Origin of the sequence: Halopseudomonas formosensis, from assembly GCF_900115905.1 — a bacterium.
In the GTDB taxonomy this organism is placed as follows: domain Bacteria; phylum Pseudomonadota; class Gammaproteobacteria; order Pseudomonadales; family Pseudomonadaceae; genus Halopseudomonas; species Halopseudomonas formosensis.
Map to the genome: position 1 here is coordinate 1 of NZ_FOYD01000009.1, position 56,227 is coordinate 56,227.

The 56,227-nt window shown below is 60.8% G+C and carries 54 protein-coding genes, 4 tRNA genes and 1 rRNA gene (1 of these 59 cut by a window edge); 17 read left to right on the forward strand and 42 right to left on the reverse strand.

Going from position 1 to position 56,227, the window contains the following annotated elements; translation table 11 throughout:
• The first annotated feature begins 100 nt into the window (after positions 1-100).
• Positions 101-216, forward strand: a 5S ribosomal RNA gene (gene rrf, locus BM046_RS12110).
• A 349-nt stretch (positions 217-565) separates the two neighbouring features.
• Here the strand turns inward: rrf and cls are convergent.
• The 6 genes from cls to BM046_RS12140 form a co-directional block, all read right to left on the reverse strand.
• Positions 566-2,005 (reverse strand): cardiolipin synthase, encoded by a 1,440-nt coding sequence (cls, locus tag BM046_RS12115; RefSeq protein ID WP_090539837.1) that lies wholly within the window; start codon positions 2,003-2,005, stop codon positions 566-568.
• 21 nt (positions 2,006-2,026) lie between these two features.
• Complete coding sequence (locus tag BM046_RS12120) at positions 2,027-2,362, reverse strand: TusE/DsrC/DsvC family sulfur relay protein (protein ID WP_090539838.1); 336 nt, start codon at positions 2,360-2,362, stop codon at positions 2,027-2,029.
• On the reverse strand, positions 2,359-2,658 hold the full coding sequence (gene tusB / locus BM046_RS12125; RefSeq protein ID WP_090539840.1) for a sulfurtransferase complex subunit TusB: 300 nt from the start codon (positions 2,656-2,658) through the stop codon (positions 2,359-2,361). Before tusB ends, BM046_RS12120 begins: the two co-directional genes overlap by 4 nt.
• A 21-nt stretch (positions 2,659-2,679) precedes the next feature.
• On the reverse strand, positions 2,680-3,036 hold the full coding sequence (tusC, locus tag BM046_RS12130) for a sulfurtransferase complex subunit TusC (RefSeq protein ID WP_090539842.1): 357 nt from the start codon (positions 3,034-3,036) through the stop codon (positions 2,680-2,682).
• A complete protein-coding gene (gene tusD, locus BM046_RS12135; protein ID WP_090539844.1) occupies positions 3,036-3,425 on the reverse strand; it encodes a sulfurtransferase complex subunit TusD in 390 nt (129 codons plus the stop codon). Before tusD ends, tusC begins: the two co-directional genes overlap by 1 nt.
• 72 nt (positions 3,426-3,497) lie before the next feature.
• On the reverse strand, positions 3,498-4,163 hold the full coding sequence (locus BM046_RS12140) for a Bax inhibitor-1/YccA family protein (RefSeq protein ID WP_090540083.1): 666 nt from the start codon (positions 4,161-4,163) through the stop codon (positions 3,498-3,500).
• Positions 4,164-4,328: 165 nt separating this feature from the next.
• Here BM046_RS12140 and BM046_RS12145 point away from each other — a divergent pair.
• Positions 4,329-4,418 (forward strand) — tRNA-Ser (locus tag BM046_RS12145).
• Positions 4,419-4,874: 456 nt separating this feature from the next.
• On the opposite strand, the gene BM046_RS12150 is transcribed toward BM046_RS12145, so the two are convergent.
• Entirely contained in the window at positions 4,875-7,760 is a 2,886-nt protein-coding gene (locus BM046_RS12150; protein WP_001138082.1) for a Tn3 family transposase, read from the reverse strand.
• 125 nt (positions 7,761-7,885) lie between these two features.
• Here BM046_RS12150 and BM046_RS12155 point away from each other — a divergent pair, with 125 nt between their 5' ends.
• The 3 genes from BM046_RS12155 (at position 7,886) to BM046_RS12165 (ending at position 10,205) form a co-directional block, all read left to right on the forward strand.
• Positions 7,886-8,500 (forward strand): recombinase family protein, encoded by a 615-nt coding sequence (locus tag BM046_RS12155; RefSeq protein ID WP_000904906.1) that lies wholly within the window; start codon positions 7,886-7,888, stop codon positions 8,498-8,500.
• Positions 8,501-8,565: 65 nt separating this feature from the next.
• A complete protein-coding gene (gene aph(3'')-Ib / locus BM046_RS12160; protein WP_001082319.1) occupies positions 8,566-9,369 on the forward strand; it encodes an aminoglycoside O-phosphotransferase APH(3'')-Ib in 804 nt (267 codons plus the stop codon).
• A complete protein-coding gene (locus tag BM046_RS12165; RefSeq protein ID WP_000480968.1) occupies positions 9,369-10,205 on the forward strand; it encodes an aminoglycoside O-phosphotransferase APH(6)-Id in 837 nt (278 codons plus the stop codon). The genes aph(3'')-Ib and BM046_RS12165 overlap by 1 nt, the downstream gene beginning before the upstream one ends.
• Before the next feature lie 657 nt (positions 10,206-10,862).
• Here BM046_RS12165 and BM046_RS12175 read toward each other — a convergent pair.
• The 10 genes from BM046_RS12175 to BM046_RS12215 form a co-directional block, all read right to left on the reverse strand.
• On the reverse strand, positions 10,863-11,180 hold the full coding sequence (locus tag BM046_RS12175) for a hypothetical protein (RefSeq protein ID WP_090539846.1): 318 nt from the start codon (positions 11,178-11,180) through the stop codon (positions 10,863-10,865).
• Positions 11,181-11,301: 121 nt separating this feature from the next.
• Positions 11,302-11,520 carry a hypothetical protein gene (locus BM046_RS12180; RefSeq protein WP_090539848.1) on the reverse strand — a complete coding sequence of 73 codons (219 nt, stop codon included), beginning with the start codon at positions 11,518-11,520 and terminating at the stop codon, positions 11,302-11,304.
• Positions 11,504-11,932, reverse strand: coding sequence for a hypothetical protein (locus BM046_RS12185; RefSeq protein WP_090539849.1), 429 nt, complete (start codon positions 11,930-11,932; stop codon positions 11,504-11,506). The genes BM046_RS12180 and BM046_RS12185 overlap by 17 nt, the downstream gene beginning before the upstream one ends.
• Before the next feature lie 203 nt (positions 11,933-12,135).
• The gene (locus tag BM046_RS12190; protein ID WP_090539851.1) at positions 12,136-13,611 is read right to left on the reverse strand and encodes a DUF3987 domain-containing protein; all 1,476 of its coding nucleotides are present in this window, start codon (positions 13,609-13,611) and stop codon (positions 12,136-12,138) included.
• Complete coding sequence (locus tag BM046_RS12195; protein ID WP_090539854.1) at positions 13,608-14,492, reverse strand: toprim domain-containing protein; 885 nt, start codon at positions 14,490-14,492, stop codon at positions 13,608-13,610. Before BM046_RS12195 ends, BM046_RS12190 begins: the two co-directional genes overlap by 4 nt.
• The gene (locus BM046_RS16500) at positions 14,489-14,623 is read right to left on the reverse strand and encodes a hypothetical protein (RefSeq protein ID WP_268875199.1); all 135 of its coding nucleotides are present in this window, start codon (positions 14,621-14,623) and stop codon (positions 14,489-14,491) included. Before BM046_RS16500 ends, BM046_RS12195 begins: the two co-directional genes overlap by 4 nt.
• 4 nt (positions 14,624-14,627) lie before the next feature.
• Positions 14,628-14,969: a hypothetical protein gene (locus BM046_RS12200; RefSeq protein ID WP_090539855.1), complete on the reverse strand. Its 342-nt coding sequence runs from the start codon at positions 14,967-14,969 to the stop codon at positions 14,628-14,630.
• Positions 14,966-15,175 carry a helix-turn-helix transcriptional regulator gene (locus BM046_RS12205; RefSeq protein WP_090539857.1) on the reverse strand — a complete coding sequence of 70 codons (210 nt, stop codon included), beginning with the start codon at positions 15,173-15,175 and terminating at the stop codon, positions 14,966-14,968. The genes BM046_RS12200 and BM046_RS12205 overlap by 4 nt, the downstream gene beginning before the upstream one ends.
• A gap of 102 nt (positions 15,176-15,277) precedes the next feature.
• A complete protein-coding gene (locus tag BM046_RS12210) occupies positions 15,278-16,078 on the reverse strand; it encodes a hypothetical protein (RefSeq protein ID WP_090539859.1) in 801 nt (266 codons plus the stop codon).
• Entirely contained in the window at positions 16,075-17,313 is a 1,239-nt protein-coding gene (locus tag BM046_RS12215) for a tyrosine-type recombinase/integrase (protein ID WP_090539861.1), read from the reverse strand. Before BM046_RS12215 ends, BM046_RS12210 begins: the two co-directional genes overlap by 4 nt.
• A 319-nt stretch (positions 17,314-17,632) precedes the next feature.
• On the opposite strand from BM046_RS12215, the gene BM046_RS12220 reads away from it, so the two are divergent.
• A complete protein-coding gene (locus BM046_RS12220; RefSeq protein ID WP_090539863.1) occupies positions 17,633-17,818 on the forward strand; it encodes a hypothetical protein in 186 nt (61 codons plus the stop codon).
• A 65-nt stretch (positions 17,819-17,883) separates the two neighbouring features.
• On the opposite strand, the gene BM046_RS12225 is transcribed toward BM046_RS12220, so the two are convergent.
• The 3 genes from BM046_RS12225 to BM046_RS12235 all read right to left on the reverse strand — a co-directional run bounded on the left by BM046_RS12225 (position 17,884) and on the right by BM046_RS12235 (position 21,921).
• Positions 17,884-19,131 carry an OmpP1/FadL family transporter gene (locus BM046_RS12225; RefSeq protein ID WP_407920446.1) on the reverse strand — a complete coding sequence of 416 codons (1,248 nt, stop codon included), beginning with the start codon at positions 19,129-19,131 and terminating at the stop codon, positions 17,884-17,886.
• Between the two features lie 172 nt (positions 19,132-19,303).
• The gene (locus BM046_RS12230) at positions 19,304-19,990 is read right to left on the reverse strand and encodes a 3'-5' exonuclease (protein WP_090539867.1); all 687 of its coding nucleotides are present in this window, start codon (positions 19,988-19,990) and stop codon (positions 19,304-19,306) included.
• Entirely contained in the window at positions 19,987-21,921 is a 1,935-nt protein-coding gene (locus BM046_RS12235; RefSeq protein ID WP_090539869.1) for a putative nucleotidyltransferase substrate binding domain-containing protein, read from the reverse strand. The genes BM046_RS12230 and BM046_RS12235 overlap by 4 nt, the downstream gene beginning before the upstream one ends.
• Before the next feature lie 234 nt (positions 21,922-22,155).
• On the opposite strand from BM046_RS12235, the gene uvrY reads away from it, so the two are divergent.
• From uvrY to BM046_RS12260, 5 genes are all read left to right on the forward strand, one after another.
• Positions 22,156-22,806: a UvrY/SirA/GacA family response regulator transcription factor gene (gene uvrY, locus BM046_RS12240; protein WP_177197856.1), complete on the forward strand. Its 651-nt coding sequence runs from the start codon at positions 22,156-22,158 to the stop codon at positions 22,804-22,806.
• The gene (gene uvrC / locus BM046_RS12245) at positions 22,803-24,632 is read left to right on the forward strand and encodes an excinuclease ABC subunit UvrC (protein WP_090539874.1); all 1,830 of its coding nucleotides are present in this window, start codon (positions 22,803-22,805) and stop codon (positions 24,630-24,632) included. Before uvrY ends, uvrC begins: the two co-directional genes overlap by 4 nt.
• Positions 24,633-24,665: 33 nt before the next feature.
• Positions 24,666-25,226 (forward strand): CDP-diacylglycerol--glycerol-3-phosphate 3-phosphatidyltransferase, encoded by a 561-nt coding sequence (pgsA, locus tag BM046_RS12250; protein WP_090539876.1) that lies wholly within the window; start codon positions 24,666-24,668, stop codon positions 25,224-25,226.
• A 73-nt stretch (positions 25,227-25,299) separates the two neighbouring features.
• Positions 25,300-25,375 (forward strand) — tRNA-Gly (locus tag BM046_RS12255).
• An 88-nt stretch (positions 25,376-25,463) separates the two neighbouring features.
• Positions 25,464-26,375, forward strand: a complete 912-nt coding sequence (locus tag BM046_RS12260; protein WP_090539879.1) for a DMT family transporter — start codon at positions 25,464-25,466, stop codon at positions 26,373-26,375.
• 72 nt (positions 26,376-26,447) lie between these two features.
• On the opposite strand, the gene putP is transcribed toward BM046_RS12260, so the two are convergent.
• Both putP and putA read right to left on the reverse strand, forming a co-directional pair.
• Complete coding sequence (gene putP, locus BM046_RS12265; protein WP_090539881.1) at positions 26,448-27,950, reverse strand: sodium/proline symporter PutP; 1,503 nt, start codon at positions 27,948-27,950, stop codon at positions 26,448-26,450.
• Between the two features lie 80 nt (positions 27,951-28,030).
• Positions 28,031-31,249 (reverse strand): bifunctional proline dehydrogenase/L-glutamate gamma-semialdehyde dehydrogenase PutA, encoded by a 3,219-nt coding sequence (gene putA, locus BM046_RS12270; RefSeq protein ID WP_090539883.1) that lies wholly within the window; start codon positions 31,247-31,249, stop codon positions 28,031-28,033.
• A 264-nt stretch (positions 31,250-31,513) separates the two neighbouring features.
• Here putA and BM046_RS12275 point away from each other — a divergent pair.
• A tRNA-Cys gene (locus BM046_RS12275) sits at positions 31,514-31,587 on the forward strand.
• 258 nt (positions 31,588-31,845) lie between these two features.
• Positions 31,846-31,934, forward strand: a tRNA-Leu gene (locus BM046_RS12280).
• Positions 31,935-32,005: 71 nt separating this feature from the next.
• Here BM046_RS12280 and phrB read toward each other — a convergent pair.
• The 3 genes from phrB to BM046_RS12295 form a co-directional block, all read right to left on the reverse strand.
• Positions 32,006-33,433, reverse strand: coding sequence for a deoxyribodipyrimidine photo-lyase (phrB, locus tag BM046_RS12285; RefSeq protein ID WP_090539885.1), 1,428 nt, complete (start codon positions 33,431-33,433; stop codon positions 32,006-32,008).
• A gap of 8 nt (positions 33,434-33,441) precedes the next feature.
• On the reverse strand, positions 33,442-34,005 hold the full coding sequence (locus BM046_RS12290; protein WP_143084193.1) for a YbgA family protein: 564 nt from the start codon (positions 34,003-34,005) through the stop codon (positions 33,442-33,444).
• Positions 34,006-34,142: 137 nt separating this feature from the next.
• Entirely contained in the window at positions 34,143-34,454 is a 312-nt protein-coding gene (locus BM046_RS12295; RefSeq protein ID WP_143084194.1) for a hypothetical protein, read from the reverse strand.
• Between the two features lie 359 nt (positions 34,455-34,813).
• On the opposite strand from BM046_RS12295, the gene BM046_RS12300 reads away from it, so the two are divergent.
• On the forward strand, positions 34,814-35,368 hold the full coding sequence (locus BM046_RS12300; protein WP_090539890.1) for a lipocalin family protein: 555 nt from the start codon (positions 34,814-34,816) through the stop codon (positions 35,366-35,368).
• 5 nt (positions 35,369-35,373) lie between these two features.
• On the opposite strand, the gene BM046_RS12305 is transcribed toward BM046_RS12300, so the two are convergent.
• The gene (locus tag BM046_RS12305) at positions 35,374-35,826 is read right to left on the reverse strand and encodes a PAS domain-containing protein (protein ID WP_090539892.1); all 453 of its coding nucleotides are present in this window, start codon (positions 35,824-35,826) and stop codon (positions 35,374-35,376) included.
• 105 nt (positions 35,827-35,931) lie between these two features.
• Here BM046_RS12305 and BM046_RS12310 point away from each other — a divergent pair, with 105 nt between their 5' ends.
• Positions 35,932-36,876, forward strand: coding sequence for a MerR family transcriptional regulator (locus BM046_RS12310; protein WP_090539894.1), 945 nt, complete (start codon positions 35,932-35,934; stop codon positions 36,874-36,876).
• Between the two features lies 1 nt (position 36,877).
• On the opposite strand, the gene BM046_RS12315 is transcribed toward BM046_RS12310, so the two are convergent.
• From BM046_RS12315 to BM046_RS12385, 15 genes are all read right to left on the reverse strand, one after another.
• The gene (locus BM046_RS12315) at positions 36,878-38,842 is read right to left on the reverse strand and encodes a DUF7844 domain-containing protein (protein WP_456236159.1); all 1,965 of its coding nucleotides are present in this window, start codon (positions 38,840-38,842) and stop codon (positions 36,878-36,880) included.
• A 5-nt stretch (positions 38,843-38,847) separates the two neighbouring features.
• Positions 38,848-39,165, reverse strand: a complete 318-nt coding sequence (locus BM046_RS12320; protein ID WP_090540087.1) for a DUF2388 domain-containing protein — start codon at positions 39,163-39,165, stop codon at positions 38,848-38,850.
• Between the two features lie 62 nt (positions 39,166-39,227).
• Positions 39,228-40,685 carry an NADH-quinone oxidoreductase subunit NuoN gene (nuoN, locus tag BM046_RS12325; protein ID WP_090539896.1) on the reverse strand — a complete coding sequence of 486 codons (1,458 nt, stop codon included), beginning with the start codon at positions 40,683-40,685 and terminating at the stop codon, positions 39,228-39,230.
• 22 nt (positions 40,686-40,707) lie between these two features.
• A complete protein-coding gene (nuoM, locus tag BM046_RS12330) occupies positions 40,708-42,237 on the reverse strand; it encodes an NADH-quinone oxidoreductase subunit M (RefSeq protein ID WP_090539898.1) in 1,530 nt (509 codons plus the stop codon).
• A 31-nt stretch (positions 42,238-42,268) separates the two neighbouring features.
• Positions 42,269-44,122, reverse strand: coding sequence for an NADH-quinone oxidoreductase subunit L (gene nuoL / locus BM046_RS12335; RefSeq protein WP_090539900.1), 1,854 nt, complete (start codon positions 44,120-44,122; stop codon positions 42,269-42,271).
• Positions 44,119-44,427 (reverse strand): NADH-quinone oxidoreductase subunit NuoK, encoded by a 309-nt coding sequence (gene nuoK, locus BM046_RS12340; protein WP_090539902.1) that lies wholly within the window; start codon positions 44,425-44,427, stop codon positions 44,119-44,121. The genes nuoL and nuoK overlap by 4 nt, the downstream gene beginning before the upstream one ends.
• Positions 44,424-44,930 (reverse strand): NADH-quinone oxidoreductase subunit J, encoded by a 507-nt coding sequence (nuoJ, locus tag BM046_RS12345; protein ID WP_090539904.1) that lies wholly within the window; start codon positions 44,928-44,930, stop codon positions 44,424-44,426. Before nuoJ ends, nuoK begins: the two co-directional genes overlap by 4 nt.
• A gap of 19 nt (positions 44,931-44,949) precedes the next feature.
• Positions 44,950-45,498: an NADH-quinone oxidoreductase subunit NuoI gene (gene nuoI, locus BM046_RS12350; protein WP_090539906.1), complete on the reverse strand. Its 549-nt coding sequence runs from the start codon at positions 45,496-45,498 to the stop codon at positions 44,950-44,952.
• Between the two features lie 10 nt (positions 45,499-45,508).
• Positions 45,509-46,498, reverse strand: a complete 990-nt coding sequence (gene nuoH / locus BM046_RS12355) for an NADH-quinone oxidoreductase subunit NuoH (protein ID WP_090539908.1) — start codon at positions 46,496-46,498, stop codon at positions 45,509-45,511.
• Positions 46,495-49,224: an NADH-quinone oxidoreductase subunit NuoG gene (gene nuoG, locus BM046_RS12360; protein WP_090539910.1), complete on the reverse strand. Its 2,730-nt coding sequence runs from the start codon at positions 49,222-49,224 to the stop codon at positions 46,495-46,497. The genes nuoH and nuoG overlap by 4 nt, the downstream gene beginning before the upstream one ends.
• A gap of 126 nt (positions 49,225-49,350) precedes the next feature.
• A complete protein-coding gene (gene nuoF, locus BM046_RS12365) occupies positions 49,351-50,703 on the reverse strand; it encodes an NADH-quinone oxidoreductase subunit NuoF (protein WP_090539912.1) in 1,353 nt (450 codons plus the stop codon).
• Positions 50,700-51,194, reverse strand: coding sequence for an NADH-quinone oxidoreductase subunit NuoE (gene nuoE, locus BM046_RS12370; RefSeq protein ID WP_090539914.1), 495 nt, complete (start codon positions 51,192-51,194; stop codon positions 50,700-50,702). The genes nuoF and nuoE overlap by 4 nt, the downstream gene beginning before the upstream one ends.
• A 2-nt stretch (positions 51,195-51,196) precedes the next feature.
• Complete coding sequence (nuoC, locus tag BM046_RS12375) at positions 51,197-52,981, reverse strand: NADH-quinone oxidoreductase subunit C/D (RefSeq protein WP_090540089.1); 1,785 nt, start codon at positions 52,979-52,981, stop codon at positions 51,197-51,199.
• Positions 52,982-53,041: 60 nt separating this feature from the next.
• Positions 53,042-53,719: an NADH-quinone oxidoreductase subunit B gene (locus tag BM046_RS12380; protein ID WP_090539915.1), complete on the reverse strand. Its 678-nt coding sequence runs from the start codon at positions 53,717-53,719 to the stop codon at positions 53,042-53,044.
• Positions 53,720-53,729: 10 nt separating this feature from the next.
• Positions 53,730-54,143, reverse strand: coding sequence for an NADH-quinone oxidoreductase subunit A (locus BM046_RS12385; RefSeq protein ID WP_090539917.1), 414 nt, complete (start codon positions 54,141-54,143; stop codon positions 53,730-53,732).
• A gap of 215 nt (positions 54,144-54,358) precedes the next feature.
• Between BM046_RS12385 and BM046_RS12390 the strand changes: the two genes are divergently transcribed.
• Positions 54,359-54,802 (forward strand): hemerythrin domain-containing protein, encoded by a 444-nt coding sequence (locus tag BM046_RS12390; RefSeq protein WP_090539919.1) that lies wholly within the window; start codon positions 54,359-54,361, stop codon positions 54,800-54,802.
• Positions 54,803-54,810: 8 nt separating this feature from the next.
• Here the strand turns inward: BM046_RS12390 and BM046_RS12395 are convergent, their stop codons facing one another.
• Entirely contained in the window at positions 54,811-55,950 is a 1,140-nt protein-coding gene (locus tag BM046_RS12395) for a sensor domain-containing diguanylate cyclase (protein ID WP_090539921.1), read from the reverse strand.
• Positions 55,951-56,098: 148 nt separating this feature from the next.
• Between BM046_RS12395 and gorA the strand changes: the two genes are divergently transcribed.
• Positions 56,099-56,227, forward strand: partial view of a glutathione-disulfide reductase gene (gene gorA, locus BM046_RS12400; RefSeq protein ID WP_090539923.1) — the 5' end (the start) only. Its footprint extends 1,236 nt past the window's final position; the window shows 129 of its 1,365 coding nt (coding positions 1-129); it begins with the start codon at positions 56,099-56,101; its stop codon lies off the right edge, out of view.

Below are 56,227 nucleotides of genomic sequence, written 5' to 3' on the forward strand. Positions count from 1 at the left end.
ACAGACGACAGTCTGGAACTGCACGAGATTACGGTTACCGCATTATCACTTTTCCCCCTTTTCGCTGTGAGGATTCAACACCCGCGCAGCAACCGAATTGCTTGACGACCATAGAGCATTGGAACCACCTGATCCCATTCCGAACTCAGAAGTGAAACGATGCATCGCCGATGGTAGTGTGGGGCTTCCCCATGTGAGAGTAGGTCATCGTCAAGCTTTAAATAGAAAACCCCGATCTGGAAACAGGTCGGGGTTTTTTCTTTCTGGTAAATACCTGTCATCTGTCAACCGGACCAGCCCGGGTGCGCAGGGGCTTCATTGCCCGTCTTTTTGCCTGCCGTTCCGGGTCTCATATCCCATGCATTTGTTCTCTCCCTCCGCTCAGGTTGTGCATCACGGCGGAGTCCGAGATGCGCTGTCGGCTCTTCTCCGAAGGAAAGAGTGCGATAGGTTTTCCTCGGCTGATCATCCGTGCAGCGTTTGAAGAGAGCCAGCCGCGGTGGATTCCCAACTCGAGTCGGCAGGGGGCTGGGTAGTGTGAGGTGGCGGGAGAGAATCCGGGGGATCAGAGCAGGGGACTCATGAAGAACATCAGTCGCTCCAGTACTCGCGCCGGCTTGCTGCGTTGCGCCCAGCGCTCGGGGTCGAGGCGCTCGCTGGAGGTCTCGTAGCTGTCCAGCAGGGCGCGCACTTCCTGGCAGCTGTCGGGGGCGAAGATGGCTACGGTCAGCTCGAAGTTGAGTTGAAAGCTGCGGATATCCAGATTCACACTACCGACCAGTGCCAGTTGCTCGTCCATCAGCATTGCCTTGGTATGCAGCAATCCCCCATCGAACAACAGAATCTCCACTCCCGCTTCCAGCAGGGTGTCGAAATAGGATCGGCTCGCCCATCCGACCATCAGCGAATCGTTTTTCCTTGGTACCAGTATCTTGACCTGAACGCCTCTGGCTGCAGCCTGGCACAGGGCATCCAGTACCGACTGAGAGGGGACGAAATAGGGGGTACTGACGGTGATGTTGTGATTCGCACGATAGATGCTGGTCAAAACGGCTTCGTTGATCAGGTCGCCCATTCCGGGACCGGAAGGAATGATGGACAGCCAGTGACGTCTTTGCCCATCGGCGGTCGGCAATGTGGGGAATACGCGTACTCCCGTCTCCACCTCCCAATCCCAGGCAAACACCTTGGCAAGCCCAGCAGCCGCTTCTCCTTCCAGTCGCAACATCATGTCGACCCATTGGCCTACACGTGCTTCGACCTTGAAGTGGGCCGGGTCAGCAATATTCATCGAGCCGGTGTAGGCAATGCTGTCATCTATCACTACCAGCTTGCGGTGCATGCGCAGATCGATTCTCTGCACCAGGGTCCGGTACAGGCGTACAGGGAGGGCTGCAACGACTTCTATTCCCGCTTCACGCATCGCTCGACATGACCTGGAACGGAAGAAACGGCGACTGCCGGCGTGATCGATCAGCAGGCGAACAGTGACGCCTCGGTTGCGGGCGTTGATCAGGGCGCTGGTGAGTCGCTCCACATACCCATAGGGATGCCAGATATAGGTTTCCAGAACAATGCTGCGCCGGGCCTGATGAACGTCCCTTATCAGGCGTTCGAAGATATCCTCCGGCGTTCTGAGAATATGCATCGCTCCGTAGTTCAAAGCCCCGATGCCTACCTGAGTCGTCATCAGGCTGTTGATTGCCTCGGTCAGTTCGCCGCCGGGCAGGGCATCCTTGTTATCGTGGAATTGTGTGGTGAGATTGGTCAGATAGGGCTCGACCATGGTGTTGGCTCTGGCGGCACGTTTGCGCCCCAGGTTCAGCTCGCCAAACAGCAGGTACAGTATCGCTCCCACAATGGGGACTATGTAGATGATCAACAGCCAGGCCAGTGTGACACTGACTGGCCGGCGCAGGGCGATGATTCTCAGCGTGACCGCAGCCGTTACCAGCCAGTAGAGCCCGGCCCAGAGCCAGCCAACAATGCTGTGCAGGTAATCCATGGTGGTCCCGTTTCAGAAGGGTTACAGGCAGTTGTCCGGTTTCGGCAATCCGGCGATCTTGCTGGCAAGTTTTGCCGGACTACCCGGAAAGAGTTTGAGCAGGTACATGCTGTTACCCTTGTCCGCGCCAAGCTCCTGGCCAATGTATTTCACCAGCGGACGCATCGCCGGTGACAGCTGATACTGGGCGTGGAAGCGTCGCAATGCGTGGATCACATCGTAATGCTCGGGCGTCAGTGTCAGCCCCTCAGACGCCGCCAGTGCTTCGGCCACGGCTTCAGACCAGTCGTCCAGATCCCGCAGGAACCCGTCCTTGTCCAGCTCGATCGAACGGCCGTCTACCAGCAGCGCAGTCACCAGCTCACCACCTTGGTACGCTCCACGCAGAGCTCCACCATCATCGCGTGAGTTATTACCCGAGTTCGCCCAGGCAGATCATCCAGAGCCAGACCGCGTGCCTGCAGGTCCACATCCAGAGCGTACAGTGCAATGCTTGCGGGCAGATATTCCAGCGAGTCCCGTGTCGCTGTGCCAGGCAACAGGCCATAGACTGCTTCCTCTATCAGCAGCAGTGCCTGACCTGCGTTGATCGAGCGCAGACAGCTCGCAAATCTGGTCTCAGCGTGGGGCGAGTGTCGGAGAATATGCAGCATGATCGGATTCGCCTCCTCGGCTCAGAGCGTCAGAACCTGGTCGTAATGTTCAATGAGGGCAGCAATTTCCGCGTTGTTCAGAACCCGCGCGTCCAGCATGCACCGATTTGCCTGTATTCCACGGTCGCCCAGCGAATGCTGGCAGACCAGCACATCCTCAACACCATACAGCGGAAGTGCCTGCAAGTTAGCCGCCAGGGATTTCTGGGCAATCTGCGCGGCATCCTGCCCCTTGATCAGCTGAAATACGCCATCATCCATGAACAGAATGCCGCAGGGGACCCCAAAAGCCGCGGCTGACAGCGCTACGTCCAGGGCTTCGCGGGCCTGGGGACGGGCAGGCGAGTGGCGGCTGATTACCAAGAGGCTCTTCATGATCAGGTCCCGAATGTAACGGCGCGATCAGCAGACTGCAGGGCATCGACCCACTGGCCCAGCCCGGATAGTTCCCACGGCTCAGCCGTATTGGCTGCAGGACGGTCCCAGCGCTCGGCTTCGGCGGGGTTCAGCACTCCCCGGCGCAGGGCGGCCGCGATGCAGACTACCGCGTCCAGATGGTTATCCTGAATGAACTGGCGCCATTCTGCACCGATATCCTTTTCATCCTGGGGCACGACATTGAGCTGTGACGCTAGCAGTACGCCGTCCCGATAGAAGAACAAGCGACTGATCCGGTGACCGGCTGCCAGAACGGCGCGGGAGAACTCCAAGGCGCTCCGGGCGGCGGGGTCCTGAGGGCCAGCAAGCAGGGCGATAGCAAAATCCATTGATTGCACCGATCAGAAAACAAGGAGGCCCGCCAGTTGGCGAGCCTCCGGATTATAGCGAAAGTCGCCGGCTCAATCGCTGCTGAACACACCCAGCAACTGCAGCAGACTGAGGAAGAGGTTATAGATGGAGACGAACAAGGTCACTGTGGCCAGGATGTAGTTGTCCTCACCGCCATGGATGATGGCACTGGTCTGATACAGGATCACTGCCGAAGAGAACAGCACGAAGCCAGCGGAGATGGCCAGTTGCAGGCCGCTCATCTGCACGAAGAAGCTGGCCACAACGGCGCACAGCAGAACGACAAATCCAGCCAGAATGAAGCCAGACAGGAAGCTGAAGTCCTTGCGGGTCATGATGGCGTAGGCCGACAGACCGAAGAACACCAGGGCGGTCATGCCCAATGCCATGGTAACCAGTTGGGCACCGTTGTTCAGCGACAGGTAGAAGTTGAGCAGCGGGCCAAGGGTGTAGCCCATGAAGCCGGTCAGCGCGAAAGTCAGCACCAGACCCCAGCCGGAATTGCGGGCCTTGTGGATGCCGAACAGCAATCCGTAGAAGCCGACCAGTGTGATGATCAGACCGGGATGGCGGAGATTGAGCGTCATGGAGATGAAGGCGACGACGGCGCTGAAGGCCAGCGTCATTGCCAGCAGGGAGTAGGTGTTGCGAAACAGCTTGCTTACTTCTGCTTCATTTACACCGGCCTGTTGCAACGTGGTATGACGTTCTTGCATTTGCATGGTTGAAGGCTCCAGTAGTTGTAATGCAGATGATCCTTTCATGTCTTGGATCATACTAGTTAACCTTGGACAATCAAAACATCCAATTCTCAAAAACGTTACCTGATGCGTCATTATCCCATTGACTGCGAACCAGTTTCCGGTAGTATTGCCGGCCGTGGAGGGATGGCAGAGCGGTTGAATGCACCGGTCTTGAAAACCGGCAAGGGTTAACGCCCTTCCAGGGTTCGAATCCCTGTCCCTCCGCCAGATATGTAACTCAAGGCCCCGAACTCCGGGGCTTTGTTGTTTTTAGGGATTAGCAGTCCCCCACTTGATCCCCCATTCTGTCGGCGCGTGACCGTTCCCCCATCACTTGAAAGGTACTCCCAGCGGGGTGGCCGGTGCGGGTAATTCGATCCCCGGCCCTTGGCTATATACCGCGCAATGCGGGCGGCGGTTGTTGTTTCGTTGTCGGCATTCGGGCTAGGCGGGGCAGGCGCTGGCGATTGGCGATAGGGCAACTGCATAGCTTCATGCGTAGGGGGTGCGAACCTTGCGCGAACTTAGGGTGCGTACTTCCCGTGCGTACTTGGTGCGTACCCGTTCAAGTGCGCGGAGAAGGTGCGTGAAAAGTGCGCGGAGTGCGTGAAGCATTGCCGTCCCGTCTTACCTTTTCGCGCTGGTGCTTCCGGGGTCGTTTGCGGGAGGGGGCGGAATCCTACGCTAAGGCTTTGGCCAGCGATATTCTCCGGTGAGATTGATGTGTTCCCATCCGAGCGGCGAAACATGGGCCAAGAGATCGGGCGATAGCAGCTTTCCATCGCGTTTCTGGTTTGCAACGACCTCGCCGAGCTTCATGGTGTTCCAGAAGATGATGATGGCGGCGAGCAGATTCATGCCGGCGATGCGGTAATGCTGGCCTTCGGCGGAACGGTCGCGGATTTCACCGCGGCGGTGGAAGCTGATTGCCCGCTTCAGCGCATGATGAGCTTCGCCTTTGTTGAGCCCGATCTGGGCACGCCGTTGGAGTTCGGCATCCAGAATCCAGTCGATCATGAACAGGGTGCGCTCGACGCGACCGACTTCCCGCAGGGCTGTCGCGAGCTCGTTCTGCCGCGGATAGGAGGCGAGTTTCCGCAGAATCTGGCTTGGCGCGACGGTCCCGGCAGCAATGGTGGCGGCGATGCGCAGGATGTCGGGCCAATTGCGCTCGATCATGGCTTGGTTGACCTTTCCGCCGATCAACGCTCGCAGGTGCGCCGGGGCGGCCGACGGATTGAACGCGTAGAGCCGTTTGGATGGCAGGTCGCGGATGCGCGGAGCGAACCGGTAGCCGAGAATGGCACATGCGGCAAAGACGTGATCGGTGAAGCCGCCCGTGTCGGTGAACTGCTCGCGGATATGGCGTCCAGCATCGTTCATCAGCAGGCCATCGAGGATGTAAGGCGCTTCGCTTGCCGTTGCAGGAATCACCTGGGTTGCGAACGGCGCATATTGGTCGGAGACGTGGCTATAGGCTTTCAGGCCCGGGGTATTGCCATATTTCGCGTTGACCAGGTTCATGGCCTCACCTTGCTCTGTAGCGACGAAGAACTGTCCGTCGCTCGAAGCCGACGTGCCCATGCCCCAGAACCGGGCCATGGGTAACGCTGCCTGTGCCTCGACCACCATGGCCAGCGCCCGGTCATAGGCTTCGCCCTCGACATGCCACCGTCCAATGCGGATCAATTCCCAGAAGGTGTGGGTGTTTGTCGCATCCGCCATTTTGCGCAAGCCGAGGTTGATCCCTTCCGCCAAGATAACGTTCATTAGCCCGATCCGGTCAGCGCAGGGTGCTCCTGTGCGCAGATGGGTGAACGCTTCGGTGAAGCCGGTCGCCGCATCCACCTCCAGCAGGAGATCGGTGATGCGCGTGGGCGGGATCTGCTTGTAGAGATCGAGCACCAGATCTTCGGCGCCTGTCGGCGCGGCGGCTTCGAGTTTCTCGATATGCAGAACGCCGTTTTCAATCGACCCGCCCGGGATCGTGCCTGCGCGAGCGGCACGGCCAAGCTCGCGCAACCGCATGTCGAGGCGAGCTTGCCGGTCTGCCAGCCATTCCTCCGGCCGCAATGGCACAGCGAGACGACCGCCTTCCGCGATGGATTGTGCCGGAACGAGTGCGTGTTTCAGATCGCCATAGCGCCGGGACCTAGTAAGCCAGACATCTCCGGAGCGGAACGCATCGCGCAGATGGAACAGCACCGCGATCTCCCATAGGCGAGCGTCGCCAGCCCTCTGGGCCCGAAGGTGGCGATGCCATTTCGAGCTGGGCCGCAAGAAGCTGGTCATCGCGGCATCGTTCAAACCGGTACGAAGGGCCGTCACCGCTTCCAGAAGCGGCAGTGCAACGGGCGCAGCTCGCAGATCGAGCAGGCGCAACATGCGTGGAGCGTATCGGCGGAAGCGGTGATAACCGTCGAGCACATGATTGAGCGGATCGTCGGCCATGGTGGCGGTCAGCCTGGTTGCCATTGCAACAAGGGTTTTTAAGCCGTCCCACCCTGACCCACTCGCGATGACATCGCCCAGCGGCTGGCCATCATCCTGTGCATCGACCAGGGCGCCCCCGATCTCGGCGAAGGATTTCAGGGTGTCACGCACCACCCCCGCTTCGTCTGCGACCTTTGCATGGCAAATACGCTCCGAAGCACGGTAGAGACGGCCGACGATCCGGTCGTGGGTTTCGACCACTGCGTCGGCCAACATCGCCTGCCATTCCGAGACGCAAACAGCCAAGATCGCAAGCCGCCTGTCCTCCGGGAGATCGCGCATGCCGTCGGCATAATACCGTTCACCCTGCCTGCGCAGACGAGTCACCCGATGGGCAGGAACGCCGGCAAGCAGATCCTCGGGGAGATCGATGCGTTGCAGATATTCGAGCCGGTCGAGCAGCCGGTTGGCCGACGAAGAGTTCGAGCCAGGCTCGAACTGGCGCAGCCACACAAAACGGGTCACCCGATCATCAGCCGTCTCCTCGAGCAATGCCAGCAACTGTTCTCGGATCGACATAGGCAGCCGACTGGCGATCCTCGTCTCGATGCGTCGCTCGGCATCGACGAGAGCCGCGGCACAAAGCCGCTCGATCGTGGATGTCGCGGGAAGGACAGTGCGGGTGCGTCGGCACTCGGCTACGAAGCGACGGGCGATATCCTCGTTCGACACCGCCATCTCGGCTTCTCGGAACAACCATTCCTTCAGCTCGCTCGCACCACGTCCGGAGAAGGTGCGGAAGCCGTAGAGCCCCCGTAACTCGGCAAGATGCTCGTGCCGTGTTTCCTCGCGGGCAGCATAGTCTACGAGATCGTCGGCACCCAGGCCAAGCTGCGCTCCGATAAATTCGATGACCTCTGCAGGGATCAGTTCGCCTGGAGCCAGCACCCGGCCGGGATAGCGCAGGACACACAATTGCAGGGCGAAGCCGAACCTGTTGTGAGCGCGCCGACGCAGCCTGATATGCCCAAGGTCTTCATCACTCAGCGTATAGTGCTTGAGCAAATCCGTCTGTGAAGTCGGCAAGCGCAACAGCGCGTCTTTCTGCCGATCGGTTAGAGTGACGCGACGCGGCATACATGTTCCTTTTTCAAAATCTGATAGCGTTCAAGACGCTTTGTTTATGAAGCTGGTTGAGATACATTTCCAGAGGTCAATGCAATCGTGGCCGAAGCGCCGCCTCAAACCAACGTTTGTGATACATGCTGATCGGATATGCCCGCGTCTCCAAAGCCGATGGCTCGCAGTCTCTCGACCTGCAGCACGACGCCTTGCGCGCCGCAGGTGTCGAACGGGACAATATCTATGATGATCTTGCTTCCGGCGGTCGTGATGATCGCCCTGGCTTGACTGCCTGCCTCAAGTCATTGCGTGACGGCGATGTGCTGGTGGTCTGGAAGCTCGATCGCCTCGGACGATCGCTTGCCCATCTGGTCAACACGGTGAAGGAGCTGTCAGACCGCAAGATCGGCCTGCGGGTTCTGACTGGAAAGGGCGCTCAGATCGACACCACGACTGCGTCCGGTCGCATGGTGTTCGGAATCTTCGCCACCTTGGCCGAGTTCGAGCGGGATCTGATCCGAGAGCGCACCATGGCGGGTCTCGCCTCCGCGAGAGCGCGCGGTCGCAAGGGCGGACGAAAATTCGCGCTCACCAAAGCTCAGGTGCGTCTCGCGCAAGCCGCCATGGCCCAGCGCGATACTTCAGTTTCCGATCTCTGCAAGGAACTCGGCATCGAGCGCGTCACTCTCTACCGATATGTCGGTCCCAAAGGCGAGCTCAGAGACCATGGAAAGCATGTTCTCGGACTTACGTAGCAACTCGTTTCTTTTCGCAGGTTGAGCCACCTCCGCGCTTCATCAGAAAACTGAAGGAACCTCCATTGAATCGAACTAATATTTTTTTTGGTGAATCGCATTCTGACTGGTTGCCTGTCAGAGGCGGAGAATCTGGTGATTTTGTTTTTCGACGTGGTGACGGGCATGCCTTCGCGAAAATCGCACCTGCTTCCCGCCGCGGTGAGCTCGCTGGAGAGCGTGACCGCCTCATTTGGCTCAAAGGTCGAGGTGTGGCTTGCCCCGAGGTGATCAACTGGCAGGAGGAACAGGAGGGTGCATGCTTGGTGATAACGGCAATTCCGGGAGTACCGGCGGCTGATCTGTCTGGAGCGGATTTGCTCAAAGCGTGGCCGTCAATGGGGCAGCAACTTGGCGCTGTTCACAGCCTATCGGTTGATCAATGTCCGTTTGAGCGCAGGCTGTCGCGAATGTTCGGACGCGCCGTTGATGTGGTGTCCCGCAATGCCGTCAATCCCGACTTCTTACCGGACGAGGACAAGAGTACGCCGCAGCTCGATCTTTTGGCTCGTGTCGAACGAGAGCTACCGGTGCGGCTCGACCAAGAGCGCACCGATATGGTTGTTTGCCATGGTGATCCCTGCATGCCGAACTTCATGGTGGACCCTAAAACTCTTCAATGCACGGGTCTGATCGACCTTGGGCGGCTCGGAACAGCAGATCGCTATGCCGATTTGGCACTCATGATTGCTAACGCCGAAGAGAACTGGGCAGCGCCAGATGAAGCAGAGCGCGCCTTCGCTGTCCTATTCAATGTATTGGGGATCGAAGCCCCCGACCGCGAACGCCTTGCCTTCTATCTGCGATTGGACCCTCTGACTTGGGGTTGATGTTCATGCCGCCTGTTTTTCCTGCTCATTGGCACGTTTCGCAACCTGTTCTCATTGCGGACACCTTTTCCAGCCTCGTTTGGAAAGTTTCATTGCCAGACGGGACTCCTGCAATCGTCAAGGGATTGAAACCTATAGAAGACATTGCTGATGAACTGCGCGGGGCCGACTATCTGGTATGGCGCAATGGGAGGGGAGCAGTCCGGTTGCTCGGTCGTGAGAACAATCTGATGTTGCTCGAATATGCCGGGGAGCGAATGCTCTCTCACATCGTTGCCGAGCACGGCGACTACCAGGCGACCGAAATTGCAGCGGAACTAATGGCGAAGCTGTATGCCGCATCTGAGGAACCCCTGCCTTCTGCCCTTCTCCCGATCCGGGATCGCTTTGCAGCTTTGTTTCAGCGGGCGCGCGATGATCAAAACGCAGGTTGTCAAACTGACTACGTCCACGCGGCGATTATAGCCGATCAAATGATGAGCAATGCCTCGGAACTGCGTGGGCTACATGGCGATCTGCATCATGAAAACATCATGTTCTCCAGTCGCGGCTGGCTGGTGATAGATCCCGTCGGTCTGGTCGGTGAAGTGGGCTTTGGCGCCGCCAATATGTTCTACGATCCGGCTGACAGAGACGACCTTTGTCTCGATCCTAGACGCATTGCACAGATGGCGGACGCATTCTCTCGTGCGCTGGACGTCGATCCGCGTCGCCTGCTCGACCAGGCGTACGCTTATGGGTGCCTTTCCGCAGCTTGGAACGCGGATGGAGAAGAGGAGCAACGCGATCTAGCTATCGCGGCCGCGATCAAGCAGGTGCGACAGACGTCATACTAGATATCAAGCGACTTCTCCTATCCCCTGGGAACACATCAATCTTACCGGAGAATATCGTTGGCCAAAGCCTTAGCGTAGGATTTCGCCCTCTCCCGCAAACGACCCCCTTCCACCTGTTCCGGCCTGCTCTCAGGGCTACCCGTAAACTCCCCGTTACCCTTGCAGTAGCTTTGCTGTCGTCCGTTGGGGGCGGGGCGCTTTGCCGTCTTTCCGAAAACTTGAATTTTGTGGATGTGAAAAAGTAGCTCCCCCCGTCGTTCCGGCGAGTGTTGCTCTGAACTTTTACCCCGGCCCCCCACCTGCTCGAATGCCTTGCCGTAATCTTGCCGTGCCCTTGCGGTAATCTTGGGGTGATTCCGAGGCGGATTATCCCCGCGTAGGGCCTCGCACTCGCCTCGTACCGATAGGGTCGAATAGGGTCATTCATGGGGTTGTTTTCGCAAACAGCGCATTGCGTCTTTTTAAGTGCGTCAGATGCGTCATTCATGGGGTGTTCTCGCAAGGCGGGGTTAACCTCCCGTTAACAGGGTATTTAATCTGCAAGTGAGACAGGGAGCGGTTTCCTGAATCGAAAGGCTCCAAGGTTTTGATGCCCCCCCGTTACTTGCACATTTTGCACGCTCCATTAAAAACCCCGCTCGGTGGCGGGGTGGGCAGTCAGACAACTGTCAGGGTAGGCGGTAGCTTCGGCCCGAATATCTCCCCAGGTGCGAACGGGTCAGGTAGTGCGCCAGCTGGTGCGGTTCGGATGAACTCTATCAGCGCAACGTGGCAGGCTTGGTACAGCGGGCTACCCGCGCCCCATTCATCGCCCCGGCGCTCGCTGCTGTTCTCCAGATCGTGAACGGCTACCAGATCGGCCAGGGTGCGCCAGCCTTCCCGGCGTGCCTTCTCCCGGTCTACCCGGTTGATGTTCAGCAGATCCGCCAGAGCATCAAAGCCCAGCGCCTCCGCGTCGCCTGTCTTGTCCAGCACCAGCAGGGCACCATGCGCCAGCAGTATCGAGCGTGCAATCTCCAGCGCGTCGGCTCGGTGCTCCCGTGCCAGCCGTTCCAGTTCTTCGACCTTGTGCCGGGTGAACGGCAGGTGCTGGCGCTCAATTGCGGCCTGTCGCCTGAATGCGCGGCGGGTCTGTCTCGTGCTTGTACTCCAGCACCTTCAGCACTTCGGCACTGTTCGGCGGGCCACCGACGTGAAGCGTTGCCGCAACCTCGCCAGTGAGGGGGTTCACAAATTCTATGCGAGTGACACGTTGGCTGTCGTCGGTAGCGCCTTGCTCCAGTGCGGCTAGCCGCTTCTCAAGTTGCTTGCTCATGGATTGCCTCCAGTTTCTCTATGCGTTGTTCCAGCTCGGTCACCTCAACTATCTTGCACACGTCAGCCAGTGCCGATAGCAGCTCCTTAGCCTGATCTGTTGTCAGCTCTCCAGCGCCAGCCATTCGCATTATGGCGCGGGCCACGTCGCCGGGGGTGCCATCCAGTGGTTCCGATAACGCTACCGGCTCGCTGGTCGGCTTCAGCTTCGGGTATAGGCGGTCGGCAATCATGGCGGCGGCCTGCAGATCCCCGTCAGCGGCCTGCTGTGCGACGGCTTTCCAGAATCCCAGCTCCCCATCAGGGTATGCCTGCTGCAGCGCCTCACGGGCAAGCGTGCGCCGGTTGCGACTACCTTTGGGGCGGCCTCGGGTGTTTGGGTTGGGTATCTGTTTCGGTTGTTTATTGGTCATGGTGGCGGTCTCTTAGCCTGGCTGTTGTGGTGTGCGTGTCGGGAATGCTGCGGAACCTGCGGATTCTGCGGAAGGTCGCGTAATAGTTGGGGTTCAGGTTGCGGAAGGTTTGCGGAAGGTTGCGGATTTTCTGCGGTTGTTTCGATAGTCCGCATATTTTCCGCAACTCTCCGCAACTTCTCCGCAAGTGCAAAGCCCCGTGTTTAGCGGCTTTCCGCACTTTCCGCTGATTCCGCAAGGGGGTTGAGTCGGAATTGCTTTCCGTCGCTGGTCAGCAGGTGGTTATGCTTCACCAGCACAGCCAATACAGCGTCACGCTTCTTCGCGGATCTGATCGCGGGCGGCCATGCCTTTCCAGCTTTGGCCTTGTCGAACACGCGCCAGCTGTCCGCACGCTCTGGCTCCTGCATCCACTCCATGACCATGGCGGCCTGTTTCAATACCGGATCGCTGGCGCTCGGGTCGGTATAGCGTAGCCACTCATCAAGCGAGTACCTCACCAGTCGGCAGGCGTTGTATATGCACGCGCTGTTGATCCGCTCCAGCCCCTCAAAGCAGGCCAGGACAGTGGCGACACGCAAGGCCAGCTCTGCTCCGCGACTGGCGAACGGCTTAAGCCCAGCGAATACTCCCAGCGGCCCTAGATCGCTTTCGATGTCTCCCTTGAACTGGATCCATATTTGTTTTGCTTCGTCATCCAAATCCAGTACCGGCGGCATGACCTCGCTGGTCTCCGGGTCGATATGTTCAGCGGTGGCGGCTATTTCCTTGCAGCGCGCCCAATAGCGTTGCAGTCGCGGATCGGCATAGGCGTTTTTGCTCAGCGACTCCACGGTATAAACGCGCGTACCAGCCAAACTATCCGGCGCGGCGAACAGAAAGCGCGCTAGAAAGCCCTGGCCGGTCATGAGCGGGTTTGTCAGCGCGTCCGCCACTGCTACAGGTTGCGCCAGCAGATGCACGCTCAGGCGGCGGTTATAGGCCACTCCAGAGCCTTCGACGTTGCCCCGTGAACGGGTGCGCTCGAAGTGCCCATTATCAAACGCCTTTGTCAGCCCTCCCAGCGTTGCCGCTACGGTGTCAGCCTTGAGCGATGATCCCCCCAGCATCTGCCCGCCTTCGTCGGTGTCCCAGCTGGCAGCAGCCATGCCCCGGATAAAGTCCCCGGCAATGGGTTCGAAGGTGGCATCTGTGTACAGGGTGCGCGGATCTGCTGGCAATGGGTTCTCTGTCAGAAACTCATCGCGTTTTTTTCCCTTGAGCCGTTGCGCCTGCTCCATGATGGGGTTGCACTCCAAGCGGTGCCGGTTCCTTGCCTCCTTTTCAGCCTCGTCAATCGTCTTGAAGGCCAGTCGCCTGGCGCTCGATTTACCTTCACCAGAACCAAACAGTGAAAGCATGAATAGCGAACACGGCGAACCGTCCGGCTTGCCGCCGGGGTGCCATGCGTTGGCGCGGGTCTGTGCAAGATGCGTCGCGGCTCCAATGGCGCACTGGCCAGCGATAGCCTCCGGCACCTGCTCATGCTCGGCAATGGCTTTGACTGCTTCGCGCATGACGGCGGGCAGCGCGTCTACCGGGTAGGGCGTTGCCGGTGCGGTGTCTGGCAGTAACGGCACGGGCGTTGGTACTGCTGGCGCTTGCGCTGCGGATACCAGCGGGGTGACGGCGGTATTCATTGTGCAGCCCTCCAGTTGGCAAGGTCGTTGAAGTCACTCAGCGCCAGCGGCGCATCAGGCGGAAATACCGGCAGCACCATAGCGCAGCCCAGGGCAGCGGCGGCCTTGCTGGCGGCCTCCACTCCGGGGTTGCCCTTGCCCTCCGCTTCGGTCTGGCGGTCATCATCCCCGGCTATCACCAGCAGGCTGTCAGGGTGCTGGCGCTGCAACTGGCGGCCTACCTCCAGCAGATTGCCCGCATTCATGGCGCAGGCGACGGCGTGCCCGGTGTCGGCATGAATACTGGCCCCGGTTGCCCAGCCCTCGCAGATATACAGCGGCTTGCCGCGCTCCAGCTTGCCTATTGCCGAGTAACAGCCCTTTACCCGGCCCCCGGTCAAAAAGCGCTTTGTACCGTCCGGCATGATCCGTTGCAGATTCATCAGCAGACCATCGGCATACAGTGGCACCAGCAGCACGTCACCAGCCTGGCGCAGCCGATAGGGCTTGATGGCCTTGCGGGTCAGGTAGGGGTGATCGGCGTTTGCAGGTACTGCGTCGCTCCAGATGCGAGCGGCACGGGCTGCGGCTGCGGCCTGGCGCTGGCGCTGCTCGGCTTCGCGTTGGTGGCGAGCCTGCTCGATGCGTTGGGCAATCAAAGCAGACTCCAGCCGGTCGGCAGGCTTGCGGCTGCTCCAGGTGCGGGTTGATCCATCGCGCCAGCTCCCGAACGCGCCGGAAGCGATGCCATCGGCATATAGGACATACCAGCCGTTCAGCGTGCCGGGCTTGTCCTCTGGCACACGGAAGCGGTGAATTGATCCATCAGCGACCGGTAGCCAGTCCAGCAGGCCGAACGCCTCTTGCAGTGCGTCACGGAATTGAATCACGGCGTCTGTCATAGCTGCGGCCCCAGGGTAATCAGCGCAAGGGTAAAGGCGAGCACCAGGGCTTGCGCGGTCAGCGGGTTGTCTTGAATCCATACGCCAGCGCAGGCCAGCCAGCGGGTTAACAGGTTGCGATTGTTCGGCATGGCGTCAGCCCTCGGTGGTCGGTCGGGTGCGCTGTAGCTTGCTCAAAACGGCGGCGGCGTGCTGGCGCTGGCTTGTCGGCAGGCTGTAGCGGGTGACGGTGCAAGGTGCGCCCCAGTTGTTGGGTACGCGCTCCGGCTGGCGTTTGAAGGTCAGGCCGTGATGGTTGGCGAGTACGGCAATTGTGGACGGCAAACAATGATCGCCCATGCGCTCGGCTTCAAAGCGGTTGAGGCTTGCGCCGGTCAGTAGGTGCGCCAGTATCCGGGCAATCTTGCTGGGTGCTTCGGTGCTAGAATCGGCCTTGCGCGGGCGGCTTTTCACTTCGGTGGGGTCGCCTTTTTTCATTTCAGCGCTCCCCCATCCAGTTGTTCGGCAATCCAAGCTTCAATCTCGGTCGAATCCCAGCCAACGGCACGGGTGCCGATCTTGCGGGCTTTCGGAAACTTGCCCTTGCTCATCAGCTCGTAAATCCAGGCGCGTCCGTACCCGGTGGCCTCTTGTACTTGGGGCAGGCGCATAATGCGGCGGGGTGGCGTGGCGATAGCAGACATAGCCAAATCTCCTTTGCGCTTGCTGGCGCTCAGTGGATGAAGTGGCTATGACTGTATGGGGGCGGCGGGGCGGCGCGTCCTAACAGGCTCCCGGCGAGTCTATTAGGGTCGCCCGTAGGTGTCGCGTCTGGCGGCTGCTCTTAGTTTTCCGGCTATGGTGTCTTTGCTTTTCGGTAGCTCGACGCGATGACGCGCGGCTGCTGCTTCAACTACGGCAGCAGCTTTGTATGGCTCTGTCAGATCAATACCCGCCTCTTTTGCCAGGGCGAGAATAATACGCTCCATGCTTTCGCGCTCTCGGTAGTCGATAGGCTTTGCTGGAGCGGTGTCATTGGCCTTGGCTGCAAACTCCAAAAGATGTTCAGGGAGAAATACCAGATCGTCGAAGCCTATATGCGGAGCCTTCAAAGCATCAGCCGGGATCGCCTCTGGCTGGCTCTCCGCAAGCTGGCGGAGCGCGTCCAGAGAAAATTTCATGGCCTCTACAATTGACACACGATCCGCCGATTGCGGTTCCTTCACATGCGTTATGGGTGTATCGCGCCATGAATCGGGCACCTCGTAGCACCGCGCCTCCCGACCATCATCTAACAATAAAGTGACTCCAGCATTTTGCTCTAGTGAGTCCGGCGTGATCGGGTAAGCGCCCCACAGGTAATCATCAGGAATACCTCCTTTTCGTTGCTCCAGGATAACTATAACTTCACCGCCTACGGTCGTGGTTTCATGTTGACTCGGGATATAGCAGGCCCACCCTTGAGCAATAATGGAGGCGGTTAGATGGCCCTCCAGCACCAGGTATTTCACGTCATCCCAAGTGACTTCCTCGCCTAGCAATGTGCTCAAATATCTGGCGGCATCTTCCATGGATACAGAGTCTTTGAATTTCAGTAGCTTGCTCATTTCGCGCCCTCCCTCCGCATCTGAATCACGTTACTGGTCGGCTTGCTGGTGCAATAGGCGGCCCAATCATTCATCAGGGCGCGGCGCTTCTCCAGCAGATCCCCCCGGCGATAGGCGGCCTCAACATCATTGCCCAGGCTATGCGCCAGCGCCTGCTCGCATACGTCACGCGGGTGGGGCGTACACTCCCCGGCCCAATCGCGGAACGTGGAACGGAAGCCGTGCATGGTCAGGTCATCCCGGCCCATGCGGCGCAAGCCCATCAGCATGGCCATGTTGGATAGCGGTCTGCCTGCTTTCATGCCGGGGAATAGGTGCGGGTTGCCTTCGATGCGGGGCAGGGACGCCAGCAGCGCCAGCACGGCATCAGCCAGCGGTACGCGGTGCTCCTTGCGGGCTTTCATGCGGTTGGCGGGTATCGTCCAGATGCGGGCTTGCAGGTCGATTTCATCCCAGGTTGCCCCCAGCACTTCACTGGTGCGGCAGGCGGTCAAGATAGTCATCTGCATGGCCTTGGTGGTCATATCGTCGCCAGTCAGTAGCGCCATGAATGCGGGCAGCGCAGGGTAAGGCAGGGCGGTGTGGTGCTTTACGGCTTGTATCTTGTCGCGCCGGGGCAGCAGCTTGTCCAGGTGCCCGCGCCAGCGTGCCGGGTTCTCGCCTTCGCGTAATCCCTTGGCCTTGGCAGCGTCCAGCACCAGCTCAATGCGGTTGCGTACCCGGCTGGCCGTCTCCGGTTTCATGCTCCAGAAGTTATCCTTGTTCAGCACTTCCAGCACATGCGCGGTGGTTACGTCGCTGGGTGCCAGTTTGCCTATGACCGGGCTGGCGTAGGTCTTGAGCGTGTTCTCCCATTGTTGCGCGTGCTTGGCGTTCTTCCAGCCGGAACGGTGCGCGGCAATGTAATCAGCCGCCACGCTGTCGAATGTCACGGCTTTGGCCGCGTCGGCAAGTTGAGCCAGGCGCAGCGCCTCACGCTCTGCTTTCAGCGCCTCCAGCGGGTCGATACCCTCCAGCAGCTGCGAACGGTAAGCGCTGGCCTTCAGGCGGGCCGCCTTTAATCCCAGATCCGGGTAAGGCCCTAGCCCCATCTCGCGGCGCTTGCCGTTGAGCTGATAGCGGAACACCCATGACTTACTCCCGGTGGGCCTTACTGCCAAGCGCAAGCCTTCGCCGTCCTCATAGGTGCCGGGGTCGGTCAGGTTCTCTACTTGCTTCGGGTTCAGCTTGCCCATATTTCTCTCCGCCTGATTCTGTTCCCCCACTTCGTCCCCCACTTTATTCCGTAAGTTGGTGGATTGCGGTGGATGGTTGCGGAATGATATTAGGCTGAAAGCCCCATATAGTCTAGGGTTTGGTGGATTCTGGTGGGCAGTGGTGGAAGACCAGTAGGCGGACTGTCCCTCCGCCACTAACGCATCCTCAAAGCCCCGTGTTCCGGGGCTTTGTTGTTTCTGCCACTGGTGACCATCAGAGGCGTGCTCGAATTTCTTCGCACTTTCCGCTTCGGCGTCCTGTCCAATGTCAGGCAATCGCCACTGAAGGAGCGCGCTGATGCGACTGACCTACCTGTTGATTCCTGCCTTTGTTCTGATGCTGGCTGGCTGCGGCCAGGATGTCGATGACCGTATCGACGAGCCTGATGCGATGCCGCCCTCTGCCGAGCCCTATGGCGAGGTACCGCGGGAGGGAAACCTGCATGACCCGGAAACCGATCCGGCGCCGGGCGAGTCCCGTTGAATGGATTGATAACGCGCTAACGCAAACGCCCCGACCAGCGGGGCGTTTGTTATGAACGGCGGTGTTCAGAAACGATGGGTCAGCTGGACACCCAGGCCGTGGGCACTGTTGCTGTACTGGGCGGAATAGTTCTGGGCCAGGGGAGTCTGATCCTCCTGATCCACGCGACCCTTGCTTTCCTTCACATAGGCGTAGGCCACATCCACGGTCCAGTCTGCATCGATATTCCAGCCTGCGCCCAGCGAGTAGATCTTGCGGTTGCTGACCGGGATTCGCACGGTACGATGCTCGTTGGTGGTCGGGGAGGCATCCAGCGCGAAGCCCGCACGCAGTACCAGGGCCGGATTCAGCTGATAGGCGACGCCGATGGCATGTGCCCAGGAGTTTTTCCAGTTCAGTTCCTCTCCAACCGAGCCGGTCGCATAGACAGCTTCAATTTCCTTCAGGCGGCTCCAGCGGGTCCAGGTGGAACCGGCGTAGATGGTCCACTTGTCGTTGGCCTGGTAGGTGACCGAGGTATCCACCGACTCGGGGGTAGTGAAGTCCAGGGAGCCGTTGAAGCGACCATTGTCCGGAGTCAGGCCTGGGATTACCGGGAAGTCGCTGAAGCGAATGGTGCCTTCAAGTTCATAATCGACTTTGGAGCGATAGCTCAGGCCCCAGGCGAGGCGATCAGTGACGTCAACCAGCACACCGAGATTGTAGCCATAGCCGATATCGTCACCCTTGATGCGCACCTGAGCCTCAGGCACAAGCGAGTGCATCGGATTACTGGTCAGCTTGCCATCGATCTTGTTGATGGTCGGGCCGAATCCGACGGCGACGCGGTCATTGATGCGGTAGCTGAAGGTGGGCTGCAGGGTAGTCACCTGGACCTTGCTGTACAGGCCGTGGTTGCGACCCTGGAACGATTTTTCATAGTCGCTGATCACGCCGAAGGGCACGTACAGCCCAAGGCCGAAGTGCCATTTTTCATCCAGAGGGCGAACGTAGTAGGCAAAGGGCACCTGTGCGTCGGGTGCGATGTCACCCTTGTTGGTACCCGGTGCGGTATTGGCCGCTGAGGCGTCGATATCGGTGTCTGCCCAGATGGCGGCCAGACCACCGCTGATCTCGGCGCGCTGCAAGCGGGACATGCCGGCGGGATTGCCGAAAATAGTGCTGGCATCCTGAGCGGCGGATGAGCGGCCGGCGAAGGACGTACCCATACCGCTGACACTCTGCTCGTTGATGGCCAGGCCATTAGCCATCAATTGGCAGGAGGCGGTGGCCACGGCGATCGCGAGGGTAGTCTTGAACCAGGCATGTGTGATCATCAGGTTGTTTCCTACTTGTTTTGACAGAGTCGCGAACCTAGCAGGATTCATCCGCACACGCCATGATGGCTCGGGGAAAAACGGGCTATTTCGCGTTAAAAATCGTAATCCGGCAGCCAATTGCTGAAAGACTGTACAGTCGCCGGATGACCTTTCGGCCAATGATCCTTCAAAGACGGACAGCGCGCAGGCGATGGAGGCGCCGCCAGCGCGCCAGCCGGTTATCCAGTTCAGCCAGAGTATTTGTCCCCTCACGGGCCAGCCGGTTCAACATGATCAGCAAAAGTTCGGCGCTGACCATGGCATCGGCTGCTGCGTTGTGTCTCTCGCTGTTGGTCAGATGGAAGTGCTGCTGCCAATCGTCCAGGGTATGGCATCTGTCCTGGCAGTCCGGGTGGAGCATGGGCGCCAGTTCGGCCAAGTCGATGAAAGGATGTTGCAGGCGCTGCGCCCATTCCCGACGCAGCCCACGATCCAGCATGCGCCGTTCAAATCCGGCATGATAGGCCACCATCACGCAGCTGCCCGCGTAATCCATGAAATCCTGAAGGGCCTGGCCCAGCGGTTGCCCTGTGCGAACCTGGCTGGGCGCAATCTCGTGGAGCAGGGTGGCTTCGCCCGGTCGATGATCAGGTTGATATACCGTGCACTCGAACTGGCCCGCCATGCTCAGAGCACCTCCAGCCACGGTGACAGCGCCAATGGATAGGATCTCATCCCGGTAGATATCCAGTCCGGTGGTTTCCAGGTCCACGACTACCCAGCGAACGGCAGCCAGCGCCGTATCGTCGATAGGCTGCGGGGGTATCCCGCAGCGGGGGGCATGGCGCTGACGAAAAAGCCGGGCGAGGTTCATAGCTGATACCGCGTACTCAGGCTGGACTGCAGTCGCTGAGCCTGGCGGAACGATTCCCGGAGAATCCGCTGGTCCAGCTGGTTGAGCGAAGCAGGCGCCAGCCTGTTGCTGAACGCCCGCTGCAGGCTTTCCTGCGACTGATGCTGTTGCATGCGCAGCAGCTGGATGAACTGGTATGCCTCCTCGTAGGCGTCTGCATCCAATGCATCCAGGACACCGCGCTGCTTGAGTTGGGCCAGCCGTTGTGTGGTTCCGGTCTCACGGATGCCATTGGCGAGGGCAAGGATGCGGGCCGCATCGACGAAAGGCGTGAGCCCCTGGATCTTGAGGTCGACCGTATGCTTCTCATCGCCACGCCCGGAGACCCGAAAACCCTTGAAAAACCCCAGGGGAGGCTTGTGGGCCAACGCATTGCGAGCCAGCATCAGCTGGAAGCTCGGGGCGTCGGCCACCAGTTCCAGGACCTCGTGGAACAGGGATTCGGCGCCTTCCCGGGGGCCCCAGACCACGCGCAGGTCGAAGAAGATGGAGGACGCCAGCAGATTCTGCGGTGTGGCAGAGCGAATGCACTCCTTGAAGCGTCTGCGCCATTCGTGTTGCGCCAGACAGAGTTCCGGGTTGCCTGCCATGATGTTGCCGACGCAGAGCGTGAATCCGCAGTCTGCCAGCATCCGGTTCACCTGCCGGGCAAGCGGCAACAGTAACTGGCGAATCCGCTCCGCCTCCTCGTCATTCGCAGCCTCGAAGAGAATGCCGTTATCCTGGTCGGTATGCAGGGTTTGTTCGCGCCGGGCTTCGCTGCCGAAACAGAGCCAGGTGAAGGGGACGCCCGGATCGCCATGCTGACGCAGGCAGAGTTCGATGACCCTGACCGTGGTCTGATCGTTGAGCAGGGTGATGATGTGGGTGATCTGGCTGGCGGAGGCGCCGTGGGCCAGCATGTTGTCCACCAGCCGATGGATGTCAGCGCGAAGCGCAACCAGCTCGGCGGTATTGGCCGCGTTGCTGATGGCGCGGGCGAGATGGACCAGGTCCACCCGCTGCAGCGCAAACAGGTCCCGTTCGGACACCACACCGACCAGCGACTGGCCGAGGGTCACGCAGATATGACCGATATGTTCCCGGGTCATGGCGATGGCGGCGTCAAAAGCGGTGGCATTAACCGGAAGACAGCAGGGGGAGGGCGTCATTACGCAGCTGATGGGCTGCTGCAGGTCCATCTCGCCCTCGGCCACCAGTTGCCTCAGGTCGCGGAGGGTAAAGATGCCCTGGGGCACAGCGTCGGCATCAGTCACCACTATGCTGCCCACGCCGGCTTCGTGCATCCGCCGTACGGCCGAACGAATGGGGGTCGCCCCTTCGCAGGCTACCGGATTACGCAAGGCCAGACGATCAAGGGGCGTTTCCAGGGAATACATCTCACCCATGGCTTCCCTGGCCTGCCGTTTGGCCTGCTGATTGACCTGGTCCAGCAGACTGCTGACACCGCGCAGGGCAAAGTCCCGGAACGCAGAAGAGAGCCTGACCAGCTCCTGGAAATCTTCCCGGGGGAGCATGAGGCAAAACGTATCTTCCGCCGCCACGTGTTCGGTGCGGGTGGCCCGCTCGCCTATCAGCGCGGCCAGAGGGAAGCATTCTCCCACGCTGATCTCGAAGGTGGTTTCCGGCGCCGACTGCCCTGCAAGCAGTCGCTCGCCGCGTACGCGCCCCTGTTTTACGATATGGAAGTGCTGAACAGGACCGGCGGTCGGGCGAATGATACTGTCGCCAGCGCCGAAGAAGCGCAGCAGGCAGTGCTCGACCATCCATGCCAGATGGTGAGTTTCCATCTGATTGAAAGGCGGATAACCCAGCAAAAAACTCATGGTGCCGTAAATGTTCTGTTTTACGGCGTCACGGCCGATCTGATTGAAAGCGTCTTCTCTGCTCATCAGGCACCTCTGAAGGGCAGTTCAGCGCATCCGGCGTGCAGCTGCCAATGAGACCAAAGTGTAATGCAGCTGGCCGCTGCCGGCTGGCATAAAGCGCCACCGGACACCTGAAGCTGGTTGCACTTTATAAGTGTGATACGTTTCGCAAAATCCATCGATTTGCTATCGTGAACGCATTGCGAGATGTTTCAGGCGGTATCCTATCGTCGGTTGCGCTCACGAAAGGGGTTCGATTTGATCAAGGTATTGGTGGTTGATGACCATGACCTGGTACGTATGGGCATCAGCCGCATGCTCAGTGATGTGGATGGACTGGAAATCGTAGGGGAAGCCAGCAGCGGCGAAGAGGCTGTCATCCAGGCCAGATCGCTCAAGCCGGATGTGGTGCTGATGGACGTGCGCATGCCCGGCATCGGCGGCCTCGAGGCTACTCGCAAGATCCTCCAGCATGACCGGGGCATCAAGGTGATTGCCGTCACTGTCTGTGAGGAGGAACCCTTCCCGAGCAGATTGATGCAGGCCGGGGCTGCCGGTTACGTGACCAAGGGTGCACCGCTTGATGAGATGGTGACGGCCATTCGCAAGGTGGCAACAGGTCAGCGTTACATCAGTCCAGACATCGCCCAGATTCTGCTGACGCGAATGTATGACGACAACAATGGCGGTCCCTTCGACTCCCTCTCCGAGCGGGAGATGCAGATTGCCCTCATGATTGTCGGCTGTGAGAAGGTTCAGAGCATTTCCGAAAAGTTGCACCTCAGTCCCAAGACCGTGAACACCTACCGATACCGCATCTTCGAGAAACTCAATATCACCAGTGATGTGGAGCTCGCCCTGCTGGCAGTACGTCACGGGATGATTGACGCCTCCCCCGATCAGGTATGACCGGTACCCCCTTCGACGCTTCGGCCTTCCTCAAGGCAGTTACAGCAAAGCCGGGCGTCTACCGGATGTTCGATGCCGAAGGGCAGTTGCTCTATGTGGGCAAGGCGAACAACCTGAAGAAGCGCCTGGCCAGCTACTTTCGCAAGTCTGGACTGAGCCCGAAGACGGCGGCGCTGGTTGCGCGGATCGGGCATATCGATACCACGATCACGGCCAACGAAACCGAGGCCCTGCTGCTCGAACAGAGCCTGATCAAGGTATCCCGGCCACCGTACAACATCCTGCTTCGGGACGACAAGTCCTATCCCTATGTCTACCTCTCCAGTGAGGATGCCTATCCACGGCTGGGGCTGCACCGCGGTCCGAAAAAGGCCAGGGGGCGCTATTTCGGCCCCTATCCCAGTGCCGGTGCGATACGGGAGAGTCTCGGACTGCTGCAGAAGACCTTCAAGGTCCGCCAATGCGAAGACAGCTACTTCCGCAATCGCCTGCGCCCCTGTCTGCAGTATCAGATCAAGCGCTGCAAGGCTCCCTGTGTGGGCTTTGTCAGCGAGGAGGAGTACGCCGAGGATGTCCGCCATTCGGTAATGTTCCTGGAAGGTCGCAGCAGTGCCCTGACCGATGAGCTGACACGGGCCATGGAAACTGCCGCACAGCAGCTGCAGTTCGAGCGCGCTGCGGAGCTGCGCGACCAGATCGGTCAGCTGCGGCGGGTCCAGGACCAGCAGAGCATGGATACAGAGCATGGCAATCTGGACGTGGTGGCCGCAGCGGTGATGCCGGGCGGCGCCTGCGTGCATGTGATCATGGTGCGTCAGGGCAGGGTGCTGGGCAGTCGCAACCACTTTCCCCGGGTCCCGATCGAGCTGACGCCGGGCGAGGTACTTGCCGCCTTCCTGCCGCAGTACTACCTGGGTGGCGCCGAGCGTGAGCTGCCCGGTGAGATCATCGTCAATGCGGTGCATGACGACCTGGCGGTGATCGCCGACGCTCTGGCGCAGGCCAGAGGCTTCTCCGTCACCTTCAGCCACAAGGTCAGGGGCACCCGGGCCCGTTGGCAGGGCATGGCAGTTACCAACGCCGAGCAGGCGCTGGCCTCCATGCTCGCCAACCGTCAGAACATACAGACCCGCTTCGAGGCGCTGCAGGAAGCCCTCGGTCTGGATGAGATGCCGACCCGCCTGGAGTGCTATGACATCAGCCACACCAGCGGTGAATCCACGGTTGCTTCCTGCGTGGTGTTCGGTCCGGAAGGTCCGCTGAAAAGCGACTATCGCCGTTACAACATCCAGGACATCGCCGCAGGTGACGATTATGCGGCAATGCACCAGGTGCTCATGCGCCGCTTTACCCGTTTGCGCGAAGGGGAAGGCAAGATGCCCGACATCCTGCTGGTGGATGGCGGCAAGGGGCAGATGAAGATGGCTCGTGAGGTGCTCCAGGAGCTGGCCATCCATGATCTGACGCTGTTGGGCGTGGCCAAGGGCGTCACTCGCAAGGCCGGCATGGAGACCCTCTACCTCAACGATCCGCACAACGAACTGGTTCTACCGGGGCACTCGCCGGCGCTTCACCTTATCCAGCACATCCGCGACGAGGCCCACCGTTTCGCCATTACCGGACACCGTCAGCGCCGCGGCAAGACCCGCAATACCTCGACGCTGGAGGGCATTCCCGGTGTGGGGCCGAAGCGCCGACGGGAGCTGCTGAAATACTTCGGCGGTTTGCAGGAACTGACCCGCGCCAGCGCCGCCGAAATTGCCAAAGCGCCGGGGATCAGTAAAAAACTGGCCGAACAGATATATACTGCGCTGCATAGCGGCTAGAATCCCGACACCATCCATGTTCACAGAGACCTCATGAACATTCCGAATATGCTTACCTTGATGCGGGTCGCCCTGATTCCCATCTTCATCCTGCTGTACTACCTGCCGTTTCACTGGAGCTATCTGGCCGCCGCCATCGTCTTCACCCTGGCCAGTGTGACCGATTGGCTGGATGGGTATCTGGCGCGCAGGTGGCAGCAGAGCACTCCTTTCGGGGCCTTTCTCGACCCTGTGGCAGACAAGCTGATGGTGGCGGTAGCGCTGGTACTGCTGGTGCAGAGCCACGGTAATTTCTGGGTCACCGCCCCGGCGGTGGTCATTATCGGCCGGGAGATAGTCATTTCCGCGTTGCGCGAGTGGATGGCGGAGATCGGAGCACGGGCCCAGGTTGCGGTATCCAATCTCGGCAAGTACAAGACCGCTGCACAAATGGTGGCCCTGGTGGTACTGCTCGCCAACCCGGCCCAGCCCGTGACGCCCTGGGTGGTGCTGGGCTACATTCTGCTGGCGGTTTCTGCGGTTCTGACCCTGTGGTCCATGGTCAAGTATCTGATGGCGGCATGGCCACATCTGCGCCCGGAGAGCCACAACTGAAGTCCGGATAAACTTTTTTGAATCAATGACTTGACAAGGCGCTCCGGCAGTATAAAATGGGCGCCATTCCAAAGCGGGAATAGCTCAGTTGGTAGAGCACGACCTTGCCAAGGTCGGGGTCGCGAGTTCGAGTCTCGTTTCCCGCTCCAGATTGCAATCTTCAGCTTCTTGCGTAGCTGAAGATACAGAAAAGGGCCTCAGGGCCCTTTTTTCGTTTGGGCATCGTCTGGACATCCCATGGATCGAATGCAGCATCACACCCGTGGCATTGCAGCCATCCTCGCAGCCAGCCTGCTCTGGGGGACCACAGGGACTGCCGCCTCCTTTGCTCCGGATGTCAGCGCTCTGGCCATCGGTGCCTTCGCCATGGGGGTTGCCGGTCTCCTTCTGGTGCTGCGTTCACTCGGCGAGCTTGCCCGCGATCGCGCCCGGCTGCTCGTCCAGTCCCGGATTCTGCTGCTGGGCGGGCTGGCAGTTGCCATCTATCCGCTGGCTTTCTACAGCGCCATGCGCCTGTCGGGCGTAGCCGTGGGCACCGTGGTGTCCATCGCCAGCGCTCCGCTGTTCACGGTAATCCTGGAGTGGGCATGCACCCGTCGATCCGTTTCGCTGCGCTGGGGGCTCAGTTTTGCCTTTGGTGCCGCGGGGATAGCCTTGCTGGCCACGGGACGACCCGAACCGGGCAGCGCTGATACCGGCATTGCCTGGACCTGGCTCGGGGTTCTCGTCGGACTCCTCGCCGGACTGACCTATGCCACCTATTCATGGGCGGCGCGGCACATGATAGAGCAGGGCGTGGGTTCCGCGTCATCCATGGCGAGCATGTTCGGTGTTGCGGCGATAGTGCTGCTCCCCAGTCTGCTGCTGACCGGACAGAATCTCTTCGCCACGCCCATAAATGCGGGGGTGGCGCTGTACATGGCGCTGATTCCGATGTTCGTCGGTTATCTGTGCTTTGGTTACGGACTGCGTTACATCGCCGCCAGTACCGCGACGCTTATTACCCTGCTGGAACCGGTAGTCGCGGTGCTGCTGGCAGTTCTGGTGGTAGGCGAATGGCTCGCGCCCGCCGGCTGGGTGGGGATGACGCTGATCATGCTCAGTCTGCTTATGCAAACCCTGCGCAGTTCGCCTGACGCGTCGGGCTGACCGGCGCAGCCCCATCAGCGGAAAAGGGAAGGGATCCGGCGCCGCAGGATCCTGTGCAGCGCCGGAGGAACCTCAGTGTCTGGCCTCCATGGCACTGAATTCCCTCTGGATCTCCTCGTCATCGCGTCTGCTGGTCACAAGCGACACTACGACAGCGACCACAGCGCAGGCAATGAAACCGGGAACGATCTCATACATCTGAGCCTTGAGCTCCGGCACATTGCCCCAGTAGCCCACCACCACAGCGCCCGCGATCATCCCGGCCAGCGCACCCATGGCGGACAGACGCCGCCAGAACAGCGACATGAGGATGATCGGCCCGAAAGCTGCACCGAATCCTGCCCAGGCGAAGGCCACCAGTCCCAGGATGTTCGAGCGCGGATCTATCGCCAGCAGTGCGGCGATGACAGCCACCACCAGTACCCCCAGACGACCCAGCAAGACCTGGGTCTGTGCCGAGAGGTTGCGGCCGAAGATCTTGTACAGGTCTTCGACCAGCGCCGAGGAACACACCAGCAGCTGAGATGAAATGGTGGACATGATCGCCGCCAGTACCGCCGCCAGCACCAGGCCCGCAATGAACGGGTGGAAAAGGATCTGGGACAGTACCAGGAACACTGTCTCCGGGTTATCCAGGGTTCGATCACTGAGGTGGAAATAACCTGCTCCGATGAGTCCTGTGAGCACCGCACCACTGGCTACCAGGACCATCCAGCCGATGCCTATGCGACGACCGACCTTGGCGTCTGCGTGGGAGCGCAAGGCCATGAAGCGGACAATGATGTGCGGCTGGCCGAAATAGCCCAGCCCCCAGGACGCAGCAGAGAGTATCGCCAGTATGCTGCCGCCGAACAGCAGCGAAGTGCGCCGTAACGGGTTGTCGGGGTTGGCCGCGTTATGGGCGGCATCCGCCGCGTTGATCGCTGCGATGGTTTCATCTATCCCACCCAGCACGAAAACGGTGGTAACGGGGATGATGATCAAAGCCGCGAACATCAGCATGCCCTGCGCCACATCGGTCAGGGAGGCCCCGAGGAAGCCACCAAACAGCGTATAGGTCAGGGTGATGCCTGCCACCAGCAGCATGCCGAACAGGTAGTGAGTACCGAATGAGGCTTCGAAGAATACGCCCCCGGCGACCATGCCGGACGACACATAGAAAGTGAAGAACACCAGAATGATGAGTCCCGAGGCAATACGCAGCAGCCGGGTGTTATCCCTGAAGCGACTTTCCAGAAAGCTCGGCAGGGTAATCGAGTTGTTCGATACCTCGGTATAGGACCGCAATCGTGGCGCCACGAAGCGCCAGTTCAGATAGGCGCCAATGGTAAGGCCGATGGCAATCCAGGCTTCTACAAGACCGGAAACGTAAATGGCGCCAGGCAGGCCCATGAGCAACCAGCCCGACATGTCGGAGGCGCCGGCTGACAGCGCCGCGACGCCGGGCGACAGCTTGCGCCCGGCAAGCATGTAGTCATCCAGGCTGGTGGTCTGGAAATAGGCGTAGTAGCCGATCCCCAGCATGGCTAGGAAATACAGGCCGATGGCTATCAGCTGATATGTCTGGTCCGTCATGGCAATGCCCTCTGCTTGTAGTCGACCCCGGAGCGGGGCCGGTCTTATTGTTATTCAGCACACAACAGCTCGCTGTTCGATCAGCCATCCCCCTGTGCCAGCAGGCTGGCGTTTCCGCCAATGGCCGCGGTATTTATGGTTCTGGTTCGTTCGGTTACGAAGCGCAACAGGTAATGGGGACCGCCGGCCTTGGGGCCGGTGCCGGACAGGCCCATCCCGCCAAAGGGCTGCACACCCACCACGGCACCGATCATATTACGGTTAATATAGACATTTCCCACCCGGACCCGGCCTTCGATATAAGCAGCAAAGCTCTCATTTCGGCTCTGGATGCCGAAGGTCAGACCAAAACCGCAGCGGTTGATGCTGTCGATGACCTGGTCCAGATCTGCGGCGCGGTAGCGGGCGATGTGCAGAACCGGCCCGAAATGTTCCTGGTCGAGCTCGCCGATACTCTCCAGCCGGAGCGCTGTGGGGGCGACGAACTCGCCAGCCTCGCGGAGCTGCTCAGGAACCGGAGCCTGTGCCAACAGGCGCTTCATCTGACGATAGTGTTCTATGTGCTTCAGGAGCTTCTCGCAGGCTGTCTCATCAATTACCGGGCCAACGTCCGTGGCCAGATCCCGCGGATCACCCACCTGCAGCTCCTGCATGGCTCCGAACAGGAGGGTTTCCACCTTCTCCGCTATGTCCTCCTGCAGGAACAGAACCCTCAATGCCGAGCAACGTTGCCCGGCACTGGCGAAGGCGGACTCCACTACGTCAGCGACCACCTGCTCCGGCAGGGCAGTGGAGTCGACTACCATGGCGTTCTGCCCTCCGGTTTCAGCGATCAGGGCTGCCAGGGGTGCCCCTTGGCGTTGAGCCAGACCAAGGTTGATCTGCCAGGCCGTGGCCGTTGAACCGGTGAATACCACGCCGGCCACCCTCGGGTCGCCAGTGAGCAGCGGGCCCAGTTCCCTGCCGGCACCGGGGAGTAGTTGCACCACGTCTCGCGGCACTCCGGCCTCGTACATCAGCTCCACGCATCGGTAGGCAATCAGGGAGGTCTGTTCCGCCGGCTTGGCCAGCACCGTGTTACCGGTCACCAGAGCGGCCGTAATCTGACCGAGGAAGATGGCCACGGGGAAATTCCAGGGGCTGATGGCAACGAACACGCCCCTGCCGGACAGGTACAGCTCGTTGGATTCGCCGGTCGGCCCCGGCATACGCATGGGGTGCCCCATGTGATGTTCGGCCTGGTTGGCGTAATACCGGCAGAAATCCACCGCCTCGCGGATCTCCGCTATGCCGTCCGCCAGCTGCTTGCCTGCCTCCCTCGCGCACAGGGCCATGAGTTCGGCAAAATGCTCTTCCAACAGGTCAGCCAGCCGCCGCAGCATTGCCGCCCGGTCGGCGACTGGAACTGCATTCCAGCGGGGGAAGGCCGTCTCTGCGCTGTTCAATGCCTGCTGGACCTGCTCCGGCGTGCTCCACTGGACTTCACCCACCTGCTGGCGCCGGTCGAAAGGACTCAAGACCGGATGGTTGATCCCGGTCCCGGCGCCCGAGCCCTCGGCCAGCAAGGGGCGGGCCTGCCAATAATGCAGGTCCCAGGCCTGCAGAGCCTGCTGCAGCGGCTGCAACTGACTGTTGATCATCAGGTTGAGCCCGCGGGAGTTTGCTCTATCCGAACCGTACAGCCGGTGGGGCAGGGGAATGGCCGTATTGCGATAGGCCGTCTTGCCGCTGAGAGACTCCAGCGGATGCCGGCAAAGCTGGTCGACCGGCACCCGCTCGTCAACCAGCTGATGGACGAAGGAAGAGTTGGCACCGTTTTCCAGCAGGCGCCGTACGAGATAGGGCAGCAGATCCCTGTGTGCCCCGACGGGCGCGTAGATTCGGCAATAGCTACCCTCAGGCGCCTGTTTCAATACCTGTTTGTAGAGTGCCTCGCCCATGCCATGCAGGCGCTGGAGCTCCAGCGGGCGATTACCAGCCATATCAAGCAGGCAGGTTACCGTGTGTGCGTTATGGGTGGCGAATTGCGGGAACAGGTGGCCCTTTACCGGTTCCGACAGCAGATACCGGGCGCAGGCGAGGTAGGAGATATCGGTATTGGGCTTGCGGGTAAACACCGGATAGTCGGCCAGCCCCAGCATCTGGGCTTCCTTGATCTCGGTATCCCAGTAGGCTCCCTTGACCAGACGAACCGGAATCTGGTCACCCTGTTCCCCGGCGAGCCGTGTCAGCCAGTGCAGCACGGGCAATGCCCGTTTGGAGTAGGCCTGTACTACCAGGCCGAACTTCCCCCAGCCCTTGGCGTGCTGACGGTAGACCTGCTCGAACAGCTCCAGAGAGATCTCCAGCCGATCCGCCTCTTCAGCGTCCAGGGTTATGGCAACATCCAACTCCCTGGCGCGGGCCACCAACTGCCCGAGTGTGGCGCCCAGTTCGGTCAATACCCGCTCCCGCTGGCTGCGCTCGTAGCGGGGATGCAGGGCGGACAGCTTGATCGAAATGGAGGGGGGCGGCGCCTGGACGGCAAGCTGTCCTGATGCCTGGCTGACGCGTTGGATGGCATCCAGATAGGCTTCCAGATAGCGCTGAGCGTCCTCTCGGGTACAGGCTGCCTCGCCAAGCATGTCGAAGGAGTAGGTGTAGCCCTGGCGGAACATGGGTTTGCCGTTGGACAGGGCTTCCGGCAGCGTGCGGCCCAGCACGAACTGATACCCCATCAGCTTCATGGCATGGGACATGACCTGCCGGACCACAGGTTCCCCCAGGCGACTGACCATGCGGTTGAGTACCGGCACAGGCTGGTCGTCCCTCTGGTCCACCCTCACCACGCCCTTGGTCAGAATCAGCCCCCAGGTGGACGCGTTGACCAGCAGGGAATCGCTCTGGCCCAGATACTTCTTCCAGTCCGCCACGGACAGCTTGTCCCTGATCAACGCCTCGGCGGTACGCGAATCCGGCACCCGCAGCAAGGCCTCCGCCAGGCACATCAGCAAAACACCCTCCTGGGTATCCAGGCTGTATTGCTGCAACAGCTGGTCCAGGCTGTCCACGGCATTGTCCTGGGCACGCACCTGCTCCACGAGTTTTGCGGTGCGCTGGTGCAGCAGCCGGATGCGTTCGGGCTGATGGTCGACAACGCGGATGAGCTCGGGAACCAGAGTATCCTCATTGACCATATAATGCTGGCTGATCCGACTGAAAAGCTGCTCCAGATTCAGCCCGGGATCGGGATGCAGCAGCGATGACGCGCTGGCGTGCTGTTGGCGGTTCTGATCGTTGAGAGGGTGGGGAAGAGGCATGCGAGCACTCCGCGTCATCAGGGTTATAGCCACACGGCCTGAAATCAATATAGTTGTGTTTGGGCGAAGTGGTTCCAATAAAACACGCGCGTGGGGTTGCCTGTCAGGAGAATTAAGTCCATAATTGCGTCCGTTGTTCAGACGACACTCACGGAAAGCGTTTTACAATCAATAAGTTAGCGGTAAGCTGACTTGTCGCGGTAAAGTAGCTGATCCTTGTGAATTTTGTTGTTCTGTCTTGTACAGGACAGCTCACCCGTTTGAGGCCGGGTGGCAGAGTGGTCATGCAGCGGATTGCAAATCCGTGTACGCCGGTTCGATTCCGACCTCGGCCTCCAGTACGAAGAGCCCCGCAGATATCTGGTCTGCGGGGCTTTTTTATGCAGCCAAACGCCGAAACAAGGCTCCTGGTACCAATGGCAGAGCTCCGGGTCCTGATGTTCGTCAGTCGATATGTCGGGCGGAATTAGCACTTGTTGGCGATTGGGATTGTCTGTAAGATCCTGAATCTTCTGAATTTCCCGCTCCAGGCCGCGTTGCCGGCAGGTGAGCTGGAATCGATGGCAAGGGCTTCTTGTCTTGCCACGCACTGTCCAGCCCGGATGGCGAAATTGGTAGACGCAAGGGACTTAAAATCCCTCGAAGGGTAACCTTCGTGTCGGTTCGACCCCGACTCCGGGCACCATTAGTTCTGCACCTCTGTTATTCCTGCTCTCTCCCCCGTTGCTAACAAATATTCCCGGTACCTCTGGTGGCTCATGACGCGTGCCGCCCGTTTCCTCGAAAAGCCTCGAGCGCACGCTGGCGGCTGCTTTTCAGGTCAACCATGGGAGCGGGATAGCGGGTCGATGAAAACAGAGTTCCTTGTGGCGGCAGGTGGATATCGTGATTATCCAGATGCGCCAGCTCCGGTATCCATTGGCGAATGAACCTTCCCTCAGGGTCGAAGCGGCGGGATTGTGTCACAGGGTTGAATATTCGGAACCAGGGCACAGCGTCCGTACCTGTTGACGCACTCCACTGCCAGCCGCCGTTATTCGCTGCCAGATCACCATCGATGAGATGGCGCATGAAGAAGCGTTCGCCTTCTCGCCAGTCGATAAGCAGATTCTTGGTCAGGAACATGGCGGTCACCATTCGCAGTCGATTGTGCATCCAGCCGGTGGCCAGCAGCTGACGCATGGCCGCGTCAATCAGCGGAAAACCCGTGTTTCCCTGTTGCCAGGCCTGCAAATCCTCCGGGGCATCACGCCAGGGAATGGCCTCGGTTTCGGATCTGAAGGCACGGTGCCTGGAGACCCTGGGGAATCCTGCGAGGATGTGCTTGTAGAACTCCCGCCAGAGCAATTCGTTGATCCAGGTGACGACACCCTCGTTGCCGCTGTCGAACTCCCCCTGGTTGACCTGCAATGCAGCATGAAGGCACTGGCGTATCGACAGGACGCCGGAGGCGAGATACGGCGAAAGTTTGCTGGTACCGGGATACGCGGGCATGTCTCGCTGCCGGTGATAGTCGGGCAATGCCTCGTCGGTGAAACGCTGCAGTCGGAGTAACGCAGACTGTTCGCCGGCTGGCCACAGGCTGCCCAGATCCGGCGCGGGTGCGCAGAACCCGGGGATGTGCGTCGGGATATCATCGCCCTCTACGGCCAGTGGCTGCTGCGGTCTCGGCTTGCCAGTACAGGGCGGCAGACTGCTGTGCAGTCTTTGCCAGCAGGCCTTGCGGAACTGGGAGAAGACCTGGAAATACCCGCCGGAGCGGTTGAGGATGCTGCCAGGCGCAAACAATACCTGATCGACGTGACGAGTGAAGCCTGTTCCACTTGCCGCCAGCTGCGCGTCGACCGCTGTATCCCTGCGGCCTTCGTTGATTCCATACTCCTCGTTGGCATGAACGTGCTGCACGCCATGGGTACGGCATGTATCGGCCAGCACCGCGGGTATGTCATCCCAGGTCTGTGCATGTCTGATCAGTAGCGGCACTCCCAGTATCTGCAGTTCGGCCTTCAGGGCCGCGAGATTGCGCATCCAGAAATCGATCTTGCACGCGGCTTCGTCATGGCGTCGCCATTGCTCGGGAGTAACGACGAAGAGTGCAAGGGTGGGGCCGGCGAGCATGCCGGCTGAAAGAGCGGAATTGTCTCTTACCCGCAGGTCGTTTCGAAACCACATCAGTTGAAGCATGGTGTCCTTCAGAGCAGATGGCGCAGCCGTATCTCCTGCGGATACGGCTGGAGATAGGCCTGATCAGCGATGTAGCTGTGTGGGAAGGTGCTGAAGTGCTTTTTCAGCACCTCTATCGGTTGCTCCAGCGGAAGGTCGCCGGCCCGATACGTGAGAATGAGTTCGTGCAACTGGCGTTTCTCGGCCACGCCCAGATGCCGTTTCAGGTAGCCGGCCAGGTGCTGCAGTACATTGGTATGCCCTTTCCGACTGGCAGGGGAGCGCAACGCCTTCAGCAGCTGGTGGATATAACTGATGGCGAAGTCACCAACATCGTCCGGGCACTGGGCGACCGCACGCCCGAGCGCCTGGTACTGCTGGCGATCGCTGGCCATCAGCAGATATTTGTAGCGACCGTGGAAGCGCTGCAGGCTGGTCTTGCTCAGGCCTTGCTGCCACACCTCTCGCCAGCGCGCGTGGCAATAGACACGGGTGAGGAAACTGTCCAGTGTCTGCGGGTCGTTCAGATGGCCCAATGCCTCGACTGGCACCCTGTCGACGGCAGTATCCAGCGCCTGTGCGTGAGACAGCACAATCACTCCGTCAACTCCATCCGCAGGCGCGCCCTCAATCAGGGGGCTGCGGCCAATGTCCTCTCGAGGAGGCTCGCTCAGTACCACGAGAACCCTGGCAGCGGGATGAGAACCCGTGCCGGGGAGATTGAGACTGGTCACAGAGAGACGCGGGGGTTCAGATTCGGGTTGGGCGCACGATGGTATTCGAAGCCCGGGGAATGCTCCGGCTCAAGCTGCCTGGGCTGCGCCTCTATCTCGTGGAGGTTCGGATGGGCAGGGTCTGCGGTCGGGGTGTTATCCGGAGCACGGGCGGATCGGGCGGTGGTCACGGATCGGGAGCTTTCCCGTATGACTCGACGCCGTTCCTTCTGCAATTCGGCGAGCAGCTGTATCTGGGAGGAGTGCCACTGCGCTTCGAGGAAACCAGCATTTTCCATTGCCTGGGCCGTGGCAAGTGCCCCAGTCATTGTCATCGTCACTGTCATCGCTGCAGCTATCGCAAGCTTCATTCGATGTCTCTCCCTAAACATGCATCGGCGCGCCGAGCTCTTCTCTTATGGCAGCCATCGCAGGCCCTTGCAGGGCGTGCAACCACTGAAGTGATCCGCGGCACCGTCTTGCGGTCCGGGATGAAAGGGGTCGTGCCGGCGGCCACCCCTTATGTGTGGCCTGCTACCGTCCGACCAACGCGTCCCTCATCAAAGTTGTACAGGTTTTGTCGAGAGGGAACTGCTACGCTTGAAACATGTACAAATAATAGGTGCATACTTGTACAAGTCAACATTTGATGTATAATTTTCTCATTCACCCGCTGGAGGGGCCTCACATGTTCACATCCCGCATACCCCGCAGCCTCGCCATCACGGCTCTACTCTTTAGCGTGCTGAGTCTTTCCGCCTGCTCCGTAGCGCCGCCGGAAGGCGTGACACCCGTGCGGGGATTCCAGTTGGAGCGCTACCTTGGTACCTGGTATGAAATTGCCCGGCTGGATCATTCCTTCGAACGCAAGCTGGACAATGTCAGTGCGCGGTACAGTCTCCGCACCGACGGGGATGTGCAGGTAATCAACGCGGGCTACCGTACCGATAGCGGCAGGCGGAAGGAAGCGGTGGGTGTCGCCAAATTCATCGGTGCGCAGGATGTAGGGTCACTGAAGGTGTCCTTCTTCGGACCCTTCTATGGCGGATACCATGTGGTGGAGCTGGATGAGGAGTATCGCTGGGCGCTGGTCGTGGGCCAGAACCACAAATACATGTGGATACTGGCCCGCGAAAAGGAGCTGCCCCAGTCGATAGTCGATCAGCTGCTGGCGAAGGCAGAGGCGCTGGGTTTTGATACCTCAGAGCTGATCTGGGTCGAGCATGACAGGGCGGACACCTGAGTTGATCAGGCGTCCACTTCCCGGTTGGCAAGGAGTCGCTTGAGATGCTCTACCTCGGCTTCCAGTTCCTTGACACGCTCACGGGTCTCCACCTCACTGGTGACATCTTTCTGGATGCCGATGAAGTAGGTCAGCTTGTCCGCCTCGTTGAATACCGGAGTGATCGACAGCTCGTTCCAGAAAGCCGTGCCATCCTTGCGGTAGTTGCGAAGGATCTGCCGGCTGGGCTGTCGATTGCGTATGGCCTCACGGATGAGGGGCAGGGCGGATTGGGCGCGGTCGTCGTTCTGCAGGAAGCGGCAGTCGCGGTAGAGAATATCTTCCGGTGCATAGCCGGTCAGGCGCTGAAAGGCAGGATTGGCATAGATCAGAATATTGTCATCGCCTTCTTCTTCAGCAACGACCACGCCATCATTGGAGGCATCTACCATCAATTGCAGCAATTTTGCGCTAATCATTGTTACTTCCTTCCATGTGGAGTGTGGGGCATCATAACAACCACAGGAAGGCGGAAACCAGCCATTTATTAATGCGAGTCGTTAGCTTCTGTGAACCATTCGAACATGACTGACCTGTCTGCCACGCCTCCTGCCGGCAGACCGTCGACCGACGATGATCTTCTGCCGATCCGTGATGTGGCTCAGCTGACGGGGGTCAACCCGATTACGCTGCGTGCCTGGGAGCGTCGGTATGGGCTGATCCAGCCCAAACGTACCGAGGGCGGGCATCGGCTGTACACCCCAGAGGATGTGGCCATCATCCGGCAGGTGCTTGGCTGGATCGAGCGAGGGGTGGCGGTAGGCAAGGTGGGGGAGCTGCTGGCGCGCCAGCAGGTATCCACTGCGTCTGATGTTACCGCTGAGCAGCGCCAGTCCGATACGGATATACGGGAGTGGCGCGAGCGCATCATGCTGCTGGTGGAGCAGTTTGACGACCGGCAGTTGCATCTGGCCTATGGTGAGCTGTACACGGGGTACCCCCTGCTGGTTGTCTTCCAGGATATCCTCCTGCCGGTGTGGCACGAACTGAGGCAGAGCAAGGGCTTCGGGGACAGCAGCCGTTGGCTGTTCTACGATCAGTTTCTGCGCAGTCGTGTGTTGCAGCGACTGCAGCGCACCCAGCAGTCGAGCCTGCCCCGCGTAATGCTCGCCGGGATTCAGGCCCGCGAGCTGGAGTTATTGAGCGCTGCACTGTTGCTGGGGGATGACCATCAGTTGTCGGTCAGTCCGGTGGCGGCGGAACAGCCCATCGAAGAGCTGGCTTTGCTGTGCCAGGCCCAGCAGCCGATGGCCCTGGTGCTGTGGCTGAACACGCCGCTGGACACCATGCTGCTGCGCCAGCTTCGAGCACTCGCGCTGACGATTGATTGCCCGCTTGGGCTGGCCGGCCCGGGGTCGGAGCTGGTCACGGGTCAGCTCAGCGGTACGCCCATTGCTGTTCTCGGGGCAACGTCCGGCGAGGCGCGGCTCCCATTGCGGCAGTTGCTGTCCGGCCGCCTGGACACCTGAATCAGGGCAGCTGCAGCCCGCCGGCTTCCCGGTGCAGCCTTCTCAACTGCTGCTGGAGTTGCTGGATATTGCTTCCGATACCTTCGAGCTCGCTGCGCTGGCGCGCGGTGAACAGCATGGGGAGCTGCTCTTCAATCCGGTCACTCATTGCCAGCAAACTGGTGTACTGTTGCCGCGCCCTTGACTCGAGCAAGTGCCGATCAGCCGGCTGGGGCAGACCATAGCCGCTGTCCAGCAGATCCGCTGGTCGGCTGAGCACGGAACCCCCTCGCAACAGCTGCTGCATCAGATTCCCCGCCTCGTTGAGCAGGGTATCCCGCGCGCCGTCCGACAGGTAACGCTGCTTGAGCTCATGCTGCAGCCGTTGCACCTGACGCCGCAGCGCTGCCTGCTCCAGCATCAGCAGTGCCGCAGTGGTTCGCAAATCGGTCTCGCTCAGGTGCCGGGCACGGTCTGCCGCCTGCATCTCCAACCATTGATCCACACTCGTCGGCCCCAACGCCAGCGCCCTACGTATCGTTTCATACAGTTGCTGATACCGTTGACGGTAGGAGTCGAAGCGGTACCCCATACGTCTGGCCTGCTCCGCATCGCGCAGCGGCGATGCGTCGGCAAGGTCGCGGGCCTGCAACAGATCAAGCAGGCCCTGCGGGGTCTGGCTGTCGAGGTCGAGCAGGGCGGGGTGATGACTGCCGGTTCGCAGGAGCTTGAGCGTTTCCACCGCGCAGTTGTTGCCAACAAAGTAATACACTCCGTCGTAACTCCAGTGCTGGCTGATAGCGTGAACCGCCAGGTCATTGATCTGCGCAGGGGACAGATTCAGCGGAACCGATGTCAGGCTGCGCAGCTCGGTGCGGGTGTACTCGTCGATCACCCGCTGCAGAGGCAGAAAGAACAGCCGCGATGGATAGGTGCCGGTCAGGCCGTCCCAGCTGGACAATTGCAGATCGTCGACGAAAGCGCGGTACGAGAGCACCAGATGATGTTGCAGATCCAGCAGGCATTCCGGTCCCGGCGCGCGATCCGGAGCGCAGATGACCAGGCGCAGCATGCTGTGCCCCCAGCGTCCGGCCCAGCTGTCATCTGGCTCTGCCAGCAGATAATGCACCTGATAGATGCGTTCCGGATCCAGCCAGCCCAGTGCAGCATGTCCTGCGTTCAGCTCGGCGGAAAGATAGGGCAATGACGAGGCGCAGGGCAGTACCGTGGCCGGCTCCCAGCTGAAATGGTCTCGGAAGAAGGCCGCCAGTCCGGGGCGGCGGCAGCCATACTCCGGATCGAGCAGAAAGTACTCCAGATTGACGGCGACGAACTCCTGAGCATCCTCCAGCTCATACGGATCCGGTGTGCGCAGTCGCTGACGATTGATCCTTTCGCGCAGGTTTCGGCGGCCGACCTGCTCCGGCCAACCGGCTAGATCCAGCAGGCGTGGAGAGTCACTCAACGTATAGCGCCGGTTGATCTGCCCACGGCAATGCGCGGGCAGTCCCGGCTGGCTCTGGGTCTCGAATCGTCTGCGGCAATGGCGCAACCGAAGCGCCTCGGCGGGGTGCCAATAGCGGCCCTGATCATACAGATGGGCAAGTTCGTGAATCAGTGCGGCCTGCAGCTCGGTATACAGATCGGAATGGGTTCGGCCGGGTAGAGTGGCGGATCCCGACTCCAACAGCTGGTCGAGAAAGCGTCCGTTCAACAAAATGCGGTCGGTACGGTTGGCGCGACCCATTACCTGCTCAGGCAGGCCATGGCTCCAGCGTACCTGAACGGTACGGTCCAGCTGCTGGCGCATTCGTGGGGGCAGACGTTCATCGACCTCGCTCAGCAGTTGCTGGGTCAAGGCGAGCTGGTCATCAGACAGCTGTCGAGTATCCGGCTCCAACCGCAGATCGGCGCCTGCCGGAAGGCTGAGGAGGAGCAGAAGGCAGGTAAGGAAAGCAACAGCCTGCCTGCTCCGATGGCGAGGAATCCGGCTCAAAGAGCGAGAATGGCCTCAGCCAGTTGCATGTCCGTAGCCTGAAGCTCAGGCAGCTGCTCGCGGATGTGCTGCAACGCCGCCTCCAGCTGGACACCCCGGGTTACCCCGTCACTGGCAACGAAGCTGGCCGCGTCGTCGCGAGCATCGAGTACCACCTTGTCGTTGCCGATGGACGAGGTCGCGTCGCTTGTGCCCTCGATGCTGTTGACCAGTGAGCCGCCGATGGCATCAGTGGTTCCGATGAAGCTGCTGGCCTGAGCTCCGCCGGCCAGACCCAGCACAGCCATGCCAAGAGCGAGTGTGAGGCGTTTCATATCGGATTCCTTGTACAGGTTCAGAGAACCGGGGCCTGGGCCCCGGCGCAATATCATCCATTTCAGTTCATGACCAATGTCGCCTGCTGAACGATCTCCAGCAGCGGCTGCGGGTAGACACCCAGCACGAACACCAGCAGGGCTATCAACAGCAGCATGATGCCACCGGCATGCTGTCCCCAGTTCCGAGGCGCGTCCTGACGGCGGATGCCCGGCTCGACCAGGAACAGCGTGACCATGACCCGCAGATAATAGTACAGGCCGATGGCGCTGCCGAGAATCAGCGCACCCAGCAGCCACCACAACTGCGATTGGACGCCGGCGGTGATGATGAAGAACTTGCCGATGAAGCCGGCAGTCAGGGGGATGCCGGCCAGCGATAGCATCATGGTGGTCAGTACCGCAGTCAGATAGGGGCGACGCCAGAACAGGCCCCGATACTGGTACAGTGCATCCGCGTCCCGTCCCTTGAAGGGTGTGGACATCAGGGTCACCACGCCGAAGGCGCCCAGGGAAGTGAGGACGTAGGTCACCAGATAGACGCCGACGGCTTCGACGGCCAGCCCCGTACTGGCAATCAGGGCAATGACCAGATAGCCGAAGTGGGCAATGGAGGAATAGCCCAACAGGCGCTTGAGGTTGCTCTGCATCAGCGCCAGGAGGTTGCCGAACAGGATGGAGGCAATGGCGACACCTGCCAGCAGGTCGTTCAGCCAGCCGCCACTGGTGGCCGGCGATACCTGATACAGACGCACCAGCACGGCAAATACGGCGACCTTGGCAGCGGTGGCCAGAAAGGCAGAGATAGGCGCCGGAGCACCCTCATACACGTCCGGCGTCCACAGGTGGAAGGGCACCAGCGAGAGTTTGAATGCCAGCCCGATCAGCATCATGCCGAAGCCCAGCTGCAGTATCGGAGTGACGGCCACAGCACCCAGTTCGGCGAAGGCCAGACTGCCGGATTCGGCGTAGGCCAGGGCCATGCCGAACAGCAGGAAGGCTGAGCCGGCGGCTGACAGCACCATGTACTTGATGCCCGCTTCCAGCGACCGCTTGTTGAAGAAGGCGTAGGCCACCATGCCGTAGACCGGCACTGACAGCAGTTCCAGACCAATGAACAGGGTCGCCAGATGGGATGCGCCGACCATGACCAGCCCGCCGGCCGCGGCCAGCAGCATCAGCAGGTACATCTCCTCGCGGTTGCCCGGAAAGCCCTCACCGGTGTTGGTCTTGCCGAGATAGGCGTGTACCAGGGTGGTACAGGCCAGGGTGGCGACCAGTATCAGCCCCATGTAGAGCAGGGCAAAGCTGTCGATCTGCATCAGTCCGGTAAAGGGCGACGGGGTCACCTGCAGCGCCGGAATCAGCGACAGCAGGGCCAGGTTCAACCCCGCTGCGGTCAGGATGAAGGTCAGGTCGTGCTTGCGCCGCCAGGCGATCAGCAGTGTCACCAGAATAGCGGTGACACCCACTATCAGCAGTGGCAACAGGGCGACGAAGTGGGACGGGGTAAGTTGCATAATGTCGTTTTCCATCTGACTGCTACCGGGCCGGAACAAGGTTGGACAGGGCATCGCCGAGCCAGTGCTGGACGGCGTTCATGCTCTGTGCCGAGGTATCCAGCACCGGCTGCGGATAGAGCCCCAGCAGGACCAGCAGCACCACCAGCGACAGCACCATGAGCAGCTCACGGGTATCGAGGCCGCGCAGCGTATCGCCGGAGCGCTCGGCGCCGAAGTAGGCACGGTGAATCATGATCAGCGAATAGGCCGAAGCCAGCACCAGGCCGAAGGTGGCTATTACCACCACCCAGGGGTTGTCGGCGAAGGTGCCGAACAGGATGAGAAATTCACCGACGAAGTTGCCGGTGCCGGGCATGCCGAGCGAGGCTATCGCGAAGAACATGCTCAGTGCCGGCAGATAGGGGATACGCGCCCAGAGCCCGCCCATCTCGCGCATGTCCCGGGTATGGATGCGCTCGTAGAGCTGGCCGCACAGGATGAACAGTGCCGCTGCCGACAGACCGTGGGCGACCATCTGTACCACAGCGCCCTGGAGGGCGAGGTGGGTGCTGGCGTAGATGCCGATCAGCACGAAGCCCATGTGCGAGATGCTGGAATAGGCAACCAGACGTTTGATGTCGGTCTGGGCAAACGACAGGATCGCTCCGTAGAAGATGCCGATCAGACCCAGGGTCATGGCGATGGGGGCAAATTCAACCGAGGCGTTGGGGAACAGCGGCAGGGCAAAACGCAGCATGCCATAGGCCGCCGTCTTCAGCAGAATACCGGCCAGGTCCACCGAGCCTGCGGTGGGTGCCTGGGCGTGGGCATCCGGCAGCCAGGAGTGCAGGGGTACCACCGGGAACTTCACCGCAAAGGCGATGAAGAAACCCAGCATAAGGACATACTCGACGCCGGCGGGCATCTCGGTTCCCAGCAGCGCCTCGTAGGCAAAGGTCAGGGTGCCGGTCTGGTTGTAGTGCACCAGAACCAGACCGAGGATGGCCACCAGCATGATCAGACCGCTGGCCTGGGTGTAGATGAAGAACTTGGTGGCCGCATTGATGCGGGTCTTCTTGCCCTCACCGCTGTGGCCCCAGAGTGCGATGAGAAAATACATCGGCACCAGCATCATTTCCCAGAAGAAGAAGAACAGGAACAGGTCCATGGCCAGGAATACACCGGCTACGCCACCCAGGATCCACATCAGGTTGAGGTGGAAGAAACCGATGCGGTGCTGGATCTCGTTCCAGGAACAGAGCACCGACAGCACCCCGAGGATACCGGTGAGGATCAGCATCAGCAGGGACAGACCATCCAGCGCCAGATGCAGGTTGATGCCCATCCGGGCGATCCATACATGGTTGAACTCCAGGGTCCATACCGGTGCGCCGCCACTGATGCCGGCGAGCGAATAATCAGCGCTGATCCAGAGCCAGAGGCTCAGAACCAGCACCAGACTCATGGTCAGCAGCGCCAGCCAGCGGGGCAGGGTGCTGCTGAAGCGTTCGGCTTGCCAGCACAGCAGGCCGCCGATAAAGGGAATCAGTACCAGCCAGGGCAGAATCATGACGGGATCATTTCCTTACGTAAATTCATGGTCAGGCTACCGAGAGCAGCAGGAAGCCGAGCACCAGCACTGCGCCAGCGGCAATGGTGGCGGCATACCAGCGGATCTGGCCATTCTGGGTCCGACTCAGCAGCGCATTACCCCCTCTGGCCAGCAGCGGCAGGATGCCGATGGTGCGGTCCAGCGGGTCACGCCGCAGTATGCGGGTCAGCCACAGGTAGGGCTGCACGAAGACCTTGTCATAGAGCCAATCGAAGCCCCAGGCAGCGAACCACAGGGCAGTGAGTATCCGCCCCGGAGCGCTGTTGCCGACCCGCTCCACCAGAGTCCGCTTGCCCAGATACAGCCAGGCAGCAAGGAAGGCACCGGCCACGGCGATCGCGGCAGACAGGATCTCAAGCCCCACGCGACCCTCGCCTCCGGCATGCCCGACGCTCTGCGGCAACACACCGGCCAGAGGTGGAGTGATCCAGGCGCCGACAAAGGTGGACAGCACTATCAGTGCGATCAGCGGCAGGTTATGGGCCAGTCCGCGACCGGGATGGGCCTCGGTCTGAACCTGACCATGGAACACCACGAAGATCAGGCGGAAGGTATAGATCGAGGTCAGGAAGGCGCCGACCAGGCCGGCGTACAGCAGGGCTGTATTACCGCTGGCAAAGGCCTCCCAGAGGATCTCGTCCTTGGAGTAGAAGCCGGCGGTCACCAGCGGCAGGGCTGCCAGTGCCGCACCACCGACGATAAAGCTGGCGTAGGCCACCGGCAGCTTGTTCCACAGGCCACCCATGCGGAAGATGTTCTGCTCATGGTGGCAGGCATGGATCACCGATCCAGAGGCCAGGAACAGCAGGGCCTTGAAGAAGGCGTGGGTCATCAGGTGGAAGATCGCGGCCTCCCAGGCGCCCACTCCCAGGGCCAGGAACATGTAACCGAGCTGGCTCATGGTGGAGTAGGCTAGGATACGCTTGATATCGGTCTGCACCAGGGCGGAAAAGCCCGCCAGCAACAGGGTCAGACCGCCCACCACACCGACCAGCTGGAGCACCTCGGGGGTCAGCAGATACAGACCGTGGGTACGGGCAATAAGGTAGACACCGGCGGTCACCATGGTCGCGGCGTGGATCAGCGCGGAGACCGGGGTCGGGCCGGCCATGGCGTCGGCCAGCCAGGTCTGCAGCGGCAGCTGGGCGGATTTGCCCACGGCGCCGCCGAGCAGGGCCAGGGTGGCCAGACTCAGCCAGAAGTCGCCCTCGGCGAAGCGCTGCGGTGCCAGCTCCAGCAGTGCCTGAATGTTCAACGTACCGAGCTGGACGAACAGGATGAACAGACCGAAGGCCATCAGCACGTCGCCGACCCGGGTCACCAGGAAGGCCTTGAGCGCGGCGTTGCCGTTCTTGCGTTCGGTGTAGTAGAAACCGATCAGCAGATAACTGCAGACGCCGACCCCTTCCCAGCCCAGGTACAGGAACAGCAGGTCGTCGGCCAGCACCAGACACAGCATGCTGGCGACGAACAGGTTGGTGTAGGCGAAGAAGCGGGAGTAGCCGGCTTCACCGCGCATGTACCAGCTGGCGAACAGATGGATCAGGAAGCCCACACCGGTAACCACGCCGAGCATGGTCAGTGACAGGCCATCCAGATACAGGGTCAGGCTGGGCGTGAAGTTGCCCACCGCCATCCATTGCCAGAGCACCTGGATGTAGGCCCCATCGGGCAGGGCGCCGGTACTGTACTGGAAGATGATCCAGGCGCTGACCAGAGCGGACAGCCCCACCGAGCCGACGCCTACCAGCGCCGAAGTGTTTTCTGACCAGCGGCCGCGGGAGAAGGCCAGCAGCAGGAAGCCGATCAGCGGGAACAACAGGGTAAGAAATAGCATGTTCATCCGCGCATCTCACTGGCAGCATCGACATCCAGGGTTCTGAAGCGGCGATACAGTTGCAGCAGGATCGCCAGACCGATACTGGCCTCGGCCGCTGCAAGGGTAATCACCAGGATGAACATCACCTGACCGTCGGCCTGACCCCAGCGGGCACCGGCAACGACGAAGGCCAGGGCGGCGGCGTTCATCATGATCTCCAGACTCATCAACACATACAGAATGTTGCGGCGGATCATCAGCCCGGTGAGACCAAGGCTGAACAGCACGGCGGCCAGGGCCAGGCCATGCTCCATGGGTATGCCTGTCATGCGATCTCCTTGGCTTCGTGACGTCCGATGTGGAAGGCCGTGACCATGGCGGCCAGCAGCATCATCGCCGCCAGCTCCACCGCCAGGATATAGGGGCCGAACAGGGCGAAGCCGACCGCCTTGGCGTCCACCGCGGCGCCGGTCACTGTTCCCGAGGAGGGCGCGCTGAACAGCACATACAGCAGCTGGGCCAGCAGCAGTCCGGAGAGGACGCCCGGTCCTATCCAGCCGCGGACGCTGAGCCACTGTCGCTCCTGGCGCTCACTGCCTTCACCCAGGTTGAGCATCATCACCACGAACACGAACAACACCATGATGGCGCCGGCGTAAACGATGATCTCCAGCACCCCGGCAAAGGGCGCACCGAGGGAAAAGAAGCACATGGACACCGCCAGCAGCGAGGTGACCAGATAGAGCAGCGCATGCACTGCGCGCGTATTGGTTATCACCATCAGGGTGGCCGCGACGGCGACCCCGGCGGAGAAGTAGAAGGCAAATTCCATCAGATTGTCCTCGCAACGATCATGGCAGCAGCCCCTTGACGTTGACCGGTTCGGCCTCGTTCTGCGCGGCGCCCTTGGGCTTGCCGGCAATGGCCAGACCGGAGACGCGGTAGAAGTTGTAATCGGGGTTCTTGCCGGTACCGGCAATCAGCAGGTCTTCCTTCTCGTACACCAGATCCTGGCGCTTGTACTCGGCCAGTTCGAAATCCGGGGTCAGCTGAATCGCGGTGGTCGGACAGGCCTCCTCGCACAGCCCGCAGAAGATGCAGCGCGAGAAGTTGATGCGGAAGAACTCCGGATACCAGCGCCCATCCTCGGTCTCGGCCTTCTGCAGCGAGATGCAGCCGACCGGACAGGCGGCGGCGCACAGGTTGCAGGCAACGCAGCGCTCCTCGCCATCAGGGTCGCGGGTCAGCACGATACGGCCACGGTAACGCGGCGGCAGGTAAACGGGCTCCTCCGGATACTGAAGGGTGTCCCGTTTGCGGAAGGCATGGCCGAAGATCATCACCAGACTGCGAAGCTGGGTATAGAAGCCATGTACTACATGAAGAATCGATTTGATCATGGCTGTCTCCTCAGGCCGCTGCCAGCACGATGGCGCCGGTTACCAGCAGGTTGATCAGGGTCAATGGCAGGCAGACCTTCCAGCCGAATGCCATCATCTGGTCGTAGCGCGGTCTCGGCAGGGAGGCGCGCAGCAGGATGAAGATCATGATGAAGAAACCGGTTTTCAGTGCAAACCACAGGAAGGGCAGTTGCGGCAGCAGGTCGAAGGGCCCGTGCCAGCCGCCGAAGAACAGCGTGGCCAGCAGTGCCGATACCAGCACTATGCCGATGTACTCGCCGACGAAGAACATGCCCCACTTCATGCCCGCATACTCGACGTGGTAACCATCCGCCAGCTCCTGTTCGGCTTCGGGCTGATCGAAGGGGTGACGGTGGGTCACCGCGACGCCGGCCACGAAGAAGGTCAGGAAGCCGAAGATCTGCGGAATGATGAACCACAGGTTGTCGGCCTGATAGGCCACGATATCCCGCAGGTTGAACGAACCCGCCTGGGCTACCACGCCCATCAGTGACAGACCCAGGAACACTTCATAGGAGAGCGTCTGGGCCGCGGCACGCAGGCCGCCGAGCAGGGCGAACTTGTTGTTGCTGGCCCAGCCGGCGAAGAGCACCGCATAAACGGTCAGCCCGGCCATGGCGAAAAAGAACAGCAGGCCGATGTTCAGATCCGCCACACCCCAGGTAGGGGTGATCGGCACGACGATGAAGGCCACCAGCAGCGAGCTCATCGCCACCACCGGCGCCAGGGTGAAGATCAGCTTGTCGGCGAAGGGCGGCGTCCAGTCCTCCTTGAAGAACATCTTCAGCATGTCCGCAACGATCTGGAGCATGCCGAAGGGGCCTACCCGGTTGGGGCCGTAACGGTCCTGCCAGACGGCCAGCAGGCGGCGCTCGACGAAGCTGAGCAGGGCGCCGGCAATGACCACCGCCAGCAGGATGACAATGGCCTTGATCACGGCGATGAGGATCGCCATTACCTCGGGCGTGAACCAGCTCATCGGGTGGCCTCCTTGATTCCGGTCGCAACGCTGGCTGCGGTCAACGGCGGGATGCCCGGCAGACCGACGGGCAGACCTATCACGCCCAGCGGCAGTTCGCTGCTGATGCGAGCCGGCAGCTGCAGCTGCCGGTCGCCCAGGCTGAGCGCGAGCATCGCACCATCAGTTACACCCAGACGCTGGGCCTCGGCTTCAGCCAGGGCCACATAGGGCTGGGGCATGCGTTGCTGGATGGGCTCGGCGCGGGCGCTGTTTTCCTCACTGCCGAACAGGTGGTACAGCGGTACCACCTGCCAGGTCCCGGCGGCCGGCGCAAAAGCCGCCGGCGGCTGGGCCCAATCGACATCCATGCGGGCGCCGTCAAGCAGACGCACACCCGGATCACCCGCACGCAGATGACCACCTACCTCATCCTGGAACTTGTTCCAGGCCTGGGGCGAGTTCCAGCCCGGAGACCAGGCAAAGGGAATCTGCTGCCGGTCCTGCCCGGCGCCGGAATAGCCTTCCATGGAGAAGGCGAAGGGGCTGTCAGGATCCTGGGGTTGGCGTGGCTCATGCACGCTGATGTTGGCACGCATGGCGGTGCGACCACTGTAGCGGTGTGGGGCACGGGCCAGCTTCTGACCCTTGATGCGGAAGCTGGCGTCCGGCGCCGCTTCGGTAATGCCCGCCAAGCGCGGATGTACAGCGGCACAGGCCGCGGTTACCTGGTCGAGACTGGTCCAGTCGACCGGCTTGCCGAGCAGAGTGTGGCGCAGTGCATGCAGCCAGCGCCAACCCTCGCGGATCAGTACATCCGGATTGTAGTAACCGGGCTCGAATACCTGGAAAAAGCGCTGGGCGCGGCCTTCCAGACTCACCAGGGTGCCGTCGCCTTCGGCAAAGCTGGAGGCCGGCAACAGCAGGTGGGCCTTGTCCGCAGTGGGCGTCTGCTGATGGTCGACCACTATCACCACCTTGGCGGCGGCCAGCGCGGCGTCGACCAGCTGGCTGTCGGCACGGCGATACAGATCATTTTCCAGTATTACCAGAGCGTCGTAGCGACCTTCGACCACAGCATCCAGGGCCGCTTCCACCGAACGGTCGCCCGGTTCGTCGGCAAGCATGATGGAAAGGCCCATGCTGTTGGCTTCAGGCACCACCATGCTGATGGAAGCATCCTTGCCACGGTTCTTCAGCGCCTGGGCAATGTTGGCCGCGGCATCGATCAGTGAACGACTGCCCAGGGAAGCACCGGACACCAACAGCGGGCGTCGGGCCGCCAGCAGGGCCTCGGCGATACGTCCGGCCAGCTCGCGGGCATCCGCTTCCAGCCCATCGACCGCCGGCGCGCTGGGGTCGATGGCGTGGGCAACGGCAAAGCCGAGGCGGGCCAGGTCGGCCGGCGCGGCGCGCACTGCCTCGGCGGCGATATCGTCAAGACGGGTGCTGTCGACACTGGCGATGAACACGGGATTCAGGGCGCCCTGGGCGATATTCTGCACCGCTGCCTGGTGCCAGCTCTGGATACCGGCGGCTTCGGCGATCTCGGTGGCCTTGCCCCTGGCACTCTGGCGCAGGGCAAGGGCGATCCGCGCCGCGGTCTGGGTCAGATCTTCACCGAGCACGAAGACCGCATCATGGTTCTCGATATCGCGAATGGACGCGGTGGGCAGGGGGCCATGCTGGATCAGCTCGCGGATGGCGTTGACGTTGGCCAGCTCTTCCCGGGCCATACCGGAATAGAAGTCCTCGGCGCCGACCAGTTCGCGCAGGGCAAAGTTGCTTTCCAGACTGGCGCGGGGCGAGCCGATCCCCAGAATACGCTGACGGTTCAGCAGACCAGCAGCCTGATCCAGGGCAGCATCGATGCCCATGCTCAGTCGGGAGCGCTGCAGCAGCGGGCGCTGCGGCCGGTCCTTGCGGTTGACGTAGCCGTAGCCGAAACGACCCCGGTCGCACAGAAAATAATGGTTTACCGAGCCGTTGAAGCGGTTCTCGATACGGCGGATCTCGCCGTATCGCTCGCCGGGACTGATATTGCATCCGGCAGAGCAGCCATGGCAGATGCTCGGTGCGAACTGCATGTCCCACTTGCGGTTGTATCGCTCGGAATGGGTCTTGTCGGTGAATACCCCGGTGGGGCAGACCTCGGTCAGGTTGCCGGAGAACTCGCTTTCCAGCACGCCATCCTCGACGCGGCCGAAATACACCTCGTCATGGGCGCCGAACACGCCGAGATCGGTGCCGCCGGCATAGTCCTTGTAGTAGCGGACGCAGCGGTAGCAGGCAATGCAGCGATTCATCTCGTGGGCAATGAAAGGGCCCAGATCCTGGTTGACGTGGGTCCGCTTGCTGAAGCGGTAGCGCCGCTGGTTGTGCCCGGTCATTACCGTCATGTCCTGCAGGTGGCAGTGTCCGCCTTCCTCGCACACTGGACAGTCATGGGGGTGGTTGATCATCAGCCATTCGATGACGCTGGCCCGGAATGCCTTGGCCTCCTCGTCATCGATGGAAATCCAGCTGTTGTCGGTGGCCGGCGTCATGCAGGACATGACCAGGCGCCCGCGGGTGTCGTTCTCGTCCGAATACTGCTTGACCGCACACTGGCGGCAGGCGCCCACGCTCCCCAGCGCAGGGTGCCAGCAGAAGTAGGGAACATCGAGGCCGAGGGACAGACAGGCCTGCAGCAGGTTGTCCGCCCCATCGACTTCGTATTGCTTACCGTCTACATGGATAGTGGCCATGGTTGTACTTTCTTCTTACCCGGTTTACGGGTTCTGATAATGGAATCCTCGGAGAGTCGCTTGGACTCCCGTCTCGTCCGGCGGGGGAAATGCCGAGGCAACATCCCCACAGGACTCTCAATGCTGTCAGGCCTGGACGAACTCAGCTTTCGGGCGTCCTCTGCCCGCTGCCGGATCTATCCCCGCCTCGAACTCCTCACGGAAGTACTTGATCGCACTGCCCAGCGGTTCCACCGCACCGGGGGCGTGGGCGCAGAAGGTCTTGCCCGGCCCGAGAAACTCCACCAGGCGCGCCAGGATCTCCAGGTCCTCGGCACTGCCCCGGCCACCCTCCAGGGCGCGAAGAGTCTTCACGCTCCAGGGCAATCCATCCCGGCAGGGAGTACACCAGCCGCAGGATTCCCGAGCGAAGAATTCTTCCATGTTGCGCAGCAGCGAGACCATGTTCACCGTGTGGTCAACGGCCAGCGCAAGGCCGGTGCCCATCCGCGTACCGACCTTGGCGATGCCGCCCGAATACATCGAGGCCTCCAGGTGCTCCGGCAGCAGAAAGCCAGTGCCTGCACCGCCAGGCTGCCAGCACTTGAGGGCGTAACCGTCGCGCATGCCGCCGGCGTAGTCCTCGAACAGCTCCCGGGCGCTGATGCCCAGGGGCAGTTCCCAGATGCCGGGGTTCTTCACCTTGCCGGAGAAGCCCATCAGCTTGGTGCCATGGTCGCCACTGTCCGGGCGGGCCAGGGAGGTGTACCACTCCACACCATTGCCGACGATGGCCGGCACGTTGCACAGGGTTTCCACATTGTTGACGCAGGTCGGCTTGCCCCAGACCCCGACGCTGGCGGGGAAGGGCGGTTTGGCCCGAGGATTGGCTCTTCTGCCTTCAAGCGAGTTGATCAGGGCGGTTTCCTCGCCGCAGATATAACGGCCGGCGCCGGTGTGCACAAACAGCTCGAAGTCGAAGCCGGAGCCGAGAATGTTCCCGCCCAGCAGGCCGGCGGCCCTGGCTTCGGCAATGGCACGATTCAGATTGCGCGCCGCATCGACATATTCGCCGCGCAGGAAGATATAGCCCCGATAGGCCTTGAGCGCCCGCGCCGAGATGAGCATGCCCTCGATCAGCAGGTGGGGCAGCTGCTCCATGAGCAGGCGGTCCTTCCAGGTATTGGGCTCCATCTCGTCGGCATTGCACAGCAGGTAGCGGATGTTCTGGGATTCGTCCGCCGGCATCAGGCTCCACTTGACCCCGGTCGGGAAGCCGGCGCCACCCCGACCCTTGAGTCCGGAATCCTTAACGGTGCTGACGATATCCGCCGCGGCCATGTCCAGCAGCGCCTTGCGTGCTGCGGCATAACCGTTCTTCTGCTGATATTCCTCCAGCCAGACCGGTTGTCCGTCATCGCGCAGGCGCCAGGTCATGGGGTGGGTTTCTTCGGACCGGGCGCTGCGGTTGGCCGGGCCGAAAGAGGAAAGGGTTCTCATGGGTAGTCCTCCAGCAGCGCAGCCACGCTGTCTGCAGTCACGTTACCGAAGGTGTCGTCATCAATCATCAGTGCCGGCGCCTTGTCGCAGTTGCCCAGGCAGCACACCGGCAGCAGGGTGAAGCGGTTGTCGGCGGTGGTCTGCCCCGGCTCGATGCCCAGGGTGGTGCGGATACCGTCCAGAACCGACTCGTGACCGCCGATGAAGCAGGTCATGCTGTCGCAGACGCGGATGATGTGACGGCCAACCGGCTGGCGGAAGATCTGGCTGTAGAAGGTGGCGACACCCTCCACATCGCTGGCCGGAATACCGAGAATCTCGCCGATGGCATCGGCGGCGCCGTCAGGCACCCAGCCGCGAGCCTGCTGAACAATCTTCAGTGCCTCGATGGAGGCCGCCCGCGGGTCCTCGTAGTGGTGCATTTCCTCTTCGATGGCGGCGCGTTCGGCATCGCTGAGAACGAAACGATCAGTCTTGATAAGGTTGCTCATGATCAGCGGTCCACGTCAGCCATAACGAAGTCGATACTGCCCAGATAGGCGATCAGGTCCGACACCATGCTGCCGCGGATCACCGAGGGGATCTGCTGCAGGTGCGGGAAGCTCGGCGTCCGGATCCGGGTGCGGTAGCTCATGGTGCTGCCGTCGCTGGTCAGGTAGTAGCTGTTGATGCCCTTTGTCGCCTCGATCATCTGCAGGGACTCATTGGCCGGCATCACCGGGCCCCAGGAGACCTGGAGGAAGTGGGTGATCAGCGTTTCGATATGCTCGAGGGTGCGCTCCTTCGGTGGCGGCGTGGTCAGCGGATGATCCGCCTTGTACGGGCCTTCGGGCATGTTGTTCAGGCATTGTTCGATGATGCGCAGGCTTTCGCGCATCTCGCCCATCTTGACCATGCAGCGGTCGTAGGCATCGCCATTGGCCGCCAGCGGCACCTCGAACTCGAAGTTCTCGTAGCCGGAATAGGGGCGGGCCTTGCGCAGGTCGAAATCGCAGCCGGTAGCCCGCAGACCGGCGCCGGTCACACCCCAGTCCAGCGCTTCACGGGTGTTGTAGGCCGCCACGCCGCGGGTCCGGCCGATCAGGATGCTGTTCTTCAGCGCCGCCTTCTCGTATTCGTTCAGACGCTTGGGCATCCAGTCGAGGAACTCGCGAACCAGACGGTCCCAGCCACGGGGCAGGTCGTGGGCCACGCCGCCGATGCGGTACCAGGCCGGGTGCATGCGGAAGCCGGTGATGGCCTCGATCACCTTGTACGCCCGCTGCCGGTCGGTAAAGGTGAAGAACACCGGCGTCATGGCGCCGACATCCTGGATGAAGGTACCCAGAAACAGCAGATGGTTCTGGATACGGAAGAACTCGGCCATCATGATGCGGATCACGTCGACCCGCTGCGGCACCTTGATGCCGGCCAGCTTCTCGACGGCCAGCACATAGGGCAGGTTGTTCATCACCCCGCCGAGGTAGTCGACCCGGTCGGTATAGGGGATGTAGCTGTGCCAGCTCTGGCGCTCGCCCATCTTTTCCGCGCCGCGGTGGTGGTAGCCGATCTCCGGTACGCAGTCGACGATCTCCTCGCCATCGAGCTGCAGGATGATGCGGAAGGCGCCGTGGGCCGATGGGTGGTTCGGGCCGAGGTTCAGAAACATGAAATCCTCATGCTCGCCGCCACGCTTCATGCCCCAGTCCTCCGGACGGAAACGCAGGGCTTCCTGCTCCAGGTCCTGCTTGGCCGCGCTCAGCGCATAGGGGTCGAATTCGGTGGCCCGCGCCGGATAATCCTTGCGCAGCGGGTGGCCCTGCCAGGTCGGTGGCATCAGCAGTCGCTTGAGTCGCGGGTGACCTTCGAACTCGATGCCGAACATGTCCCAGACTTCACGCTCGTACCAGTCGGCGTTCGGCCAGATGGAGGCGGCGGAGGGGACCCGCAGGTCATTCTCGCGGAGGCCGACCTTGATCATCACGTCACTGTTACGTTCCAGTGACATCAGGTGGTAGAAGACCGTGTAATCCACATCGGCGGGCAGGCCCTGCCGATGAGTGCGCAGTCGCTCGTCGACCCCGTGCAGGTCGTAGAGCATGACGTAGGGCTGTGGCAGCTGACGCAGGAAGCGCAGCACTGCCAGCAGCTGCTCGCGTGCGACCCAGATCACGGGCACGCCGGTCAGGGTGGGTTGGACGCTGATGGCATCGGCGCCGAATTGGGTGCCGAGCTCGGTAATGACCCTGTGGTCATTATCCTTGTAGGGAGGTATGTGCAATGCCTGATCTGCAGTCATCATGAGTATCGCTATCGGTCAACGGTGGAATACGGCGGCGGTGCGGGTACAAAAGCCCGATCACACGTCGTCGGGTGTACGCAGATTGGTGACCTGGATGCGCTGGTCACGCTTCTGCTCGCGTTGCGAAGGCATATCTGCCCGATAGATACCCTGATCTCCGACTACCCAGGACAGGGGGCGACGCTCCTTGCCGATGGACTCCTGCAGCAGCATCAGCCCCTGCAGGAAGGCTTCGGGACGGGGAGGGCAACCGGGGATGTACACGTCCACGGGCAGGAACTTGTCCACACCCTGAACGACGGAATAGATGTCATACATGCCGCCGGAGTTGGCGCAGGCGCCCATGGAAATGACCCACTTGGGTTCGAGCATCTGCTCGTAGAGACGCTGGATGACTGGAGCCATCTTGATGAAGCAGGTACCGGCGATGACCATGAAATCCGCCTGACGCGGAGACGCACGAATGACCTCCGCACCGAAGCGGGCAACGTCATGCGGTGCCGTAAAGGCCGTGGTCATTTCCACGTAGCAGCAGGAGAGACCGAAGTTGTATGGCCAGAGTGAATTTTTGCGTCCCCAATTCACCGCACCACTGATCACATCTTCGAGCTTGCCCATGAAGATGTTGCGGTGAACCTGGTCTTTCAGCAGTTGTTCGTCGACACTCTCCCTGGTACCGATGGGATACTCGTCATTGACGGCATCCGGATCGATCCGAATAAGTTCATATTGCATGTCAAGAGCCTCATTTTAGCTTCGCTTGCCTCCTGCGCCGGCCCGCCGGTGACCAATCAAGGGCACCGATGGATGCTTCATAGACAAGACCCGCAACTAGAATTGAAATGAAAACGGAGGCTCCGATGAACCCTGCCCAGCCGCTCTCGCGCACCGAGACGGCCCATGCGAAGAGGAACAGGGCTTCAACATCGAAGATCACGAAGAGCATCGCGACCAGATAGAATTTGGCGGAGAAGCGCAACCGGGTGTCACCGGTCGAAACGATGCCCGATTCGAAGGGCTCGTTCTTGCTGCGCCCCCAGGCGCGGCTGCCCAGTATGCTGGACACCAGAAGCATGAAGGCGCAAAGACCCAGAACACCCAGCAGAAAGGCAGCCAGCGCCCAGTTATGGGGCAGTGTAGATACAGCAACATCAGGCATGCCGGCACTCCTTGGAGAAACGGCTTGTAAGTTTTATGTGCGGCGGCTCTGGAGCGGCCTGCGACCAATTGCCGTATTGTATGCCTGCCGGGCTGCTTATGAAAGGGGGCAGCAATCATGTGTCGGCTTTTCGACACTCCTCGAAAGCGTTTAGGCTGAACTAGCTGCAGCGAAGCGGGTCCGTATTCCAGATACAGCCAACCTGGAGGAGACGTATGACCATCTTCGAGGCATTGCGAATCAGCCATGATCGGCAGCGCGAGTACATCGATGCGGTATTGCTTAGCAAGGGCAACACTGAAGAGCGCCGCAAGTGCTACCAGCGACTCAAAGACGAGCTGCTGGCCCACGAAACCGCCGAAGAGCGGCATTTCTATATTCCGCTCATGGCCCACGATAATGGTGTGGACCTGAGTCGGCACGCCATTGCCGAGCACCATGAAATGGACGAACTGCTGGAAAAGCTGGATGAGATCGAGATGTCCAGCTCGAGCTGGCTGACCACCGCCAGAGAACTCGGGGACAAGGTCCTGCACCACCTGGAAGAGGAAGAGCGACGCTTCTTCCAGATGGCCGGCAAACTGCTCAGTGATGCACAGAAAACCGAGCTGGCCGGCCTGTACAACCGTGAATTCGAACAGTTACTGGACGCCGGCTGAGGCAGGGCTCAGATGGTACTGGGGTCTGTCGGTGAAAGCCTGTCGGCGGACCACAGTACGGTACGATTGCGGCCTGCAGCCTTGGCCCGATACAGGGCCTGATCGGCACATTCAAACAGCCTGTCTCCGGAAGTTGCATGCAGGGGACAGGCGGCAATACCCACGGAGAGCGTGGGGGCCAGATCCCGATTGTTGAACCTCATTTTCAGCCCGGTAAAGGCCAGACGGATGGCGTCCGCCCGCTCTACCGCTGCTCCGATCGTCACTTCCGGCATCAGCACGACGAACTCCTCGCCGCCATAGCGGCAGATGATATCGCTGCTGCGACAGTGGCTGGTCAGTAGCCCCGCCAATCGGGCCAGCACCTGATCCCCGGCCTGATGGCCGAACTCGTCGTTGATGCGCTTGAAATGATCGATATCGATCAGCAGCAGGCAGAGATTGCTGTCGGCCTTGCGGTTCACCACATTGTCGAGCAGCTGAGCGTCCAGATGACGGCGATTGTAGAGCCCGGTGAGCGGATCGCGATGGGCCAGCTCACGGAGCTGGATCTGCAGCGCGTTGATCTCCTCCAGCTTGCGCTGTAATTGCCTCTGGTTGTTGCGCAGCTGTTCCTTGGCATCGCGCAGCGACAGGCTGCGCAAGTGGGCACTGTGACTGAACGCCAGCAGGTACAGGCTGAGGGCGACCATGCAGGCCAGCGTGACCTGTATGCTGCTGTCAGGGCGCAGTTCCACATCGGCGAGCAGCATGCCGACCAGAACACCCGTCAGGCTTGCAGCCATACAGCTGAGCAACCCCGGCACGCCGCGGAACGCCACCAGATTGATATGCACGCTGACGAGCATGGCAAAGCTGATCCACAATGGAAACCCGAGCACTGCCACCCAGCAGCCAAAGAGTCCGGCATCCAGCAGCATGACGATGGTTTCCGCCCGAAGCATGAGGCTGGCACGCCGGGCCAGCTGATAGGCGATATGCGGATAGATCAGCAGCTGCATGACCAGCAGCACCCAGAGCAGGGGACCGGGCGGGTCATCGAGCCAGTGCAGGGCGATGACACCGAACAGCAGCATGAAGGAGAGACTGCGGTTTCGATAGTTGAGCCGTACGACCCAGTGAACCTGGGTAGAACCTGATCTGGCCATCCCTGACACCCGTTCTTATATCCTTATCTGATGGAGGGGAATTCTATATCCGTCGGGCTGCTCAGCATAGTCTGCCGTACCGCCTTGTCTCAGCGGTCGCTCAAATAGGGTATGCTGGCCCCCTTGTATTCCGGAACGGACAGCGAGCATGTCAGAGTTTGATTTTGATCTTTTCGTTATCGGCGCCGGCTCCGGCGGCGTGCGTGCCAGCCGCATGGCCGCCGGGTTCGGCGCGCGGGTTGCGGTAGCCGAAGAGCTCTATCTGGGAGGCACCTGC

Excerpts from the sequence above, each read along its gene's own strand:
- nuoE (WP_090539914.1), bottom strand. The coding sequence starts at position 51,194 with ATGAGCAACCTTATCAAGACTGATCGTTTCGTTCTCAGCGATGCCGAA.
- BM046_RS12205 (WP_090539857.1), bottom strand. The coding sequence starts at position 15,175 with ATGTCTGCTATCGCCACGCCACCCCGCCGCATTATGCGCCTGCCCCAA.
- cls (WP_090539837.1), bottom strand. The coding sequence starts at position 2,005 with ATGGATTACCTGCACAGCATTGTTGGCTGGCTCTGGGCCGGGCTCTAC.
- BM046_RS16500 (WP_268875199.1), bottom strand. The coding sequence starts at position 14,623 with ATGCCGAACAATCGCAACCTGTTAACCCGCTGGCTGGCCTGCGCTGGC.
- tusB (WP_090539840.1), bottom strand. The coding sequence starts at position 2,658 with ATGCTGCATATTCTCCGACACTCGCCCCACGCTGAGACCAGATTTGCG.
- BM046_RS12385 (WP_090539917.1), bottom strand. The coding sequence starts at position 54,143 with ATGCCTGATGTTGCTGTATCTACACTGCCCCATAACTGGGCGCTGGCT.
- BM046_RS12190 (WP_090539851.1), bottom strand. The coding sequence starts at position 13,611 with ATGAATACCGCCGTCACCCCGCTGGTATCCGCAGCGCAAGCGCCAGCA.
- BM046_RS12235 (WP_090539869.1), bottom strand. The coding sequence starts at position 21,921 with ATGAGCAGAGAAGACGCTTTCAATCAGATCGGCCGTGACGCCGTAAAA.
- BM046_RS12165 (WP_000480968.1), top strand. The coding sequence starts at position 9,369 with ATGTTCATGCCGCCTGTTTTTCCTGCTCATTGGCACGTTTCGCAACCT.
- BM046_RS12185 (WP_090539849.1), bottom strand. The coding sequence starts at position 11,932 with ATGACCAATAAACAACCGAAACAGATACCCAACCCAAACACCCGAGGC.
- nuoM (WP_090539898.1), bottom strand. The coding sequence starts at position 42,237 with ATGATTCTGCCCTGGCTGGTACTGATTCCCTTTATCGGCGGCCTGCTG.
- BM046_RS12305 (WP_090539892.1), bottom strand. The coding sequence starts at position 35,826 with ATGATTAGCGCAAAATTGCTGCAATTGATGGTAGATGCCTCCAATGAT.
- BM046_RS12310 (WP_090539894.1), top strand. The coding sequence starts at position 35,932 with ATGACTGACCTGTCTGCCACGCCTCCTGCCGGCAGACCGTCGACCGAC.
- nuoH (WP_090539908.1), bottom strand. The coding sequence starts at position 46,498 with ATGAGCTGGTTCACGCCCGAGGTAATGGCGATCCTCATCGCCGTGATC.
- nuoG (WP_090539910.1), bottom strand. The coding sequence starts at position 49,224 with ATGGCCACTATCCATGTAGACGGTAAGCAATACGAAGTCGATGGGGCG.
- nuoN (WP_090539896.1), bottom strand. The coding sequence starts at position 40,685 with ATGCAACTTACCCCGTCCCACTTCGTCGCCCTGTTGCCACTGCTGATA.
- BM046_RS12390 (WP_090539919.1), top strand. The coding sequence starts at position 54,359 with ATGACCATCTTCGAGGCATTGCGAATCAGCCATGATCGGCAGCGCGAG.
- BM046_RS12220 (WP_090539863.1), top strand. The coding sequence starts at position 17,633 with ATGCGACTGACCTACCTGTTGATTCCTGCCTTTGTTCTGATGCTGGCT.
- pgsA (WP_090539876.1), top strand. The coding sequence starts at position 24,666 with ATGAACATTCCGAATATGCTTACCTTGATGCGGGTCGCCCTGATTCCC.
- phrB (WP_090539885.1), bottom strand. The coding sequence starts at position 33,433 with ATGCTTCAACTGATGTGGTTTCGAAACGACCTGCGGGTAAGAGACAAT.
- uvrC (WP_090539874.1), top strand. The coding sequence starts at position 22,803 with ATGACCGGTACCCCCTTCGACGCTTCGGCCTTCCTCAAGGCAGTTACA.
- BM046_RS12210 (WP_090539859.1), bottom strand. The coding sequence starts at position 16,078 with ATGAGCAAGCTACTGAAATTCAAAGACTCTGTATCCATGGAAGATGCC.
- nuoJ (WP_090539904.1), bottom strand. The coding sequence starts at position 44,930 with ATGGAATTTGCCTTCTACTTCTCCGCCGGGGTCGCCGTCGCGGCCACC.
- BM046_RS12300 (WP_090539890.1), top strand. The coding sequence starts at position 34,814 with ATGTTCACATCCCGCATACCCCGCAGCCTCGCCATCACGGCTCTACTC.
- putP (WP_090539881.1), bottom strand. The coding sequence starts at position 27,950 with ATGACGGACCAGACATATCAGCTGATAGCCATCGGCCTGTATTTCCTA.
- BM046_RS12395 (WP_090539921.1), bottom strand. The coding sequence starts at position 55,950 with ATGGCCAGATCAGGTTCTACCCAGGTTCACTGGGTCGTACGGCTCAAC.
- BM046_RS12230 (WP_090539867.1), bottom strand. The coding sequence starts at position 19,990 with ATGAACCTCGCCCGGCTTTTTCGTCAGCGCCATGCCCCCCGCTGCGGG.
- nuoL (WP_090539900.1), bottom strand. The coding sequence starts at position 44,122 with ATGAACATGCTATTTCTTACCCTGTTGTTCCCGCTGATCGGCTTCCTG.
- BM046_RS12295 (WP_143084194.1), bottom strand. The coding sequence starts at position 34,454 with ATGACTGGGGCACTTGCCACGGCCCAGGCAATGGAAAATGCTGGTTTC.
- BM046_RS12200 (WP_090539855.1), bottom strand. The coding sequence starts at position 14,969 with ATGAAAAAAGGCGACCCCACCGAAGTGAAAAGCCGCCCGCGCAAGGCC.
- nuoC (WP_090540089.1), bottom strand. The coding sequence starts at position 52,981 with ATGACTGCAGATCAGGCATTGCACATACCTCCCTACAAGGATAATGAC.
- BM046_RS12320 (WP_090540087.1), bottom strand. The coding sequence starts at position 39,165 with ATGAAACGCCTCACACTCGCTCTTGGCATGGCTGTGCTGGGTCTGGCC.
- BM046_RS12195 (WP_090539854.1), bottom strand. The coding sequence starts at position 14,492 with ATGACAGACGCCGTGATTCAATTCCGTGACGCACTGCAAGAGGCGTTC.
- BM046_RS12155 (WP_000904906.1), top strand. The coding sequence starts at position 7,886 with ATGCTGATCGGATATGCCCGCGTCTCCAAAGCCGATGGCTCGCAGTCT.
- BM046_RS12140 (WP_090540083.1), bottom strand. The coding sequence starts at position 4,163 with ATGCAAGAACGTCATACCACGTTGCAACAGGCCGGTGTAAATGAAGCA.
- BM046_RS12180 (WP_090539848.1), bottom strand. The coding sequence starts at position 11,520 with ATGAGCAAGCAACTTGAGAAGCGGCTAGCCGCACTGGAGCAAGGCGCT.
- nuoK (WP_090539902.1), bottom strand. The coding sequence starts at position 44,427 with ATGACAGGCATACCCATGGAGCATGGCCTGGCCCTGGCCGCCGTGCTG.
- BM046_RS12150 (WP_001138082.1), bottom strand. The coding sequence starts at position 7,760 with ATGCCGCGTCGCGTCACTCTAACCGATCGGCAGAAAGACGCGCTGTTG.
- nuoI (WP_090539906.1), bottom strand. The coding sequence starts at position 45,498 with ATGATCAAATCGATTCTTCATGTAGTACATGGCTTCTATACCCAGCTT.
- BM046_RS12215 (WP_090539861.1), bottom strand. The coding sequence starts at position 17,313 with ATGGGCAAGCTGAACCCGAAGCAAGTAGAGAACCTGACCGACCCCGGC.
- nuoF (WP_090539912.1), bottom strand. The coding sequence starts at position 50,703 with ATGAGAACCCTTTCCTCTTTCGGCCCGGCCAACCGCAGCGCCCGGTCC.
- BM046_RS12380 (WP_090539915.1), bottom strand. The coding sequence starts at position 53,719 with ATGCAATATGAACTTATTCGGATCGATCCGGATGCCGTCAATGACGAG.
- putA (WP_090539883.1), bottom strand. The coding sequence starts at position 31,249 with ATGCCTCTTCCCCACCCTCTCAACGATCAGAACCGCCAACAGCACGCC.
- BM046_RS12260 (WP_090539879.1), top strand. The coding sequence starts at position 25,464 with ATGGATCGAATGCAGCATCACACCCGTGGCATTGCAGCCATCCTCGCA.
- tusD (WP_090539844.1), bottom strand. The coding sequence starts at position 3,425 with ATGGATTTTGCTATCGCCCTGCTTGCTGGCCCTCAGGACCCCGCCGCC.